At 36.2% G+C, this 57,671-nt stretch carries 56 protein-coding genes (2 of these 56 running past the window's edge); 34 read left to right on the forward strand and 22 right to left on the reverse strand.

Translation table 11 applies throughout. The annotated features are described in order from the left end of the window. The 19 genes from IEW94_RS13430 to IEW94_RS13520 all read left to right on the forward strand — a co-directional run. Positions 1-374 carry the end of a DUF5687 family protein gene (locus tag IEW94_RS13430; RefSeq protein WP_188653927.1) on the forward strand. It extends 1,099 nt beyond the left edge of the window, so only the last 374 of its 1,473 coding nucleotides appear in the window; the start codon falls outside the window, past its left edge; the stop codon is at positions 372-374. A gap of 28 nt (positions 375-402) precedes the next feature. After that, positions 403-1,098, forward strand: coding sequence for an ABC transporter ATP-binding protein (locus IEW94_RS13435; protein ID WP_188653929.1), 696 nt, complete (start codon positions 403-405; stop codon positions 1,096-1,098). Between the two features lie 116 nt (positions 1,099-1,214). After that, on the forward strand, positions 1,215-3,782 hold the full coding sequence (gene porW / locus IEW94_RS13440; protein WP_188653931.1) for a type IX secretion system periplasmic lipoprotein PorW/SprE: 2,568 nt from the start codon (positions 1,215-1,217) through the stop codon (positions 3,780-3,782). 12 nt (positions 3,783-3,794) lie between these two features. Then, positions 3,795-4,220, forward strand: coding sequence for a bactofilin family protein (locus tag IEW94_RS13445; RefSeq protein WP_188653933.1), 426 nt, complete (start codon positions 3,795-3,797; stop codon positions 4,218-4,220). Positions 4,221-4,224: 4 nt separating this feature from the next. Beyond that, positions 4,225-4,410, forward strand: a complete 186-nt coding sequence (locus IEW94_RS13450; RefSeq protein ID WP_229669531.1) for an AtpZ/AtpI family protein — start codon at positions 4,225-4,227, stop codon at positions 4,408-4,410. Further along, a complete protein-coding gene (locus tag IEW94_RS13455) occupies positions 4,410-4,796 on the forward strand; it encodes a DUF6168 family protein (RefSeq protein ID WP_188653935.1) in 387 nt (128 codons plus the stop codon). The genes IEW94_RS13450 and IEW94_RS13455 overlap by 1 nt, the downstream gene beginning before the upstream one ends. Before the next feature lie 207 nt (positions 4,797-5,003). Continuing rightward, positions 5,004-6,107: a F0F1 ATP synthase subunit A gene (gene atpB, locus IEW94_RS13460; RefSeq protein WP_188654170.1), complete on the forward strand. Its 1,104-nt coding sequence runs from the start codon at positions 5,004-5,006 to the stop codon at positions 6,105-6,107. A 36-nt stretch (positions 6,108-6,143) separates the two neighbouring features. Beyond that, positions 6,144-6,338, forward strand: a complete 195-nt coding sequence (gene atpE / locus IEW94_RS13465) for an ATP synthase F0 subunit C (RefSeq protein WP_166960070.1) — start codon at positions 6,144-6,146, stop codon at positions 6,336-6,338. Positions 6,339-6,425: 87 nt separating this feature from the next. Next, positions 6,426-6,926, forward strand: a complete 501-nt coding sequence (locus IEW94_RS13470) for a F0F1 ATP synthase subunit B (RefSeq protein ID WP_188653937.1) — start codon at positions 6,426-6,428, stop codon at positions 6,924-6,926. Positions 6,927-6,934: 8 nt separating this feature from the next. After that, positions 6,935-7,471: an ATP synthase F1 subunit delta gene (gene atpH / locus IEW94_RS13475; protein ID WP_188653939.1), complete on the forward strand. Its 537-nt coding sequence runs from the start codon at positions 6,935-6,937 to the stop codon at positions 7,469-7,471. Between the two features lie 7 nt (positions 7,472-7,478). Next, entirely contained in the window at positions 7,479-9,059 is a 1,581-nt protein-coding gene (atpA, locus tag IEW94_RS13480) for a F0F1 ATP synthase subunit alpha (RefSeq protein ID WP_188653941.1), read from the forward strand. 68 nt (positions 9,060-9,127) lie between these two features. Next, positions 9,128-9,988, forward strand: a complete 861-nt coding sequence (gene atpG, locus IEW94_RS13485; protein ID WP_188653943.1) for an ATP synthase F1 subunit gamma — start codon at positions 9,128-9,130, stop codon at positions 9,986-9,988. Positions 9,989-10,101: 113 nt separating this feature from the next. Then, complete coding sequence (locus tag IEW94_RS13490) at positions 10,102-10,569, forward strand: hypothetical protein (RefSeq protein ID WP_188653945.1); 468 nt, start codon at positions 10,102-10,104, stop codon at positions 10,567-10,569. A gap of 95 nt (positions 10,570-10,664) precedes the next feature. Then, positions 10,665-12,128 carry an oligosaccharide flippase family protein gene (locus IEW94_RS13495; protein WP_188653947.1) on the forward strand — a complete coding sequence of 488 codons (1,464 nt, stop codon included), beginning with the start codon at positions 10,665-10,667 and terminating at the stop codon, positions 12,126-12,128. Positions 12,129-12,176: 48 nt separating this feature from the next. Further along, positions 12,177-12,611 carry a dUTP diphosphatase gene (gene dut, locus IEW94_RS13500; protein WP_188654172.1) on the forward strand — a complete coding sequence of 145 codons (435 nt, stop codon included), beginning with the start codon at positions 12,177-12,179 and terminating at the stop codon, positions 12,609-12,611. Between the two features lie 92 nt (positions 12,612-12,703). Further along, complete coding sequence (locus tag IEW94_RS13505) at positions 12,704-13,723, forward strand: sugar phosphate nucleotidyltransferase (protein WP_188653949.1); 1,020 nt, start codon at positions 12,704-12,706, stop codon at positions 13,721-13,723. Positions 13,724-13,813: 90 nt separating this feature from the next. Beyond that, on the forward strand, positions 13,814-15,175 hold the full coding sequence (locus IEW94_RS13510; protein ID WP_188653951.1) for a tetratricopeptide repeat protein: 1,362 nt from the start codon (positions 13,814-13,816) through the stop codon (positions 15,173-15,175). Positions 15,176-15,185: 10 nt separating this feature from the next. Then, positions 15,186-15,965, forward strand: coding sequence for a lipoprotein insertase outer membrane protein LolB1 (gene lolB1 / locus IEW94_RS13515; protein WP_188653953.1), 780 nt, complete (start codon positions 15,186-15,188; stop codon positions 15,963-15,965). Beyond that, positions 15,965-17,191 carry a murein hydrolase activator EnvC family protein gene (locus IEW94_RS13520; RefSeq protein WP_188653955.1) on the forward strand — a complete coding sequence of 409 codons (1,227 nt, stop codon included), beginning with the start codon at positions 15,965-15,967 and terminating at the stop codon, positions 17,189-17,191. Before lolB1 ends, IEW94_RS13520 begins: the two co-directional genes overlap by 1 nt. Here the strand turns inward: IEW94_RS13520 and IEW94_RS13525 are convergent, their stop codons facing one another. Then, the gene (locus IEW94_RS13525; protein WP_188653957.1) at positions 17,192-17,701 is read right to left on the reverse strand and encodes an acyl-CoA thioesterase; all 510 of its coding nucleotides are present in this window, start codon (positions 17,699-17,701) and stop codon (positions 17,192-17,194) included. 100 nt (positions 17,702-17,801) lie between these two features. Further along, a complete protein-coding gene (locus IEW94_RS13530) occupies positions 17,802-18,740 on the reverse strand; it encodes an HU domain-containing protein (protein ID WP_188653959.1) in 939 nt (312 codons plus the stop codon). Positions 18,741-18,844: 104 nt separating this feature from the next. Here IEW94_RS13530 and dprA point away from each other — a divergent pair, with 104 nt between their 5' ends. Beyond that, positions 18,845-19,948 carry a DNA-processing protein DprA gene (gene dprA, locus IEW94_RS13535; protein WP_188653966.1) on the forward strand — a complete coding sequence of 368 codons (1,104 nt, stop codon included), beginning with the start codon at positions 18,845-18,847 and terminating at the stop codon, positions 19,946-19,948. Positions 19,949-20,108: 160 nt separating this feature from the next. Here dprA and trpS read toward each other — a convergent pair whose 3' ends face one another. After that, positions 20,109-21,077, reverse strand: coding sequence for a tryptophan--tRNA ligase (trpS, locus tag IEW94_RS13540; protein WP_188653968.1), 969 nt, complete (start codon positions 21,075-21,077; stop codon positions 20,109-20,111). 115 nt (positions 21,078-21,192) lie between these two features. Here trpS and IEW94_RS13545 point away from each other — a divergent pair, with 115 nt between their 5' ends. Continuing rightward, positions 21,193-21,930 carry a lysophospholipid acyltransferase family protein gene (locus tag IEW94_RS13545; protein WP_188653970.1) on the forward strand — a complete coding sequence of 246 codons (738 nt, stop codon included), beginning with the start codon at positions 21,193-21,195 and terminating at the stop codon, positions 21,928-21,930. Between the two features lie 80 nt (positions 21,931-22,010). Here IEW94_RS13545 and IEW94_RS13550 read toward each other — a convergent pair whose 3' ends face one another. From IEW94_RS13550 to recA, 4 genes are all read right to left on the reverse strand, one after another. Further along, positions 22,011-23,471 (reverse strand): hypothetical protein, encoded by a 1,461-nt coding sequence (locus IEW94_RS13550; protein ID WP_188653972.1) that lies wholly within the window; start codon positions 23,469-23,471, stop codon positions 22,011-22,013. Further along, entirely contained in the window at positions 23,468-24,013 is a 546-nt protein-coding gene (locus tag IEW94_RS13555; RefSeq protein WP_188653974.1) for an RNA polymerase sigma factor, read from the reverse strand. Before IEW94_RS13555 ends, IEW94_RS13550 begins: the two co-directional genes overlap by 4 nt. Before the next feature lie 28 nt (positions 24,014-24,041). Further along, a complete protein-coding gene (locus IEW94_RS13560) occupies positions 24,042-24,461 on the reverse strand; it encodes a hypothetical protein (protein WP_188653976.1) in 420 nt (139 codons plus the stop codon). A gap of 97 nt (positions 24,462-24,558) precedes the next feature. Next, positions 24,559-25,566 carry a recombinase RecA gene (recA, locus tag IEW94_RS13565; protein WP_188653978.1) on the reverse strand — a complete coding sequence of 336 codons (1,008 nt, stop codon included), beginning with the start codon at positions 25,564-25,566 and terminating at the stop codon, positions 24,559-24,561. Positions 25,567-25,852: 286 nt separating this feature from the next. Between recA and trhO the strand changes: the two genes are divergently transcribed. The 6 genes from trhO (at position 25,853) to IEW94_RS13595 (ending at position 32,532) form a co-directional block, all read left to right on the forward strand. Then, positions 25,853-26,926 (forward strand): oxygen-dependent tRNA uridine(34) hydroxylase TrhO, encoded by a 1,074-nt coding sequence (gene trhO / locus IEW94_RS13570; protein ID WP_188653980.1) that lies wholly within the window; start codon positions 25,853-25,855, stop codon positions 26,924-26,926. Positions 26,927-26,936: 10 nt separating this feature from the next. Further along, a complete protein-coding gene (locus IEW94_RS13575) occupies positions 26,937-28,181 on the forward strand; it encodes a peptidase U32 family protein (RefSeq protein WP_188654174.1) in 1,245 nt (414 codons plus the stop codon). After that, positions 28,181-28,411 carry a ferredoxin gene (locus IEW94_RS13580; RefSeq protein ID WP_188653982.1) on the forward strand — a complete coding sequence of 77 codons (231 nt, stop codon included), beginning with the start codon at positions 28,181-28,183 and terminating at the stop codon, positions 28,409-28,411. The genes IEW94_RS13575 and IEW94_RS13580 overlap by 1 nt, the downstream gene beginning before the upstream one ends. Positions 28,412-28,533: 122 nt before the next feature. Beyond that, a complete protein-coding gene (locus tag IEW94_RS13585) occupies positions 28,534-29,706 on the forward strand; it encodes a PSP1 domain-containing protein (RefSeq protein ID WP_188653984.1) in 1,173 nt (390 codons plus the stop codon). After that, positions 29,696-30,187 (forward strand): gliding motility lipoprotein GldH, encoded by a 492-nt coding sequence (locus IEW94_RS13590; RefSeq protein ID WP_188654175.1) that lies wholly within the window; start codon positions 29,696-29,698, stop codon positions 30,185-30,187. The genes IEW94_RS13585 and IEW94_RS13590 overlap by 11 nt, the downstream gene beginning before the upstream one ends. Before the next feature lie 8 nt (positions 30,188-30,195). Further along, positions 30,196-32,532 carry a penicillin-binding protein 1A gene (locus IEW94_RS13595; RefSeq protein ID WP_188653993.1) on the forward strand — a complete coding sequence of 779 codons (2,337 nt, stop codon included), beginning with the start codon at positions 30,196-30,198 and terminating at the stop codon, positions 32,530-32,532. On the opposite strand, the gene IEW94_RS13600 is transcribed toward IEW94_RS13595, so the two are convergent. The 15 genes from IEW94_RS13600 to hemA form a co-directional block, all read right to left on the reverse strand. Then, positions 32,529-34,493, reverse strand: coding sequence for an acetoacetate--CoA ligase (locus tag IEW94_RS13600; protein ID WP_188653995.1), 1,965 nt, complete (start codon positions 34,491-34,493; stop codon positions 32,529-32,531). The two genes, IEW94_RS13595 and IEW94_RS13600, sit on opposite strands and share 4 nt — an antisense overlap. 381 nt (positions 34,494-34,874) lie before the next feature. Then, positions 34,875-36,554, reverse strand: a complete 1,680-nt coding sequence (locus tag IEW94_RS13605) for an ABC transporter ATP-binding protein (RefSeq protein ID WP_188653997.1) — start codon at positions 36,552-36,554, stop codon at positions 34,875-34,877. After that, positions 36,555-37,268 (reverse strand): 3'-5' exonuclease, encoded by a 714-nt coding sequence (locus IEW94_RS13610; protein ID WP_188653999.1) that lies wholly within the window; start codon positions 37,266-37,268, stop codon positions 36,555-36,557. A 17-nt stretch (positions 37,269-37,285) separates the two neighbouring features. Beyond that, positions 37,286-37,642 (reverse strand): hypothetical protein, encoded by a 357-nt coding sequence (locus tag IEW94_RS13615; protein ID WP_188654001.1) that lies wholly within the window; start codon positions 37,640-37,642, stop codon positions 37,286-37,288. Positions 37,643-37,730: 88 nt separating this feature from the next. Further along, positions 37,731-40,175 (reverse strand): penicillin acylase family protein, encoded by a 2,445-nt coding sequence (locus IEW94_RS13620; RefSeq protein ID WP_188654003.1) that lies wholly within the window; start codon positions 40,173-40,175, stop codon positions 37,731-37,733. A 105-nt stretch (positions 40,176-40,280) separates the two neighbouring features. Next, positions 40,281-40,754, reverse strand: a complete 474-nt coding sequence (locus IEW94_RS13625; protein ID WP_188654005.1) for a methylated-DNA--[protein]-cysteine S-methyltransferase — start codon at positions 40,752-40,754, stop codon at positions 40,281-40,283. After that, a complete protein-coding gene (locus tag IEW94_RS13630) occupies positions 40,754-41,842 on the reverse strand; it encodes a CNNM domain-containing protein (protein WP_188654007.1) in 1,089 nt (362 codons plus the stop codon). The genes IEW94_RS13625 and IEW94_RS13630 overlap by 1 nt, the downstream gene beginning before the upstream one ends. Positions 41,843-41,916: 74 nt before the next feature. Continuing rightward, a complete protein-coding gene (locus IEW94_RS13635) occupies positions 41,917-43,209 on the reverse strand; it encodes a serine hydrolase domain-containing protein (protein ID WP_188654009.1) in 1,293 nt (430 codons plus the stop codon). A gap of 21 nt (positions 43,210-43,230) precedes the next feature. Continuing rightward, positions 43,231-44,220, reverse strand: a complete 990-nt coding sequence (gene hemB, locus IEW94_RS13640) for a porphobilinogen synthase (RefSeq protein WP_188654011.1) — start codon at positions 44,218-44,220, stop codon at positions 43,231-43,233. A gap of 63 nt (positions 44,221-44,283) precedes the next feature. Further along, positions 44,284-45,186, reverse strand: coding sequence for an oxygen-dependent coproporphyrinogen oxidase (gene hemF, locus IEW94_RS13645; protein ID WP_188654013.1), 903 nt, complete (start codon positions 45,184-45,186; stop codon positions 44,284-44,286). A gap of 10 nt (positions 45,187-45,196) precedes the next feature. Then, positions 45,197-46,486: a Na+/H+ antiporter NhaA gene (gene nhaA, locus IEW94_RS13650; protein ID WP_188654015.1), complete on the reverse strand. Its 1,290-nt coding sequence runs from the start codon at positions 46,484-46,486 to the stop codon at positions 45,197-45,199. Between the two features lie 14 nt (positions 46,487-46,500). Then, positions 46,501-47,037 (reverse strand): GNAT family N-acetyltransferase, encoded by a 537-nt coding sequence (locus IEW94_RS13655; protein ID WP_188654017.1) that lies wholly within the window; start codon positions 47,035-47,037, stop codon positions 46,501-46,503. Positions 47,038-47,158: 121 nt separating this feature from the next. Next, on the reverse strand, positions 47,159-48,181 hold the full coding sequence (gene hemE, locus IEW94_RS13660) for a uroporphyrinogen decarboxylase (RefSeq protein ID WP_188654019.1): 1,023 nt from the start codon (positions 48,179-48,181) through the stop codon (positions 47,159-47,161). A gap of 82 nt (positions 48,182-48,263) precedes the next feature. After that, a complete protein-coding gene (gene hemC, locus IEW94_RS13665; RefSeq protein ID WP_188654021.1) occupies positions 48,264-49,841 on the reverse strand; it encodes a hydroxymethylbilane synthase in 1,578 nt (525 codons plus the stop codon). After that, positions 49,834-51,093, reverse strand: coding sequence for a glutamyl-tRNA reductase (gene hemA / locus IEW94_RS13670; RefSeq protein ID WP_188654023.1), 1,260 nt, complete (start codon positions 51,091-51,093; stop codon positions 49,834-49,836). The genes hemC and hemA overlap by 8 nt, the downstream gene beginning before the upstream one ends. 170 nt (positions 51,094-51,263) lie before the next feature. Here hemA and IEW94_RS13675 point away from each other — a divergent pair, with 170 nt between their 5' ends. The 7 genes from IEW94_RS13675 to IEW94_RS13705 all read left to right on the forward strand — a co-directional run. Continuing rightward, positions 51,264-52,184, forward strand: coding sequence for a helix-turn-helix transcriptional regulator (locus IEW94_RS13675; protein WP_188654025.1), 921 nt, complete (start codon positions 51,264-51,266; stop codon positions 52,182-52,184). A 12-nt stretch (positions 52,185-52,196) separates the two neighbouring features. Beyond that, a complete protein-coding gene (locus tag IEW94_RS13680; RefSeq protein ID WP_188654027.1) occupies positions 52,197-52,358 on the forward strand; it encodes a hypothetical protein in 162 nt (53 codons plus the stop codon). Positions 52,359-52,437: 79 nt separating this feature from the next. Further along, on the forward strand, positions 52,438-53,451 hold the full coding sequence (gene hemH, locus IEW94_RS13685; protein ID WP_188654029.1) for a ferrochelatase: 1,014 nt from the start codon (positions 52,438-52,440) through the stop codon (positions 53,449-53,451). Between the two features lie 12 nt (positions 53,452-53,463). After that, on the forward strand, positions 53,464-54,816 hold the full coding sequence (locus tag IEW94_RS13690) for an MATE family efflux transporter (protein ID WP_188654031.1): 1,353 nt from the start codon (positions 53,464-53,466) through the stop codon (positions 54,814-54,816). A gap of 17 nt (positions 54,817-54,833) precedes the next feature. After that, positions 54,834-55,382, forward strand: coding sequence for a CopD family protein (locus tag IEW94_RS13695; RefSeq protein ID WP_188654033.1), 549 nt, complete (start codon positions 54,834-54,836; stop codon positions 55,380-55,382). A gap of 208 nt (positions 55,383-55,590) precedes the next feature. Further along, positions 55,591-57,045 (forward strand): sensor histidine kinase, encoded by a 1,455-nt coding sequence (locus tag IEW94_RS13700; RefSeq protein WP_188654035.1) that lies wholly within the window; start codon positions 55,591-55,593, stop codon positions 57,043-57,045. 23 nt (positions 57,046-57,068) lie between these two features. Continuing rightward, on the forward strand, positions 57,069-57,671 hold the 5' portion of the coding sequence (locus tag IEW94_RS13705) for an enoyl-CoA hydratase/isomerase family protein (RefSeq protein WP_188654037.1). 183 nt of this gene lie beyond the right edge of the window; the window shows 603 of its 786 coding nt (coding positions 1-603); its start codon is at positions 57,069-57,071; its stop codon lies off the right edge, out of view.

Consider the following 57,671-nt stretch of genomic DNA (forward strand, 5'->3'; position numbering starts at 1 on the left):
TGTATTTTGGCTGGAAAATATTTGGAATGATAGCCGCAGGCGCTTTATTTAATATTGGGTTGAATTCATTCATCACCTTGTTTGGCGGCGCTTTAAACCGAGTGCCCATAGAGCTGAACGTAAAAGCAAAGGCGTTCAGTAATACCAATGGCTTTAATCCAACACAAATGCTTATAGCCTTACCAAAATTGGGATTGCCCATGCTGTTGTTTTACATCCCCTACAAATTAGTGAATTTTGAAGTAGGCATCATGGTATTGGCTTTAAGTGGTGTATTGGGTATTGTGTTTAAAAACTTCTTTTTGAGCAAAATTGAAAATCTCTACCAAAAAGGCAAGTATAAAACAGTGGCAGCATTTGCTGAAAAAAACTAATCAACGGTAAAAAAAATTCATTCAAATTATGATTACAACATCTAACCTTTCAAAAAAATATAACGACAATCTGGTTTTGAATATAGAATCTCTTGAAATACCAAAAGGCCAAAGTTTTGGTTTGGTTGGTAATAATGGAGCTGGTAAAACAACCTATTTCAGTTTATTATTGGATTTAATCCAACCCACAACAGGCCAAATAATTAATAACGATGTGTTGGTTAATGAAAGCGAAGACTGGAAACCGTTCACGTCATCTTTTATTGATGAAAGTTTTTTGATAGGTTATTTAACGCCTGAAGAATACTTCTATTTTGTAGGTGAATTGCGCAATCAAAACAAAGCCGATGTAGATGCGCTGTTGTCACAGTTTGAAGATTTTTTTCACGGTGAAATTTTAAACCAAAAGAAGTATTTACGTGATTTGAGTAAAGGAAACCAAAAAAAGGCTGGTATTGTAGCGGCTTTAATAGGAAATCCTGAGGTTATTATTTTAGATGAGCCTTTTGCCAACTTAGACCCAACAACCCAAATTCGTTTAAAGCAAATCATTAAGGATTTGGCTGAGACAAAAGGCGTAACCGTTCTTATTTCAAGTCATGATTTAATGCACGTAACCGATGTTTGTGAACGTATTGTGGTTCTGGAAAAAGGCGAAATTATCAAAGACCTAGCAACAAGCAAAGAGACACTAAAAGAACTGGAAGCTCATTTTGCTGGATAACACTTCACCCAAAAGTCATTTCATTTTATAGGTTAATCAAAAAAGATGCTTATTTTTACCTACTTGCATAATATATGCAGGACTTTATAGTTATTTATTACACAAAATAAGGGGTATTGAAAACATCTTTTAAATTCATATTAATTGTCGTTTTTTCTTCAATTGTTGTAACAAGTTGTTCAAGAAAAAAGGATAAGTTTATCAATCGTAATTTTCATGCCATTACTGCGGAATACAATACGCTGTACAATGGTTACTTGGCTTTAGAGCAAGGCAGGAACAGTCTTAATGACAGTTATCAGGATAATTATTGGGACATTCTTCCAATTGAACGCATGCAAATATCGGATGAGGTTATACTTCCTGGACAATCCAAAAACGAAAATTTCAACAGAGCAGAAGAAAAGGCTGTCAAGGCCATTCAAAAGCATAGTATGAATATTGATGGGAAAGAAAAAAACCCTCAAATTGATGAAGCGTATTTGTTGTTGGGTAAAGCCAGATATTTTGACCAACGTTTTGTCCCAGCATTGGAAGCCTTTAATTATATCCTTTATAAATATCCGGCTAGTGATAAAATAAACCAAGCTAAAATTTGGAGAGAAAAGACCAATATTCGTTTGGACAATGATGAATTGGCCATAAAAAACCTAAAACGGCTTTTAGATCAAGAGGAATTAAAAGACCAAGACTTGGCCGATGCCACGTCAATGTTGGCGCAAGCTTATTTAAACACAAAATCGGTTGACAGTGCCATTACCCAATTGGAAATAGCTGCCAATGCCACAAAAAGCAATGATGAACGGGGACGTTATCGATTTATACAAGGGCAGCTTTACAATACTCTAGGATACAAGGATAGCGCCAATATTGCTTTTGATAAGGTTATTGAGCTCAACAGAAAAACCCCACGAATTTATATGATAAGTGCCCAATTGGAAAAAATCAAAAACTTTGATTATGAGCACGGCGATAAATTAGCTTGTTTGGAATTATTGACAGACCTTGAAGAAGACAGGGAAAACAGACCGTTTCTTGATAAAATCTACTATCAAATTGGGGCCTATCATTTAAAGAATAATTCAGAAAAATTAGCAATCAAGTATTTTAATAAATCATTACGAGAAAGGTCACAAGACAAAGAACTAAAAGCTAGAGATTATCAAATACTTGGTGATATAAGTTTTGATAATTCAGAATACAAAGAAGCAGGAGCTTACTATGACAGCACCATGAACAACTTGGCGCTTAACTCAAAACCGTATCGCATTATTAAACGAAAACGCGACAACCTTGAAGATGTAATTTATTACGAAGGCGTTGCCCAAGTTAATGACAGCATTCTTAGATTGGTAAACATGCCAGAGCAAGACAAAGTAGCCTATTTTGAATCGCTAATTGAGACATTAAAAGCCAAGGCTGAGGAAGAAAAAGAAAAACAAGAAAAAGCGTTAAACAACAACGGATTGATCACAGTCAATAATAGCGCTACAGGAGCTTCTAATGCTATGGCGCCCAGAGGAGGTATGCCAAACCGAGCCAACACCTTTTACTTTTATAACCCAACAACGGTAGCATACGGGAAAAATGAATTTGTAAAAATTTGGGGAGACAGACCATTAGAAGACAATTGGAGGTGGTCAAATAAAGGTAATTCAAATGCCAATAACGATTTGCTAAACAGTAACGAAGTCTTTGCAAATGCAACTGAAGACGAACTATATAATCCACAATATTACATATCAAAAATTCCAACAGACAAAAAAGAAATTGACAGTATTACCAAAGACCGCAATTTTGCTTATTATCAGTTAGGATTGATTTACAAAGAAAAATTCAAGGAATATGAGTTGGCAAAAAGCAAGTTTGAAACGCTGCTAAAAAGCAATCCAGAAGACCGATTGATTCTACCATCAAAATACAATTTATATAAAATCTATACAGAATTAGGTCAAGCTGATGAAGCCTTAATTGCAAAAAATGACATCATATCTAATTTTCCAGATTCACGCTATGCCGCTATATTGAATAATCCAGAATCAGCAGTTTTAGAGGATAAAAACAGTCCGGAAAACATTTATGAAAACGTTTATAATAAACAAGAAAACCAGAAATACGCAGAGGTTATTTCTGAATGTGATACCTATATCAACGCATTTGACGGCGAACCCATTGTGCCTAAATTTGAACTGTTAAAAGCCACGGTTTCAGGACGATTATATGGACTTGAAGCATACAGTAAAGCCATTAATTATATAGCGGTTACTTATGCAAATACTCCAGAAGGAAAACAGGCACAAGATATAGAAACCAATGTTTTACCTAAATTACAGAATCAAGAATTTGTGTCAGACAGTCTTGCCAACAATTATAAGGTAATCTTTCAATTTGATAATGCTGATGCTGCCACCATATCCAAGTTTCAAGAAACATTGGATGAGGTTTTAAAAAACATTAAGTATTATAACCTTTCAACATCAGTTGATGTGTACGGCCCAAACACAACGTTTGTAGTTGTTCATGGTTTAAAAAATGCCCAGGTAGCAAAAACATTTAACCAATTATTGACCAAAGAGGACCAAAAGAAAATAAAAAACCCGTATTTTACAATATCATCACCCAATTATCAAATCATACAAATCCATAAGAATTTAGAGGCATATCTAAGTATGGATAGTAACTAAATTAATAGCAAAATGTTTACGGATAACAAAAAAGGTAAAAAAATGGAAGACATTACATCAAGCCAAAATATCGCCCAAGGCACCAAAATTATTGGTGATCTCAATAGTGAAGGCGATTTTAGAATAGATGGCACTGTTGAAGGTAATATAAAAACCACCGGGAAGGTTGTGGTTGGCAAATCGGGTCTTGTTAAAGGATCTTTACACGGAACAGATGCTCATGTTGAAGGTAAATTTTCAGGCAAGTTAGCATTGTCAGGTACGCTGACCTTAAAGTCAACAGCGCATATTGAAGGTGAAGTTGTGGTTGGCAAATTGGCCGTAGAACCAGGAGCTACTTTTAATGTAACCTGCGTGATGAAAGGTACCGTTAAAGAAATGAACAAAAGTGGACAACAAGGACAACAACGAGAACAAGAAACCGGGAAGACAGCTTAAAAACGTGGCGGTACTTTCAGGAATTGCCATACAAATGGGTGTAACCATCTATCTGTTTGTGCTTCTTGGTAAATGGCTGGATACCAAGTTTAATAATAACGATAAACTTTTTCTTATTATCATGACACTTTTTGGGGTGGCCATTTCTCTGTACGCTGTCATTAAGCAAGTCAATCGAATAAAATATTAATGAGTAATCCATTTATAAGTTTCACAAAAAAGGCAACAGCTATTTTAGCCGTTGCTTTTTGTTTGCATATCATTGTATTAAAGGCGTTTCAATTACCATTATTTGGAAATAAAATAATTGCGGCCTACCTGATTAATTTGGGATTGGTCGTACTCATTTTTGGGTTGCTCTATTCATTGCGGAATAAACAAAAGAACCAATTGGGCTTTTTGTTTATAACCGGAAGTATTTTAAAATTCGCTGTTTTTTTTATCGTTTTTTATCCAGGATATAAAGCAGATGACCATATCACTAAATTAGAGTTTGCAGCTTTTTTCGTTCCGTATGCTTTGGGGTTGATTGTTGAAACCATCAGCCTCGTGAAATGGCTAAACAAAATAGATTGATAGTATTCCTTTTTCTTTTTTACTAAGTATTTGAAATTAAATTTACTATGCTTATTTTTTGTTCTTTTACAAGAATTTTTGGCAAAGCGATAAGCCTAAAAATGCAATAAAAGTTGATATGTTAAATAAAGTAAAAATTTTTGTTTTTTTTTATAAGATAAAAACATACTTTTGCACCGATTTTTAGGCCACTATTATTTAAGTGATATGCAAAGAAAAATAGCTTTAAAACCAATTACATTATTACTGTTTTTATTAACCTTCATGTCGTATGGGCAAGAAGGCCATTCAGAAGAAAACCTGCTTGAAGGTTCAAAATCTGATAAAGAGACAGAAATGAAAGAATATATTCTGCATCATTTAAAAGATTCATATGATTTTGGGCTGTATTCATACGACACTGAAGAAGGTGAGACGAAACATGTTGGTTTTCCGTTGCCTGTAATTCTGTGGGATAATGGTTTAAAAGTATTTATGTCGTCTAAATTCCACCATGGTGAAGAGGTGGCAGCAGTTGATGGCAGTTATTATAAAGTTTTTCATTCAAAAATTTATAAAGTTGATGGCCCTAATGGAACGATCCATTTAGACGAACATGGCCACGCAACCAATGCAAAACCATTGGATTTCTCGATAACTAAGAATGTTACCTTGATTTTTATGGTATTTGTCATTTTGTTTTTCATGTTTAAACAAATGGCACAATCTTACAAGAAGAACAATAATTTACCGATGGGGATCGGCCGCATATTAGAGCCTATTGTGTTGTATGTTAGAGATGAAATTGCCATACCAAACATTGGTGAAAAACATTATAAGAAATACATGAGTTATTTGTTAACAGTATTTTTCTTTGTTTGGATAGTCAATTTATTTGGTTTAACACCAATAGGTATGAACGTCACTAATAACATTGCCGTAACCTTGTGCTTGGCATTGATTACCTATATCATTACAACATTTTCAGGAAATAAAAATTATTGGGCGCACATCTTCTGGATGCCAGGAGTGCCATGGCCAATGAAAATCATATTAGCACCTATTGAACTATTAGGGACGTTTATCAAGCCATTTGCATTAATGATTCGTTTGTATGCCAATATCACGGCAGGACATATCGTTTTAATGAGCATTATTGGTATGATGTTTATTTTTAATAATTGGATAGGGAGTTCATTATCATTTGTATTGGCGTTTGTATTGGCTATTTTGGAGTTGTTGGTAGCAGTATTGCAAGCCTATATTTTTACGGTGCTTTCAGCGTTATACTTCGGTATGGCGGTTGAAGAACACCATGATGAAGCACATTAATAAATTGAATGTTTAATTTTTAATTATATATATATTATGGGAAATATTCCTGAAATTGTAGGAGCAGGTTTAATCGTAATAGGAGCCGGAATCGGAATCGGAAGAATCGGTGGTTCAGCTATGGAAGCTATTGCACGTCAACCAGAAGCTACTGGAAAAATTCAAACCGCTATGCTTATTGCAGCAGCGTTGATTGAAGGTATTGCCTTTGCAGCTTTATTTGCAAAGTAAATCACATTAAAAAGTAGCTGTAACGGTTGGTTATAGCTACTTTTTTATAAAATTAAACAGAAGTTGTTTTTAGAAATATAAGTTATTATGGAAGAATTATTTGGAGGATTTTCTTTAGGGTTGTTCATTTGGCAAGCAATACTTTTTATAGCACTTATTTTATTGCTTAAAAAGTTTGCATGGAAACCTATTTTAGACTCAGTTAACGATAGAGAGGAAGGTATTAAAAACGCATTGGAATCTGCAGAAAAAGCACGATTGGAAATGGAAAACCTTCAAGCGGATAATCAAAAGTTGTTAAAAGAGGCTAGAGCAGAGCGTGAAGCGATGTTGAAAGAAGCGCGTGACATGAAAATCAAAATGATTGAAGACGCCAAGGACGAAGCTAAAGAAACAGCTGGAAAACTTATTGCTCAAGCACAAGCAACTATTGAAACCGAAAAGAAAGCGGCGATTGCCGATTTGAAAGCTCAAGTGGCAAATCTATCTATTGAAATAGCAGAAAAAGTAGTTCGTGCAGAACTATCCAACAAAGACAAACAAGAAAAATTGGTTGAGTCTATGTTAGATGATGCTAAACTAAATTAAAACCAGACATGGCAGGATCAAGAGCAGCAATACGTTACGCAAAGGCACTTTTAAGTTTGGCAACAGATCAAAAAAAGGCTGATGTTGTTAATAATGATATGATGTTAATAGCTAACACATTTGCCGATAGCACAGAGCTAAGCAACATGCTTAACAATGCTGTTATAAAATCTGAAACAAAAAAGGATGCCCTTTTAGCTGTTTTTCCAAAACTTAATGCAATTAGTTCTGGACTGTTTGATGTATTGATTTCTAATAAGAGAATGACTATTTTAAACGATATAGCAAAGCAGTACAGTATTTTGTTTGATGATTTTAACGGCAAAGAAATAGCTAAGGTAACCACGGCGGTTCCTATGACAAAAGAATTGGAAACCAAAGTACTTGCTAAGGTAAAAGCGCTTACAAATAAAGAGGTAACTCTTGAAAATATAGTAGATGAAAGCATTTTAGGGGGCTTCATCTTAAGAGTTGGAGATAAGCAATACAATGCAAGCATTTCCAATAACCTAAACAATTTAAAAAGAGAATTTACATTAAACTAAAAATAAGATGGCAGAAGTAAAACCAGCTGAAGTGTCAGCAATCTTAAAACAACAACTTGCAGGATTTGAGGCAACAGCCTCATTAGACGAAGTAGGGACAGTGTTAACCGTTGGTGATGGTATTGTACGTGCTTACGGACTTTCAAATGTTCAATATGGTGAACTAGTTGAGTTTGAAGGCGGTTTAGAAGGTATTGTACTTAACCTTGAAGAAGATAACGTAGGGATTGTATTGTTAGGAGCTTCAGTAGGCGTAAAAGAAGGATCTGTAGTAAAACGTACAGGTCGTATTGCTTCCATAAACGTAGGAGAAGGTATTGTAGGGCGTGTGGTTGATACCTTAGGGACCCCTATTGATGGTAAAGGACCAATCTCTGGAAAAACCTATCAAATGCCATTAGAGCGTAAAGCGCCAGGTGTTATTTTCCGTGAACCAGTAACAGAACCGTTACAAACAGGTATTAAATCAATTGATGCCATGATTCCTGTGGGACGTGGACAACGTGAGTTGGTAATTGGTGACCGTCAAACAGGTAAAACCGCTGTTTGCATTGATACCATCTTAAACCAAAAAGAATTTTACGACGCAGGAAATCCTGTGTATTGTATATACGTTGCTGTTGGGCAAAAAGCTTCAACTGTGGCGTTAATTGCTAAAACATTAGAAGAAAGAGGAGCGCTTGCTTATACAACCATTGTTGCTGCAAATGCATCAGACCCTGCACCAATGCAAGTATACGCGCCGTTTGCGGGTGCTGCTATTGGTGAGTATTTCAGGGATACAGGCCGTCCGGCATTGATTATTTATGATGATTTATCAAAACAAGCCGTAGCATACCGTGAGGTGTCTTTGTTACTACGTCGTCCACCAGGACGTGAGGCGTATCCTGGAGACGTTTTCTACTTACACTCTAGATTATTGGAGCGTTCAGCAAAAGTGATTAATGACGATGCGATTGCTAAAAACATGAACGATTTACCAGATGCCCTAAAGCCGATGGTAAAAGGAGGCGGTTCTTTAACTGCTTTACCAATCATTGAAACCCAAGCAGGTGATGTATCGGCATATATCCCAACAAACGTAATTTCCATTACTGATGGGCAGATTTTCTTGGATGGTGATTTGTTTAACTCTGGTGTTCGTCCGGCAATTAACGTGGGTATTTCAGTATCTCGTGTAGGTGGTAATGCTCAGATTAAATCCATGAAAAAAGTAGCTGGAACATTAAAATTAGACCAAGCACAGTATCGTGAGTTAGAAGCGTTTGCTAAGTTTGGTTCAGATTTGGATGCAGTTACTTTAAACGTTATCGAAAAAGGAAAACGCAACGTGGAGATTTTGAAGCAAGCACAAAACGATCCATTTAAAGTTGAGGACCAAATTGCAATCATTTATGCAGGTTCTAAAAACTTATTGAGAGATGTGCCTGTTGAAAAGGTAAAAGAATTTGAAAGAGATTACTTAGAATTCTTAAGAGCAAAACATGCTGATGTGTTAAGCACATTAAAAGCAGGTAAATTAACAGATGAAGTTACTGATACATTAACAGCGGTAGCCAAGGATTTATCAGGTAAATATAGAGCATAATTAGATTTTAGTATTGAGTAGTGAGTTAATAAACCCGCTACTGAATACTCAATACTAACGACTAAAATATGGCAAACTTAAAAGAAATACGCAATAGAATAACATCGGTATCTTCAACCATGCAGATAACCAGTGCCATGAAAATGGTATCTGCTGCCAAGTTAAAGAAAGCACAAGATGCTATTACGGCCATGCGCCCTTATGCAGATAAGCTTACAGAACTTTTGCAAAGTCTAAGTGCAACCTTAGATGCAGATTCTGGCAGTAAATATGCAACACAGCGCGATGTAAATAAGGTGTTAATCGTTGCTATTACGTCCAATAGGGGATTGTGCGGTGCGTTTAATTCAAACATCATTAAGCAAACGCAACAATTGATTTCCAAGGACTATGCGGGTAAAAGCGTATCCGTTTTTGCTATCGGGAAAAAAGCCAATGATGCCTTTTCCAAGAAAAAAATGGTTGTTGGAAATGAAAGCCATGTTTTTGACGATTTAACCTTTGAAAATGTTGCAGATATTGCCGAAGCATTAATGAACAAATTTGTAACTGGAGAATTTGATAAAATTGATATTGTTTACAATAGTTTTAAAAATGCTGCCACACAAGTTGTTACAACGGAGCAGTTTTTACCAATAGTTCCAGTTACAGGAAAAATCAATGTCAATGCAGATTATATTTTTGAACCTTCAAAAGTGGAAATCGTTGAACAACTGATTCCTAAGTCATTAAAAACACAATTGTACAAAAGTGTTAGGGATTCATTTGCCAGTGAGCACGGTGCTCGTATGACGGCTATGCACAAGGCTACAGATAATGCAACCGAATTGAGGGACCAGCTTAAATTAACATACAATAAGGCGCGTCAAGCGGCCATTACCAATGAAATTTTGGAGATTGTTGGTGGTGCTGAAGCTTTGAATAATTAGATTTTGTTATTCCTGCTTAGACAGGAATCCATTATAACATTAAGCCTCACATTTGTGGGGCTTTTTTGTGGCATCAATTTTGAAAAGATGTCATAAAACACAATCCTGAAGCTATGAAAATTTTAAAACAACCTCTGTTCAAAGTTGTGATGTTAACAGTCATGATATTCTTTTTGAATTGTAAAAGTGCTCAAAATAACGTTGATAGAAGTATGCCTTTGGAAATAGGACAAGTCTACTATACAAATACTATAGATGATAATCAAGCCTCAAACCTAGACATATACATCCCCATTATTTCCAATCCAAATCAGACACAATTGCTACAAGTTTTTTTTCATGGAAAACAAACCAATCTAGTCATATCTAACGATAATCTGATAGTTGGTCATTTTAATTTGGAAGTTCCTAAAAAGAGCGATATTATTATGAGCAGTGACCCGTATGCTGAATATGGTAATCAAGTGCCAAAACTTCAAAAACCAACCCCTTTTATTTTAAAAGATAATGCATGTGTGATAAGCTACAAAGATGGCGGCGTTGTAAAGTATTTTAAAATTGACAACATCATAAAAAAGTAAAAACATTTTATGAAACTACAACATATAACAAGACATCATGTATTTTTGGTTTGCAATATCTAAAAACGTATTTTTAGCCATCTAAAAACCTACCATTGGGCGCACTCAAAACATTATTTAAGCAAACATTTATCTATGGCTTAGCAACAGTGCTTCCAAGAATGCTGAGTTTTATTTTGGTGCCACTTTACACAACACAGGGTGTATTATCATCTGTTGCTGAATACGGGCAAGTATCTGTTATTTTCTCGTATTTCGTATTGTTTAATGTGGTTTTAGCCTATGGAATGGAAACCGCATTTTTTAGATTCTTTAATAAAGAGGAACATAAAAAGCAAGTTGTTGGCACATCCACAATTTCTTTAATTGTCTCGTCTATTGGGTTTTTTGTCTTGGCTTTGTTATTTCAAAATCAAATAGCACAATTGATTGATATTCATGTCAAGTATATCAATTTGGTTATTTGGATTTTGCTGTTGGATGCACTTGCTATTATTCCGTTTGCCTGGTTAAGAGCCACACAAAAGCCCATGCGTTATGCTGTGATTAAGATTTTAAACGTTGCGATTAATTTAGGATTGAACCTTTTCTTTTTGTTGGCTTTAAAGCATCTGGCCGAGGAGTCAACCATTTTTGGAAGTATTTACAGGCCTAATTTTGAAATCAGCTATATTTTTATTGCCAATTTAATAGCAAGTGCCATAACCCTGTTGTTTATGGTTCCGTTTTATATTAAAACGAAATATGAATTTAATTCTGTACTTTGGAAATCAATGATGCGTTACGCCTTTCCGGTTTTAATAGCAGGTGTTGCCTTTTCTATTAATGAAACGTTTGATAGAATTCTTCTAAAGGAATTATTACCACCAAATATAGCCGATACAGATATTGGCATGTACTCGGCTTGTTATAAGATAGCTTTGTTCATGACCTTGTTTGCAACCGCTTATAGGTTGGGTATAGAACCTTTCTTTTTTAGTCATGCCAAAAGTGAAAACCCTCAAAAAAACTATGCCAGGATTTTGGAGTTTTTTGTAGCTTTTGGTTCGGTTATATTGTTAACAGTGGTGGTCTTTGCAGATGTTTTAAAACCCTATATAGTAAGAAGTGAAGCCTATTGGGAAGCTATGTGGGTTGTGCCCATTATCTTAATTGCAAACTTCTGTTTAGGTATTTACCATAACCTTTCGGTTTGGTATAAAATTACCGATAAGACGAAGTTTGGAGCCTATATTTCAATTGTTGGGGCTGTTATTACCCTGGTTATAAATATTATGTTTATTAAAGAATACAGCTATAGAGCTTCAGCGGTTGCCACGTTGGTTGCTTATGGAATCATGATGTTGTTGTCCTATTATTTTGGAAGAAAATATTATCCAATTCCATATAACCTAAAAAAAATAGGCATGTATTTAATTCTATCCATTGGGTTTTCAGTACTGTCATTTTATAAATTTAGAGATCACTATATCATTGGAATATCAATGTTAATTGTATTTTTGACAATCATTTTTATCTCAGAAAAAGAACAATTAAAGCAAGTATTAAAACAAAAATAATATTAACTAATAAAAATGTTCTTTCCTTTGGGAAGACGGAAGAAGGGAATGCAAATTAAAATCATTAATAAATCGAGTCATGATTTACCTAATTACGAAACCATTGCATCAGCAGGAATGGATTTACGTGCTAATTTATCAGAATCAAGAACATTAAAACCACTTGAACGAAGTATTGTTGGTACAGGCTTGTTCATTGAATTGCCAATAGGTTATGAAGCGCAAGTAAGACCAAGAAGTGGATTAGCCGCCAAGAAAGGCATTACGGTTTTAAATGCTCCAGGCACCGTTGATGCTGATTATAGAGGAGAAATAGGTGTGATTTTAGTGAACCTTTCAAACGAGGATTTTGTAATTGAAAATGGCGAACGTATTGCGCAATTGGTTATAGCAAAGCACGAACGGGCAGAATGGATTGAATCTGAAACTCTTTCGGAAACATCACGAGGAGCAGGTGGATTTGGAAGTACGGGAACCAAGTGATTAACAAGTTACGATTAACAATTTTTGATTTTAGAATAAACAAACATTCGTGAATTCGTGGCAAAAACAAATAAACGAATCAACTTAAAAGCATGAAAATAATAGTACCAATGGCGGGACGAGGTTCTCGTTTAAGACCCCATAGTTTAACCGTTCCAAAACCATTAATTCCAGTAGCAGGACAACCAATCGTTCACAGATTAGTAAAAGATATTGTAAAAGTATTACATGAACCAATTGATGAAATCGCTTTTGTGTTAGGAGATCCTGCATGGTTTGGTGATGATGTGGTAAGTAGCCTAAAGGATTTAGCAAAAAGTTTGGGGGCCAAGGCATCTATTTACCGTCAAGACCAACCACTAGGAACCGGTCATGCCATTATGTGTGCCAAAGAATCATTATCTGGCCCAGCGGTTATTGCCTATGCAGACACGCTTATTAGAGCTAATTTTAGTTTAGATCCTGATGCAGACGCCGTTATTTGGGTCAAGCAAGTCGATAAACCAGAAGCCTTTGGGGTTGTTAAATTAAACGCTGATAACGAAATAATTGAGTTGGTTGAAAAGCCAAAAGAATTTGTAAGTGATTTAGCGGTTATAGGAATATACTACTTTAAGGATGTGAGCGTTTTAAAACAGGAGTTGCAACATGTTTTGGACAATAACATTGTTAATGGTGGCGAATACCAAATCAATGACGGTATAAAAAGGATGATGGCAAGTAGGAAAATCTTTAAAACAGGGCAGGTTGATGAATGGATGGATTGTGGCAATAAAGCCGTTACGGTTGAAACCAATACTAGAATGCTAGGGTTTTTAAAGGCTGATGGTGACGAACAAATGATAGCAACAACTGTAAAATCGTCAAACTCTAAAATAATTGAACCCTGTTTTATTGGCGAAAATGTTATTTTAAACAATGCTACAATAGGTCCTAACGTTTCTATTGGAGACCATTGTATAATTGAAAATTCAACCGTTACAAACAGCTTGATACAAACCTATACAACCATTAAAAATGCGGTTTTAACAGACGCTATGATTGGTAATTATGTGTCTTATGATGGCCATTTTAAAACGGTTAGCATAGGTGACTATTCCGTTTTGGAATAAAATTCCTGCGAAGGCAGGAATCTTTAAAGAATTGAGTTTGGAATAACTATTGTTTATATAGATATGTCGAACAAAGACATCATATAATAAATGAAACATAAAATCTACGTATTGCTTTTTTTTCTTGGAATATTACTGTTTCCACAAAATCAATATGCCCAAGTGGATTTTAACAAAAAACCAAATGACGATTTAGGAGACACTGAAGACGCCTTTCAAGAATCCTTTTTTGAAGCTTTGAAACAAAAAGGTATTGAAAATTATGACCGTTCTGTTACAGCGCTTCTAAAGTGTATAGAATTGGATGATTCGCAAGCCGTTTTATATTATGAACTTGGCAAAGACTATATTCAATTAAAGAATTTTGGTGCTGCCGAAGATGCCTTGAAAACGGCTGTAAACAAGGATCCAGATAATGAATGGTACATGAATGCCCTTTATAATTTATATAGAGTAGAAAATGACCTTGATAAAGCCTTAAAGACATTAAAGGATCTGGCAGGGCATCATCCAAGTTATAGGCAAGATTTAGTGGAGCTATACATAACTACCAAAAAGTACAATGATGCCTTAAAGCTTTTGGATGAACTGGATGCTCAAAAAGGCATTTCACCCCAAAGAGATTATTTGCGCAATCAAATTTATGCAGCAACAGGCAAAAAAAAGGAACAAATTAAAAATCTGGAACAACGCATAGATAATAATCCGGATAATGAATCAAACTACTTGGCACTTATTTATAGATATAGCGAGAACAACGAAAAGGAAAAAGCGTATGAGACGGCCAAAGAGTTGTTGAAAATCAATCCAAATTCACAGTTGGTGCATTTGGCTTTATATAAATTTTATCTGGACGATAATGACACTGAGAAGGCTATAGAGTCCATGAAAATTGTTATTAAAAGCCCTCAAATAAAACCAGAGGCCAAACTAAAGGTACTTTCAGATTTCGTAAAATTTGTTGGAGACCATCCAGAATATGAGCCAGATTTAGTTGAAGCCACAACCTTGGTTCAAGACCCCAATGTTGCTAAATCGATTACTGAAATAGCGCAACATTATCTAACCCAGGGTGATAAGGAGAAAGCATTAAAATATTTTGAACAAGCATTAGCCTTAGAACCTGAAAATTTTAGCATTTTAAGAACCACATTATTGTTAAACCTAGATTTAAAGCATTATAAATTGGTCTTGGATAAAAGCAATGAAGCTCTCCAAAAATATCCTGCACAACCCATATTGTATTTATTGAATGGTGTTGCATTAAATGAGCTTCAAAAGCCCAATGAAGCCATTGATATTCTTGAAGCTGGCCTGGACTATATCATTGATGACCCAAAAATGGAGTCTGACGTGTATAACCAATTGAGCATATCTTACACCATGCTAAATAACACGGCTAAAGCCCAATCATTTAGTGCCAAAGCAAAACAATTAAAAACTGCCCACTAACAACGCATCTATGCATTATATAAAACGCCTCATATTTATCATTACTAGTCTTTGCCTTGTATTTGTTTTAAGCTGTAAGTCGGCTAAAACCATACATTCTGGTGAAGCCAATTTAAATTTATCTACCAAACAGCTTATTAGAGAGAACGCAAAACAAACCCCTAATTTCAAGACCCTATCGGCAAGAGTTAAGCTTGATATAAATCAAGGCGATAAAGTTGACGCTTATACCATTAATTTTAGAATGGAAAAAGACAAGCAAATACTGTTAATGTCCACGCCCATTTCAGTGGTTAAAGCATTAATCACTCCGGATAAAGTACGTTTTTACAATAAACTTGACAACACTTATTTTGATGGAGACTATAAATATTTAAGTGATTTGTTGGGAATTGATTTAGATTTTCAAAAGGTTCAAAATCTATTGCTGGGAGAAGCACTTTTTGGTTTAAAAGCAAATGCTTACAACATGTCAACAAATGACACCTCATATATTCTTCAACCTAAAGAGCAAGAGGCCCTTTTTGAGTTGTTTTACTTGATAAATCCGTCACATTTTAAAATAAGCTCACAACAGATTTCGCAGCCGCAACAACAAAGACTTCTGGAAGTTGATTATTTAAAATACCAAGAGGTTGACAAGCAAATTTTACCACAACAGATAAAAATAATTGCTGTTGAAGCTGCTGAACAAATGATTTTAGAGTTGGAATTTAAAGCAGTATCTTTGAATGAAGATTTACGCTTCCCGTTTAAAATTCCTTCAGGATTTAAAGAAATTAAACTTTAATGAACAGTAAAAACAGCATATTTATATTCGTTTTTTTTACCGTACTATGTTACAGCTCTGCTGGGTTTTCGCAAAGTAATAAACAACAAGAACTGGAAAAACGCCGACAAGAACTAAGGCAAGAAATCCAGAAAATCAATGAGCTCCAACTAGAAAACAAATCTAAGGAAAAATCGCAGTTATCGTTAATTGAAAACTACAATTACAAAATCAGTGTTCTCAATAACTTAATATCGGTCACCAATCAACAGGCCAATCTCATCACTAGGGAAATCAATGCCAACCAAAAGAAAATAACCAAACTACGAGTAGAACTAACGGTGCTTAAAGAAGACTATGCCGCTATGATTGTTAAATCATACAAAAGTAAAAACCAGCAAAGTAGGATTATGTTTTTACTGTCATCAGATAACTTTAAACAAGCTTACAAGCGGTTGCAATACATGAAGCAGTACTCTGATCACCAAAAACAACAAGGAAAGGAAATAAAGGCCAAAAGTGAGGAGCTCCAGAAAACGAATGCTCGTTTAATAAGTCAGAAAAAAGAAAAACAGAAACTTATTGCCGAAAACAGGGACGTTCAAGAAACCCTGGAGAAAGAGCGCCACCAGCATGAAATTTTAATGGCTTCCATTAAAAAGAACCTGAATGTTTATGCGGCACAAATAAGGAAAAAGCAACAAGAAGCCGATAGAATTGATAGAGAACTTGATCGGATTATTAGAGAAGCCATTGCCAGTTCCAATAAAAAAGCAGGAAAAGCAACCACGTCTTCCAGTTTTGCTTTGACTCCTGCCGAGAAAGTATTGGCTTCCAATTTTGTTTCAAATAAAGGCAAGTTACCTTGGCCCGTAGAAAAGGGATATGTTACCTTGCGTTATGGAACCCAACCATCACCTATAGATAAATCATTGACTATAAAAAGTAACGGTGTGCGCATTGCAACTGAACGAGGCGCCAAAGTGCGTGCAGTATTTAATGGAGAGGTTAGCAGGATTATCATCATAAGAAATTCAAATCCAATAGTTATGATTCGTCATGGTAATTACATAACAGACTACAAAAACCTATCGAAAGTGTATGTTAAGGAAGGCGATAAAGTAACCACTAATCAAGATATAGGAGAGGTTTTCACCAACCCTTCTAACGGTGAAACCATTTTGAACTTTATCATTTATGAAAACCTAAAAACATTAAATCCTGCAGAATGGATTTATAAAATGTGATTATTTAAATAATGCCTTTAATTCGGTAGCTTCGTTAGGCCTCATTTTACCTGCTAATACAAGGCTCAATTGTTTCCTTCGCAAAGCAGCATCATAACGCTCTTTTTCAAGCTGGGTTTCAGGTGTTATTTCAGGAACTTCAACAGGTTTTCCGGTTTCGTCAACAGCCACAAAGGTATAAATAGCTTCATTGGCCTTGGTTTTTGCTCCAGACTCTCGATCTTCTATCCAAACATCAATAAAAACTTCCATAGAGGTTTTAAAAGCACGTGACACCTTAGCCTCAACAGATACCACACTTCCCAAAGGAACCGCTCGATTGAATGCTACATGGTTTACAGAAGCAGTAACCACAATACGTCTGGAATGTCTACGTGCCGAAATACTGGCCGCTCGATCCATGCGAGCTAACAGCTCGCCACCAAATAAATTGTTTAACGGATTGGTTTCCCCAGGGAGAACCATATCGGTCATAATGGTTTTTGATTGCTCGGGTGTTTTTGCTTCCATCAGGTCGTTTTTATGATGTGCAAAGGTAAAACGATTTTTGGGGTTAAGCCGTATGCTTTTAAATATAATTAAGAATGTTTTTTATAAAAGCTGATGCAGATTAGTCTAACTTTTTAACCAACAACCAAGCGTCTTTGTTGCTTGTTTTTCTGATTTTATGAAGCGCCACAAGAGCTTCTTCGCCTGTTTCATAACTGGCGTAAACAACTTCATGTAAACCATATTTATTAACACCAATTTTTCGTGCTTTATAGCCTTCGGCTTTTAGTTGTTCGATTATTTTATTGCAGTTTTCCTCAACTCTAAAAGCACCGGCCACAATATGGTAATTACCGGTTTGCTTGGTTACATTAAAAGTCACGGCAGGAAGTGGATTGTCAATAACAAAAGTGGCTTCTTGAATTTTATTGTCAAGTTGCTTGAAGGCTTCTTCTTGTGCTAGTTGATTGTGAGTTTCAATTTGGTTGACATAATAATTAGATGCCACAAAACCTCCTAATGTTAAGGCCAGAACAGCTACAGCGGCATATTTGAAATACCCAAAGGATTTGCGTTTTTCGGGCGTGAATGCAATAGGAATTTCCTTTTCAAGCGTTTCAGCGGTTTCTTTATATAACTCTCTGGTTATGGCTGGCGACACAAATTCTGATAGGCCAAAAGCATCCGTTAAATAATTAAGACTGTAAGAAGGCTCAAACTGTATTTTACCTTCACTGTTAAAGGTTATATCACCAATATTGGTAAAGGTTAGGGTTTCACCTTGCGTTAAAAGACCTTTTAAAATTTTAACCCGTTTTTGAATTTTTTCTGAAGCAACCTCAAAAGGGATTTTCTCAACATCAGCAATATAATGCGCCAATAACCCATCATTTTTTTGAATTTGCTCATTGAACGATATGGACTTTTTTGGCGGATAAAACGCGTTGGTAGCATCATTGATGCTAGCAGGTACACGTTGGGTTAAAAAGGCTCCAAATTCAGGAACCGTAACACATTCATATCGGTATAATAAATCGCTGATGTAGGTTTCTAGTTGCATAAAAACAAAGTTAAAAAATTATGCTTTTGGATAACATTTTGGCAAAACTATTTATTAACAGCCCAAAAATTACTTACTTGTAATCTCAAAATCAAATGGATGGCATGACAGAAAAAGACCTAATTTATACTTTAGCCTTGCAAAATGTCTCAAATATTGGCGACATCACCACCAAGAAATTGATAGCGCATTGTGGTTCGGCCGAAGCCGTGTTTAAAGAGAAAAAGCACAATCTTTTAAAAATTGATGGTATTGGAAGCATAACCATCAATGATCTTTTTGAACCATACCATCATAAAGCAGCTGAAGAAGAATTAAATTATATTAAAAATAATCAGGTTACGTGCCTCTATTTTGAAGATGAAGACTATCCTGAAAAATTAAAACACTGTATTGATGGGCCTGTATTATTGTTTCAATCTGGCAATATTGACTTGAAACGCCAACATATTATAAGCATAGTAGGCACCAGAAAAATAACAAATCAAGGCGTTGCGTTTTGTGAGCGGTTAGTAGAGGAGCTAGCGGTTTATAATCCGGTAATTGTCTCTGGGTTTGCATACGGAACCGATATTACGGCTCAAAAAGCGGCCTTAAAGTACAATCTTCAAACAATTGGTTGCTTGGCTCACGGCTTAAACCAAATCTACCCGAAAGTGCATAAAAAATATGTGGCTGATATTGAAAAAAATGGTGGATTCTTAACAGATTTTTGGAGTAGCGATGTATTTGACAAAAACAATTTCTTAAAACGAAATAGAATCATTGCAGGATTGAGCGAAGCCACTATAGTCATTGAATCTGCCGAGCGTGGTGGCAGTTTGGTAACGGCCGATATTGCTAATTCCTATAACAGGGATGTGTTTGCCGTGCCTGGCAGAACAACGGATACACAAAGCATTGGGTGCAATAACCTGATTAAATTTCAAAGAGCTCATTTGCTTTCCAATCCGTTGGATGTTCCTTATATTTTAAATTGGACGTTGGAAGAAACCAAAAAGCCTAATGTTCAAAAACAATTATTTATAGAACTTGATGAAGATGAAAAAGCTATTTATAAGTTTCTTAAGGAGTATGATAAACAACAATTGGACGTTATAGCACTAAATTGCAATATGCCTATTTTTAAAGTAGCCAGTCTATTACTTAATATGGAACTAAAAGGGGTGATTAGACCGTTGCCTGGAAAACTATTTGAGCTTATTTAGCTTTTTATACTCAACAAAAAAGTTAATAATCAAAGCTAATATTATTAAAGAGGAAATTACTATAATCCACGGTTTTCCCTTTTCTGAAAGGAATTGAGCAAGTATGGTAAACAATTGAGATATAACCATCAACACGGTAAACAAGACAAGTTTTCTCATGTTAATATCCAGTTTTATTACGTACACGTTTTAGCACGGCATCGGCAACTTGTTTTGCTTTTTCGGCACCAATGGCCAAAGCCTTGTCAATTTCAGGCAGGTTGTTCATGTAGTAATTATAACGTTCACGTTCTGTGGCAAACTTGCCAACAATCAATTCAAACAAAGCTTGTTTGGCATGTCCATAACCATAACCGCCTTGCTCATAGTTGGCTTTCATGGTTTCAATTTGAGCCTTATCGGCCAACAGATTATAAATGGCAAAACAGTTACAAGTCTTCCAGTCTTTTGGTTCCTCAAGGGGTGTACTATCGGTTTGAATAGACATGATTTGCTTGCGAAGTTTTTTATCATCCAAAAATATGTTGATGATATTGCCCCGGCTTTTGCTCATTTTTTCACCATCTGTACCAGGTATCAACATGGTGTTTTCTTGAATTTTACCTTCGGGCATGACAAAGGTTTCACCCATTTTAGCATGAAAACGTGCCGCTACATCACGTGTCATTTCTATGTGTTGTAATTGGTCTTTTCCAACAGGAATTATATTGGCGTCATATAATAAAATATCAGCAGCCATGAGCATAGGATAGGTAAACAAACCGGCATTTACATCTTCAAGTCTGTCGGCCTTGTCTTTAAAACTATGTGCCAATGTTAAGCGTTGATAGGGAAAAAAGCAGCTTAAATACCAAGACAATTCGGTTACTTGTGGCACATCGCTTTGTCTGTAAAACACGGTTTTTTCTATATCCAAACCAAAAGCGAGCCAAGTAGCCGCGGTAGAGTAGGTGTTGTGTCTTAATTCTTCAGCATCCTTGATTTGGGTGAGTGTATGTAAATTTGCAATGAACAAAAATGAATCATTATTAGGGTCATTGGCCATAGCAATGGCTGGCATAATAGCCCCTAAAATATTGCCCAAATGCGGAGTTCCTGTACTTTGTATACCTGTAAGTATTCTTGCCATGTTTACTTCCCACGAAAGTGGGAATCTCATTAAAGTTAAACTTAAATTTTCTTATTCAGGCAAAGGTAATTTTTTTAATAGAATTGCTCAATACAATTATGTATTTTTGGGATAGATGAGAGTTTTTAAATATATATTTTGGGTTTTATATCGTATTTGGTTTTATATACTTGTAGGGTTACCCATTATTATTATGTTTCCGGTGCTATTAATTTCCATATCAAAGGAATCATGGTATCCGTTCTTTTTTAAAATAGCGCGTCTTTGGGCTAGATTCATCTTATTTGGAATGGGTTTTACAGTTAAAATTGAGGCCCAACAACTTCCTGAAAAGGATAAAAGCTATATGTTTATAGCCAATCATACATCAATGGTTGACATTATGCTTATGCTGTCCTGTGTGAAAAATCCGTTTGTGTTTGTTGGAAAAAAAGAGTTGGCAAAACTCCCTCTTTTTGGATTTTTTTACAAACGCACTTGTATTTTGGTGGATAGAAGTTCTGCCAAAAGCAGGCAGGCTGTTTTTTTGAGAGCACAAAAACGGTTGAAGAGCGGTTTGAGTATTTGTATTTTTCCCGAAGGCGGTGTGCCAGAAGAACACATTTTGTTGGATGATTTTAAAGATGGGGCTTTTAGATTGGCCATAAACCACCAAATTCCAATAGTACCATTAACATTTGCTGATACCAAAAGACGGTTTTCCTATACCTTTTTTAGTGGTGGCCCGGGCCGAATGCGTGTAAAAATCCATAGATTTCTATATACAAATGGGTTAACCATTCACGACACAAAAGTCTTGAACAGTCGGTCAAGAGAAATTATCCTGACCCAATTGGAACGCTTTAAAAAATAAAAACTGCTCTTTGGGGAGAGCAGTTTTTTTGATATTCTTTCCGAGCTTACTGAAAAGAATGATCAGGCCTAACCAAAAACCTAAAATTTAAATCCAATTCCTGTATAAACACCTATAAAATAGGGTTTGAAATTACCGGATGTATTGTTAAATGTGTTGATTTGATATTTGAACATAGGTTCAAGGTTCAATTCAAACTTTTTTGTCATTTTATAGTTCAAGCCTAAACCAAAATTGGCGCTATAACTAACCTTATTTAGGTTTGTGGCTTCTCCAATAAGTGTTCGTTGACTCCCAAATTCAGAATACAACTTGTTGCTGTTTAAAAAGAAGGAACTAAATCCACCAATAACATTAACTCCAAGTTTTTTATTGATGACGGCATATTCAATTTCTAAAGGAATTTCAATATATCCCAATGATTGATTGATTGAGGTGTTGGATGTTTTAATAAAGGATTCATTGTTGCTGTTGGTGCGTAAGCTTTCTCCACTTACTATTGAAATGTTTTCAGAAGCGTCGCTTGCGTTCACATTTTTCAACAAGCTAGAACTGCTAATGCCTACGGTTTCAAAAACAACCACATCATTGGTGTTATAGCCTAGATTAACTTTGTTAATACCAGAGCGTACTTTTAAGTTTTTAGTAACGGCATAGCTAGCTGTAACGCCATAGCTCATGTTCACTTCTCCACTTTTAGAGTTGCTGTTAAATTGAGAATCAATAGAAGATCCCTTTCCAAGACTATTGAAATATACAGGCGCCGCATTAGGAGCTATACTCCATTTATCTTGAATCTTTTCCTTTTCAATGGTTTTTGTTTCAGCGATGGCGTCTTCTATAGTAAGTGTTTTATGTTTTGAATCTGTAATAGTTGTTACCGAATCTATAGCCTCATTATTTACCTTGGCAATTGTAGTTTTGTTATTATTTAAAACTGTGCTTTTTTCTTGGGTTTTATCAAGATCATTGTTAGATTGAACAACAGTAGATTTGTTTTTTTCTTTTTCTTCAGAAAGAGTGGTAGCTATTGCATCATTAATTCCCAAAGGATTTTGAATGACCTCTAGGGTTTTTCCTTTTTTGGAATTTGAAAGGGTTGCCTTTGTTTCTGACGGATTATTTGCAATTACAGATGCAGGAGATTCAATGACCGTATTTTGTGGTGTTTGGTTGCTTTTGTTAGACTCTAAACTACTACTATCATCATTATTGGCATCTGTTGCTTGATTGGGTTTGTCAAAATCATTTGTACTATTGGATTTTGATGGCTCAACAACCTCTTTTTTTGTGTCCACAACTTGATTTGTTGGAACGGTGCTAGTGTTGTTACTGTTAAAATACAGGTCACCAATGGTTAAAAACAACAATAATAGTGCAGCAACGCCAGCATAACGCCACCAAATAGGGATGACTCTGCGTTTGTTTTTCTTTTGGTTTAATTGCGACTCAATGTTTTTCCAAACAGCATCACTAGGAGTTGCTTCAAAATCCTTGAAGCGTTCCTGGAACAGTCTATCTATGTTTTTTTTCTCTTTCATTGTAACGATTGTAAACGTCGTGTTGTTTTATAATCCTCAATGGTTGTTTTCAATATCTGTCTAGCACGTGCTAGATTGGACTTTGAGGTTCCTATAGTAATATCTAGCATCTCTGCGATGTCTTTATGTGAATATCCATCCAAAACATATAGGTTAAAAACCAATCTGTATCGGTCTGGTAATTCTTGAATAATTTGCAACAGATAATTAATTGAAATATCATCTTCATCAATTTCTATTGCAACATCTTCTGTTATATCTTCATTTACAATGTCAAAAACCTTTTCATTTCGGTATCGTTGTAAAACCGTATTAACGGTAATTCGTTTTAACCAGCCTTCAAAAGAGCCTTTGTATTTGTATTGTTCAATTTTTTTAAATATGGTTAAGAACGCATCCTGCAGATTGTCTTCTGCTTCGGCATAATTTCTTGAATACTTTAAGCTAATCGAAAATAGTTTACTCGAAAAGAGCTTGTATAGTTCGCTTTGAGCTTGCGTATCATTAATTTTACAATTTTCTATGAGTTCTTCTAAACCCAAATTAAACACATATTAATTAACACTTAGTTTAGTTTGTCACAGGCACTTCAATGGTTAAGTACTGGTCATCACCATTTTCATCAGTTCCTTGCCAAAATTTAAATACATAGCTGCCATTACTTGTTACTACAAAGTTAAAGGTTGCTTCTGTCAATTCATCTTGAAGGTCAGTACAATTTGGGTTGTCAGCAACATAATTTATGACCGCAACAGTACGCTCATTATTATTTTTTAGATAGTAAAACTCTTTGAAAGAATAACAGGTTGATGGTGTAAAATAATGCACGGTTATAGGATATGTTTCTCCTAAAGTAAACGTATCGGGCATGTCAACACTTTCAATGGGTAATACATCTAAGGAATAACCATCATAACTTGAACCATTATCACTAATACTACAAGACACCAATAAAATTAGTGTTAAACTAAGAATAATTAATCGTTTCATTACAATTTTTTGTTTTAAGCTTTTTCCTTTTAGATGCGAAGAGGTTTAAAAGGTTGCGTACTAAAACAAAAAATCCCGAGTTACCGGGATTTTAATTTTATTCTTTGGCGGCTTTTAAAGCAGCCTTTATTTTGGCTTCAAGTTCATCTTGAAGTTCTGGGTTGTCTTTTATGAGTGCTTTAACGGCATCCCTGCCTTGACCAAGCTTGGTGTCATCATAACTGAACCACGAACCACTTTTCTTGATAATTTCATGTTCTACGGCTATATCTAAAACCTCACCAACCTTAGAGATTCCTTCACCATACATGATATCAAATTCAGCCGTTTTAAAAGGAGGAGCCACTTTGTTTTTAACAACTTTTACCTTGGTCTTGTTGCCTGTTACATTACCATCGGTTTCCTTAATTTGAGTAGATCGTCTGATATCCAATCGAACAGAGGCATAAAACTTTAAAGCGTTACCACCCGTTGTTGTTTCTGGGTTTCCAAACATGACACCTATTTTTTCACGGAGTTGATTAATGAAAATTACGGTACAATTGGTTTTACTTATTGAACCTGTTAATTTTCTCAACGCTTGTGACATCAATCGCGCATGTAAACCCATTTTGGAGTCGCCCATTTCACCTTCTATTTCGCTTTTAGGCGTTAAAGCAGCAACAGAATCTATAACCACAATATCAATGGCGCCAGAGCGAATTAAGTTGTCCGCTATTTCAAGAGCCTGTTCACCGTTATCTGGTTGTGAAATAATCAAGTTATCAATATCAACGCCTAATTTTTGGGCATAAAACCTATCAAAAGCGTGTTCGGCATCAATAAATGCTGCTATACCGCCTGCTTTTTGTGCTTCTGCAATGGCATGAAGGGTCAATGTTGTTTTTCCTGATGATTCCGGCCCGTAAATTTCTATAACCCGTCCTCGAGGATAACCGCCTACGCCCAATGCTATATCCAATCCTAAAGAGCCTGATGGAATGGCCTCAACATCAACAACAGCAGAATCGCTCATTCTCATTACGGTTCCTTTGCCGTAGGCCTTATCTAATTTATCTAAAGTAAGTTTAAGTGCTTTTAATTTGGCTTCTTTTTCGTTGCTCATCTAAATGTTTATTTCTGAAATTATTCATGCTAAAATAATACTTCTTTTGTCACAATACAATTTTATCACGCAACCTTTTTGTTCTTTTTGCATCTACTAAATAAACTGGGAAAAATTTTGCTATGAAATTTAACAGAATAACATTTTAAGCTGACTAACTCAAACTGTTTGAAAAAGCGCTTTACATTTTGTAAAGTGCTTTTTTTATGAGATTTTGCCTTGGTTTTTCAAAAAACTGTACCTTTGCCGTTTAAATATTTCTTTAACCTTAAAACATTGGTATAGCATGCAACTGTACAATAAATTAAGTGCAAAAGAAAGGGCAGAATTAATCGATCAAGCAGGAAAAAATCGATTGACACTTTCTTTTTATCAATATGCCAAAATTGGCAATCCACAAGTTTTTCGGGATCACTTGTTCATTACTTGGAATGCCTTGGATGTTCTGGGCAGAATTTATGTGGCTCATGAAGGCATTAACGCCCAACTATCATTACCGGCAGACCGCTTTAATGAATTTAAGGAACACCTTGACAGTATTGACTTTTTAAAAGGTGTTCGTTTGAATATTGCCATTGAGCAAGACAATAAATCATTCTTAAAGCTAAAAATTAAGGTACGCGATAAAATTGTTGCCGATGGTTTGAATGATGAGACGTTTGATGTCACTAATAAAGGCATTCATCTAGCTGCAGAACAATTCAATAATCTTATTGAAGACGAAAAAACGATATTGGTTGATATGCGTAACCATTATGAAAGTGAGATTGGACATTTTAAAAATGCCATCACACCCGATGTGGATACGTTTCGGGATTCGTTGGATATTATTGAAGAAGATTTAAAAGACCATAAAGAGGACAAAAACTTGGTGATGTATTGTACAGGTGGTATTCGTTGCGAAAAGGCCAGTGCCTATTTTAAGCACAAAGGGTTTAAAAATGTGTACCAACTGGAAGGCGGTATTGTTGAATACACCAGACAAGTCAAAGAGAAGAACTTAGAAAACAAATTTTTAGGACAGAATTTTGTGTTTGATGACCGACGGGCAGAACGCATTAGCGATGATGTTATAGCACAATGCCACCAGTGTGGAGCACCGTTTGATGTGCACACCAATTGCGCTAATGATGCCTGTCATTTATTGTTTATTCAGTGCGATAAGTGTAAGGAGGAAATGAATAACTGCTGTTCAACAAACTGTAAAGAAATACATGCATTGCCGTATGAAGAGCAAAAAGCATTGCGAAAAGGGCAAGGTAATAGCAATGATATTTTCAAAAAGGGACGTGCCGATCATTTGCCATATAAAAAGGATTTAAGAAATATTTTTGAGACATTAAAAGTCAATAAACAATAGTAAGTTTATGATGCAGAAAATTGAATTAATGGCTCCTGCCGGAAATTTTGAATCCTTGCAAGCGGCCTTGGATAATGGAGCAGACTCCGTGTATTTTGGTGTGGAACAACTCAACATGCGCGCAAGAGCATCTATTAATTTCACATTAGATGATTTACCGGAAATAGCCAAACGGTGTCAAAAAAAGGGCGTTAGAACGTATTTAACGCTGAATACGATTATTTATGACCACGATTTATCTATTGTCAAGACCTTAATCAATAAAGCTAAAGAGGTCAATATTACGGCTGTTATTGCTATGGATCAGGCCGTTATTATGGCCGCCAGAGAAGTTGGTATGGAAGTTCATATTTCAACTCAAATTAATATTACGAATATTGAAACGGTTAAGTTTTATGCCTTGTTTGCCGATACCATGGTATTAAGTAGGGAATTGAGCTTAAGACAGGTAAAAAAAATCACCGAACAAATTGAAAAGGAACAAATCAAAGGGCCGTCAGGAAAACTTGTAGAGATTGAAATATTTGGTCATGGAGCACTTTGTATGGCCGTTTCCGGCAAGTGCTATATGAGTTTGCACTCCTATAATTCGTCTGCAAATAGAGGGGCTTGCAAACAAAATTGCCGAAAAAAATACACGGTCATTGAACAGGAAACCGGCTTTGAAATGGAAATTGACAATGAATACATTATGTCTCCAAAAGATTTGTGTACCATTGATATTTTAGATCAAGTCTCCGATTCAGGCATCAAGGTTTTAAAAATTGAAGGACGCGGAAGGGCTCCAGAATATGTAGCTAAAGTGATTTCTTGTTACAGGGCAGCCATTGATAGTTTGGAAAACGGAACTTATGAAAAAGACAAGGTCATTACCTGGATGCAAGACCTTGAAAAAGTCTATAATCGCGGGTTCTGGAACGGCTATTACCTAGGGCAAAAATTAGGAGAATGGAGTGCTGGATCTGGATCGCATGCTACACAAAAGAAAGTTTATATTGGAAAGGGAACGCACTTTTTTCCAAAGCCACAAATAGGTGAATTTAAAATTGAGGCCTATGATATTTCCATTGGCGATACCATTTTAATTACTGGACCAACCACAGGTGCTAAAGAGGTTACGGTTAGCGAGATGATGGTAAATGATACAAAATCATCTAAAGGATCTAAAGGCGATTTGGTGACTATTCCGTTAGGATTTAGAATCAGGCCTTCGGATAAATTGTATAAAATAGTTGAAAACAAAGTAGAGGCCTAATGGTGGTTATAACCCTGCAACGCCAAAAATGTATTGGATGCAATTACTGTGTGGAGTTAGCGCCCAAACAGTTTCAAATGTCAAAGAAAGACGGAAAATCGGTATTGCTTCATTCCCAAAACAAAAAAGGCTTTTTTACGTTAAAGTCAAACGAAAACGCCATTTTTGAAGCTTGCGACAATGCCTCAAAAGCGTGCCCTGTTAAGATTATTAGTGTAAAAATGACTTAGGAGCCATGATAATAACACTTCTATTTTAAAGTACACATAATAATCTTATCTTTACCTTTTAAAATAATTACAAACCTTCATTCGTAATAATTTTTTATTGACGAATTCAACATATAAAATATATGAGTTGTAACAGTTGTTCAACTGAAAAAGGCGGCCAGCCTAAAGGATGCAAAAACAATGGTACCTGTGGTACAGATAGCTGTAATAAGCTTACGGTTTTTGATTGGTTAGCCAATATGTCACTTCCTAACGGAGAAAAACCGTTTGATTGGGTTGAGGTCCGTTTTAAAAACGGCAGGAAACACTATTATAAAAACACCGAAAATTTAACCTTGAGTATTGGCGATATTGTTGCTACGCAATCACAATCAGGCCATGATGTTGGTATGGTCACGCTTACCGGCGAGTTGGTGCGGGTTCAAATGAAGCGCAAAAACATTCCTCAAGAAGGTGAGGAGATTTATAAAATTTACAGAAAGGCAAGCCAAAAAGACATCGATATTTGGTCAGAGGCAAGAGATCGAGAAGAACCCATGAAGGTTAAAGCGCGTCAATTCGCCATTGACTTGAAGTTAGAAATGAAAATATCTGATATTGAATTTCAAGGGGATGCCAGTAAAGCCACGTTTTATTACACGGCTGAAGAACGGGTTGATTTTAGGGAACTCATTAAAGTATTTGCAAGAGAGTTTAGAACACGTATTGAGATGAAACAAGTTGGCTTTCGTCAAGAAGCTTCCAGGCTTGGCGGTATTGGTTCTTGTGGTCGGGAATTGTGCTGTTCTACTTGGTTAACAGATTTTAGGTCTGTAAGCACTTCAGCGGCGAGATATCAGCAACTATCCTTAAATCCCCAAAAACTTGCCGGACAATGCGGAAAACTTAAATGTTGCTTAAACTATGAGTTGGATACGTATTTGGATGCCTTAAAAAGTTTTCCATCAACAGATATTAAACTTCAAACAGAAAAAGGAATGGCCGTTTGCCAAAAAACAGATATTTTCAAAGGCTTTTTGTGGTATGCCTATGAAGGTGAATGGGCCAATTGGCACAAAATAACAACCGATCAAGCCAATGAAATTATCAAGCTAAATAAAAAGAACAAAAAGGTTGCAAGCCTAGAAGAATACGCATCAGAATTGGTTGAAGATACTAAAAACCAGTTTGAAAACGTTGTTGGTCAAGATAGTTTAACACGATTTGATAGTCCAAAACCAAATAATAAACGTAAAAATAGAAGAAACAATAAAAACAGAAGGAAACCTAAAAATGCCAAAAATAATGCGAAATAGTGTGTTATTATTTATTTTAGGACTTTCTTTCATCATCGTTTCTTGCGACTCAAAACGGGTTTATGATGAGTATAAATCAGTTCCCAACGAGTGGAATAAGGATTCTGTTATTTCGTTTAAAATAAATCCCCCAGATTCAATAAAACCTTATAATTTGTTTGTGGATTTAAGAAATACCAGCGCTTATAAATACAGCAATATCTTTTTGATTGTTGAAATGGTTTTCCCGCATGGAAAGACTATAAAGGACACGTTGGAATATAGAATGGCAGATCCATCCGGAAAATTTTTGGGTACCGGTCTTATGGACGTTAAGGAAAATAAATTGTGGTACAAAGAAGACGTGGTGTTTAAAGAAGCTGGAGAATATACCGTAAACATACAACACGCCATGAGAGAAAATGGAAAGGTCAATGGCGTTGTTGATCTTGAAGGCATCACAGATGTTGGTTTTAGAATTGAGACCCCAACCAGTAATTAATAAATAGTATGGCAAAGGCAAAACAAGTTAAAAACGAGAACCACGAGTTTGATAAATATGTACGCTGGTTTTGGATTATTTTTTCAGCCGGAATTCTTTTTATAGTATTATTGTTTTCATTGGCATCATGGGGTGCTTTTGGAGAATTGCCAGACCATACACAACTAGAAAATCCCAAAACAAATTTAGCTACTGAAATCATTTCTTCTGATGGGGTTACTTTAGGAAAATTTTATTTTAATGACAATAGAACGCCCGTTGGTTATGATGAACTGCCCAAACATTTGGTAGATGCCTTGGTAGCAACTGAAGACGCCAGGTACTATCAACATTCAGGAATTGATATTAGAGGAACGCTCAGGGCCATTGTAAAACTTGGTAGGGGCGGTGGTGCCAGTACGATTTCCCAGCAATTGGCAAAACAATTGTTTCACGGAGAAGGTTCAACAAATGTTTTAGAACGAATCTTGCAAAAAGTCAAAGAGTGGATTATTGCAATCCGTTTGGAGCGGCAATATACCAAAGAAGAAATCTTAGCGCAATATTTCAATATTTACGACTTTAATAATAACGCAGACGGAATTAGAAGTGCTTCAAGAATTTATTTCGGCAAAGAGCCAAAGGATTTAGATTTAAAAGAATCTGCCATGTTGGTTGGGATGTTTAAAAATTCATCACTTTACAACCCCAGACCAGACAGAAATCCAGTTGGTGTGAAGAACAGACGGAATGTGGTGTTGTCCCAAATGGAAAAATATGGTTATATTACTGAGAAAGTTAAGGATTCTCTACAAAAAACAGAATTGGGTCTCAATTACTCTCCAGAATCCCATCGCGAGGGAACAGCCACCTATTTTAGGGAATACTTAAGAGCTTTCATGAAAGATTGGATTAAGAACAATCCAAAGCCAGATGGTACATTGTATAATTTAAACAGTGATGGTTTAAAAGTATATACTACCATTGACTCCAGAATGCAAAAATATGCAGAGGAGGCCGTTCAAAAACACATGCCAAGGTTACAGGCAGAATTTTTTCATCAAAACACTCCAAATAGAAACCCAACAGCTCCTTTTTTAGAGCTTGATCAAAGTGAAATTGAAGCTTTGATGAACCGTTCCATGAGACAATCTGAACGCTGGAGGCACATGAAGTATGATTTGGGAAAATCAGAAAAAGAGATAAAGGAATCATTTTCCAAACCAACCCAAATGACTGTTTTCTCATGGAAAGGCGAGATAGATACCATTATGAAACCGATGGATTCCATGAGGTATTACAAATCGTTCTTGCATCCTGGACTTATGTCCATGGATCCGCAAACAGGCCAAGTGAAAGCGTGGGTTGGTGGCATGAATTACAAACATTTTCAGTATGACCATGTAAAAGCAGGAAAACGACAAGTTGGTTCAACGTTTAAGCCGTTTGTGTATGCAACAGCTATTGACCAATTGCACCTGTCGCCTTGCGATATTTTACCGCGATCTCAAATTACTATTGAAGCAGGTAAATATGGAAATCCAGAGCCGTGGTCTCCCAAAAATGCTGATGGTGATTATGGTGGCTCCATGACCTTAAAGGACGCCTTGGCAAATTCGGTAAATACCGTGACGGCTAGGGTTATGGATAAAGTTGGGCCAAGACCTGTGGTTGATTTAGTAAAAAAACTGGGTGTTGAATCTGATATTCCTCCTGTTCCTTCCATTGCCTTGGGAACAGCTGATTTAAGTGTTTATGAAATGGTAGGAGCCTATTCGGCCTTTGCAAATAAAGGGGTGTATACAAAACCCGTTATGGTAACAAGCATTACCGATAAAAACAACACGGTATTATATCAGGTAAAACCTGAAACGAGGGATGTGTTGAGTGAAGAAACCGCTTACGTAACCGTAAAATTGATGGAAGGGGTTACAGAATCTGGTTCAGGGGTCAGATTACGAACCACGGGTGCTGAGGCTTACCGACCCGATTATAAGGAAATAGTCACTGGATATCCGTATCAGTTTACCAATCCTATCGCCGGTAAAACAGGAACTACACAAAACCAAAGTGATGGCTGGTTTATGGGTATGGTGCCTAATTTGGTTACAGGTGTTTGGGTAGGTGCCGAAGACCGTTCGGTGCACTTTGCAAGTATTACGTATGGGCAAGGAGCTGCTATGGCCCTGCCTATTTGGGCGCTTTACATGAAGAGCTGTTATGCCGACCCCGATTTGAATATTTCACAAGAAGATTTTGATGTTCCTGTAGATCTTTCCATTAGGGTGGATTGTTCAGGCACTTCTAGTGATAACAATTCAAAAAGCGGTTCAAAACAGGAACTCCCCGATGATTTGGATTTTTAAATAGTCTTTGCTAATTCCACAAAGAAATTTACTGATTCTGGGTTTTTCATGGAATCAACGTTAATGGATTTTTCAAAAGGCATTTTTAGTAAAATCTTTTTAATGGGTGCTTCCATTTTCTTGCCGCTTATGGTATATGGAATGTCTGCAACTTCAATAATGTCATCAGGAACATGTCTGGGTGAATATTCCTTTTTGAGCTGTTCCTTTATTTGTGTTTTTACATCTGCTGTAAGTTTGAATGAAGGCCTCATTTTTACAAACAAAGGCATATAATGCCGACCGCCTTCAAGTTCTAAATTAACAATAAGCGAATCTTCAATAGCTTGTATTTTATTGATACATCTATAAATTTCACTGGTGCCTATGCGGATTCCATGACGATTTAAAGTGGCGTCAGATCGGCCATAAATAATGATACCCTTTGTCTTGGAGTTTATTTTTATAAAATCCCCATGTCTCCATTTACCAGGGAAATGTTCAAAATAACTTGCCTTATAGCGTTTTTTATTGGGGTCATTCCAAAAATAAATAGGCATGGACGGCATGGGTTTATCAATAACCATTTCGCCTAAATCATCTTCAATAGCATGACCGTTATCATCATAGGCATAAAGGGAAACACCTAAGGCTCTACACTGGATTTCTCCGGTATGAACCGCATAAAATGGTGTGCCACCAACAAATGCGGTACAAACATCGGTGCCACCAGCCATGGAGCATAACCATACATCTTGTTTTATGTTTTTGTAGACATACTCAAACGCTTCAAAAGGCAATGGGGCGCCGGTTGAACTTATAGAGCGAATGGAGCCTAAGTTACAGTCATTTTTTGGCTTAATTTGGTTTTTCATGCTGGCCACTAGAAACGGTGCGCTGGTTCCAAAATGTGTAATGTTGACTTCATCTGAAAACTCCCAAAGCTTATTGATATTTGGATAGGTAGGACTGCCATCATACAATACAATGGTTGCACTCATTAGCAATGCCGATTGTAAAAAATTCCACATCATCCAACCGGTGGTGGTATACCAAAAATAATGTTCACCTTTGTGGACATCATTGTGGAAAGCCATGTATTTTAAATGTTCCAATAAAATACCACCGTGGGAGTGTACTATGGCTTTTGGTAAACCGGTGGTTCCAGAGGAGTATAACACCCAAATAGGATGGTTAAAATCAATAGGTTCAAAAACCAAGTTTTCGGCAACGGTATTAAATACGGTATCAATATTTATAAAATCTTTAGGAAATTTTGATATGTCATCTTTGTTCAAATATGGCAATACAATTACTTTTTCCAGAGTAGGCAAGGCTTTTGCTATATCAATTGCGATGGCTGTTTTATCGTGAGGTTTACCGTTATAAAAATAACCATCAACCGTTATAAAAACCTTGGGTTTAATTTGTGCAAACCTATCGATGACACTTTCGGTTCCAAAGTCTGGTGACGTGCTTGACCAGATGGCACCAATGGAATTTACGGCCAAAAATGAAATAGTAGCCTCTGGCACATTGGGTAAAAAGGCAACAACACAATCGCCTTTTGTAACTCCAATTGATTTTAAGTAAGCAGCCATTGATGCTACTTTATTTTTTAGTTCGTTCCAAGATAGTTCTTTGTGTTCACCTTGCTCGTTACTGAAGATAATGGCTGTTTGGTTAGGGTTATCATGCCTAAAAACATGTTCAGCATAATTGACTTGAGCACCATTAAACCAAGTAAAATCTGGCATAGTGGTCATGGTTAAAACCGTATCATAAGGCTTATGTGAAATAATATTAAAATAGTTCCAAAGGCTTTCCCAAAAATCAGTAATATGATCTACAGACCATTGCCATAGTTCTTCATAGGAATTAAAGGATAGATTCAAATTATCGGTCAACCATTTTTGATAGTCATATAAATGACTATTCTCTTTAAACTTTGTTGAACCTTCCCATAATTTATTGCTAGACATTTTTATAACATTTAAAGTTTAAATATACGCAATCTACAAACAATGGGTTGGGGCATTTTATAATTAAAAAACATAAAAACAAAATACTCAAAAACTAAATAATGTAGTTAAATACCTTAAAAAGTTAAAAATATATGTATTTCATCGATTATTAATGTTTTTTAATCGATGAATTAAAAAATAATGTTACTTTTATAATCCCCAAATAAACCAAAACAAAATAAATAGATTCCCAAATCTACCATAAACTGACAACTTATGAATTTTGCAACAAATCTACCTGAACAACCTATCAATAGTGAAAGTAAATTCAAGGAAACGCTTCGTGAGAATTTACGTTTTTTGAAAAGTGTTTTGTATTTAACCAAAAAAATATTTATGCTATAACCCTTTAGGGATGGCATTTATTAACTTTTTGGTATAGTCTTTTTTTGGATGGTTATAGATTTCATCGGCATCATCCAATTCCTCAATACGTCCTTTGTTCATCACCAATAATTGGTCGGACATGTATTTTACAACCGCCAAGTCGTGAGATATAAAGATATACGTAAAGCCAAAGGTTTCCTTCAGTTCGTTAAGCAAATTCAATACCTGCGCTTGAACAGAGATATCCAGTGCTGAAACCGATTCATCACACACAATTAATTTTGGCTGTAGAGCAATAGTTCTTGCAATACCAATACGTTGACGCTGTCCGCCAGAAAACTCATGTGGATACCGATTGAAAAATTCTTCAGAAAGGCCTACTTTATTTAAAATATCGATGGTTTTATCTTTTCGTTCACTATCGGAATTGAAAAGGTTATGTACTTTCATGGGTTCCATAATGGCTTTACCTATAGGAATTCTGGGGTTTAATGAAGAATACGGATCCTGAAAAATAATTTGGATGTCTTTTCGAAGTTTCTTAACCTCAGAATGGGATAGTTTTGTGATGTCTTTGTTTTTGTACAAAATTTTTCCGGCTGTTGCTTTATCCAGTTGAAGAATGGCATTTCCAAGAGTTGATTTTCCACAGCCTGATTCGCCAACCAATCCCAAGGTTTCGCCTTCATATAATTTAAAACTAACACCATCAACCGCTTTAAAGGAATCGGGTTTTGTAAACCAACCAGATTTTGAAACATATTCTTTTTCAACATTTATCACTTCCAATAAGGGTTCTTTACTATATAATATTTGATGATTTTTCTTGCGCTCTTTTGAAGTTATAATTTCTGTTTTAGTAGTATGATTCAAATAATCCTGGATAGTTGGCAGTGTTTTTAACCGTGTATTCAATGACGGCCTGGAATGTAATAATGCCTTTGTATAGGGTTGCTGAGGTGATTTAAAAATGTCTGAAACAGGCCCTTGTTCCACGATTTTTCCTTTGTACATCACCAAAACGCGATGGGCTATTTCAGATATTAAAGCCAAATCATGCGTGATGAAAATAATGCTCATCTTGGTTTTTGCCTGTAATTCTTTCAGTAGCGCAATAATGTCCTTTTGAACGGTCACATCCAAGGCGGTTGTAGGTTCATCAGCTATTAAAATATCAGGCTTGCAAGCAATGGCCATGGCAATCATGACCCGTTGTTTTTGCCCACCGGATATTTCATGCGGATACGCTTTGTAAACGCGTTTGGGGTTAGGAAGTTTTACGCTTTCAAAAAGCAAAAGTGTTTCTTCTTCAGCTTGTTTTTTTGAGCAATTGGTATGTTCCAATAATATTTCCTGGACTTGTTTTCCACAGGTCATGGATGGATTTAACGAACTCATGGGTTCCTGGAAAATAATGGCTATTTTATTGCCTCGAATATTTTGGAATTCTTGTGTTGTAATTTGGGTTAAATCAATGCCATCATATATAATTTGTCCTGAAGTAATTTTTGAAAGCTTTTTGGGGAGCAATCCCAAAATAGCTAAAGAAGATACTGATTTACCCGAACCGGATTCTCCCACAATACCTAAAATTTCATTTTGGTTCAGGTGATAGGAAATACTGTGGATGACTTCATTTTCCGCAAAGGAAATAGAAAGCTCATCAATTGTTAAAAGTGGTTTTTCCAGCATTTATATATGAGTGATTTCTGAATCGTGAAGAATCTCATCGCCACGCAATCGTAAAAAGATTTGAGCAACGGCTATTGTGTCTTTTTCACAGTATTTGATAATTCTATCTATTTCTTGGTCTTCGTAATAAACCCGATACACGTCGCTGCCATCAATATCGTCTTTTGGAGAGGGAATGCCCAACACATTGGTCAATAATTTTAAAGAGGTATAGGTTTTATAGTCACCGAATTTCCAGAGTTCTAAAGTGTCCAAATGTGGCACTTCCCATGGTTTTTTTCCAAACAAGTTTAATTTATATGGAATTTCAATACGGTTGATGATCATTCTTCGGGCAATGTACGGAAAGTCAAATTCTTTACCATTGTGCGCGCAAAGCAGATGCTTGTTTTTACTAAAATGGGAAATCAATAGGTTTTTAAAATCCTTTAAAATCTTGGTCTCATCACCGTGAAAAGACGTCACCCTAAACTGCCTTAAATCGCCCCGAAAGACAAAATAGCCGACAGAGATACAGATTATTTTACCAAATTCGGCCCAAATACCAGCACGTTCATAAAATTCCTCAGCCGTTTCATCATCTTTTCGTTGGTATTGTGATTTGTGTTCCCACAACGCTTGTTTGGTTTCATCCAAATCTGAAAAAGAAGGTGTTTCTGGAACGGTTTCTATATCCAGAAAGAGGATGTTTTCTAAATTAAGTTTTGAAATCATGATAATTACTTATAGTCTCATTTTCCTGCAAATAGGGTCTGACACTGTTTCCCAAAAACGCCAGCTATTCCGGCAGCTAAGCCTCCAATGATAGCAGAAACTGCCATTAAAAGATAAGGATTCCCCTGTAAAGGTAATAAAACCGCTATTTTTTTGGCAAGTATAAAATCATTGGAACTACTCAAATAAAACGCCTGTCCTATCCAAAGCAAGGCAATAGCTAAAAAAGGAACAAAAAACACGGCGCCTTTTTTAAGTGATACAATCAGCGAGGTTAAAAACGCAGAAACCATTACTGACCACCAAGGTAAAAATTGAGACAGTAAAACCGCTAATACAATGATTAATATAAAATGAGTGATTTTTCTTTTCATCTGTTGAAATTTATTTTTAAGGGATCAGATGTAATGCATTTACTAAACATTTTGGCTGACCCGTGGATTTTTGTTAAATGGCATTTCATTAGTTTGGCATTAAAGTTTGAGTTGCTACAACACCATCGGTTGCATCTGGATTTTGCATAAACAATAAATTTAAATAGTTGCCAGCAGCCCATCTATCAATAAAGTTATCATAATATTTGCTTCCAGGGTTTCCCGATTGTCCACCAGGATAAATACCAAGAGCTTTGGGAGGCGAACTCATTTCTACAATCATACGCCACGATGGGCCATGGTTTTTGGCAGCTGCATTCACGGTATTTCGGTCACCACCTATGGGAATATCAAAACGAGAAAAAGCTGGTAAGGCTTGCAATAAATGACCAACATAAGTGCTTTTATATTTGCTCCAAGCATAATCACCATGCTCTGCTTCCCATTCTTGAAGTTGTTTTACAGCTTCCTTAAACGAGATTAAAAACAAATCGCTGGAAGTTTCTTTCTCTGGGGTATTTGCCAAATCCATGATGGCATTGTCCGGATCATTTTTAAGCAAATAAATGGTTTGGTAATGAAGCGTACGCAAAAAGTAATTTTTGGCATTATCGTCAGGTTTTTTCTTAAGAGCGTCTTCCCAGTCAACGTCATCCCAAGTGAGATTGAAAAGGTCTTTCCACCAAATTTCCCAAATGGTTGCGGCGTGCGAATCAATGCTTGTGTTAAAGTCCCATTGTTTGATGCGATTATACATATCGGTTTCCTCTTTGGTTAATGTTGAGGCGTCCATGTGCTCAAACACGTAAGGCAATAATTCCGAAGCTTTTAGATTGTAGTTATTGTTTTGTAAATTTTTAAAATCTTGTATGTTGAAGGTGTCTTTAGATCTGAAAAAATCATTAATCACACGATTTCGGTAGGTTTCGTAATGATCGTTAAACACATAAAACGGATAGTTTTGATCGACTGGATGTTGATTGGCTGAACTAACAAAACCGCGTTCGGGATTTTTAGTAAAGGCATTGAATTTTTGTGGAATAAAACTCTGCCAGTCATTATCTGGATTGCTGCCATCCATTAAAAATTTTCCTTGCCCGTGCCATTTGTTGGGGAACAAACCTTGAATCCAGAGGGCGATATCACCTTCGGTAGAAGCGAACACAAAATTTTGGGCTGGAGCCACCCACTTCTTGATGGCATTTAAATAATCATCATAATCTTTTGCGGCGTTGAGTTCTAAAATGGTACGTTGTTCATTACCACCCATATGGCCAGTCCATTTCATGGCATAGCCCACGGTTTTCTGGGTTCCTTTAAAATTGATATCGTAACTTACTGGTCCTTCATGAGTGTAGAGAACAGAATCTATAAACGGTTTTTGATCTCTAATTTTGATTTCCTCTACCCGAACAGAGGTTTTGCGCCAACCGTTATTGTATTTATATTCTTTTCTAGAGGCATCTTTAAAGGTGGTTTTATACCAATCTTTCACATCTCGGGTCGCATTGGTTTCACCCCAAGCAATATGCGTATTAAAACCGGAAACGACACCCATAGCACCAGGTAACGTAGCACCAAAAGCATTATGTTCTGGAGTTGCCAATTGCATGACGAACCAAATGGAGGGTAGGTTAAGCCCTAAATGTGGGTCGTTGGCCAATATGGGGTTACCAGAATACGATTTGCTACCAGAAACAGCCCAGTTATTACTACCGTTTGCAGGGTCCGGATTGTCCATGGTTTCCGTTAAAGAATCTAGAGGTATCTCAGATGCTGGTCTTTCAGTCATAGGCGTGTCTATAAAACTCCAATCGGTATCTTTAGGAATCACAGGATCCAAAACATCAAAAAAGTCAGGGAACATGAGATTGAAGCGGTCTTTACCAAACTCCTGCATGAGATGGGAGTAAGCAAAGTCGTTGCTATAACCACACAAATCATCTGTCATGTACATAAACAACAAGGTTGTTTTTTCCAAGGTCCAGGGTTCTGGGGCATAGTTCAGTAATTTGTATTCTATGGGATAGTCTTTAGGTTTCAAAGAAGCGATATAGCTATTTACACCATCGCGATAGGCTTCTAAGTAGCTTAGAATTTCAGGGTCTTTTTTAATTTTTTCAAGAGCTTTTTCTGCACCGTAACCCAAGCCTTTTCTACGTTGAGCTCTGTCATAGTTTAAGGCCTTTGGCCCTACAATTTCAGATAAGCGTCCTGCAGAAGCAAAGGTTTGAAATTCCATTTGCCATAAACGGTGTTTTGCCGTTATATAACCTTGAGCCCGATATAAATCGATGTCATTTTGAGCAAAAATATGCGGAATTAAGTTGGCATCATATTTAATGGAAACTTCGTCAGTTAATCCGTCAACGACAATATTCCCGGAAATGGATTCCGTTTTTTCATTTTGCCAAATGCCTTGGGATGGGCTTAAAAACTTACCAATAGGAGGTACAGAACCGAGTTTTGTGTTAAGAGCATAAAAAACACCTAGTACAAGGACTAGTGATAAAACAAATTTCAAGTATTTCATTGAGCTAGTTTAGATTTTGAATTATTAAATATAAGAAAATTAATAACCCCATATTTCCATTTTTTTAGAATATTAATGGGTTATGATGAAAGATATATATTTTAGCTAAAACAAAGATTGTTGCTTAAAGGGATTTTCATGGTCAAGTAACCATTGTTTTCTGTGTATACCACCAGCATAGCCGGTTAAACTACCATCGGTGCCAATCACCCTATGGCAAGGCACTATTATCCAAAGAGGGTTTTTACCATTGGCATTTGCCACCGCCCTTATGGCTTTTACATCTCCCAATTGTTTGGATAATTCTAAATATGAAATTGTTTTTCCGTAAGGAATTTCAAGAAGTTTGTCCCATACCTTTTTTTGAAAATCAGTACCTTGTGGGTTTAGTTTTAAATCAAATTGTTCTCTTGTACCTTCAAAATATTCGTTGAGTTGCACCACACAATCTTCAAGTTCATCAGGAATAATGTCCGTAATTTTTTCTTCGGAATTTAAAACGGTGACTTCAGTAATACCATCAAGGTCACCAACTATTTTGGTGTAACCTAAAGGCGTGTTTATGATACAGGTTTCCATTAGTCTTTAGAGGTTTCATCTTCAAAAATACCAAGTTTTTTAGCACGTGCTTCCCAATTTTTTCTGGCTAAATGTTGCAGGTCTGATACATTATCGCTTTCATCCATGATTTCAAGACCAAGCAAGGTTTCTATAACATCTTCCATGGTTACCAATCCGCTTACACTACCATACTCATCAACCACTATGGCCATGTGGTTTCTGCTTTCAATTAATTGTTCAAACAATCGTGGAATGGGTAATTCTCTATCAACAACAATAATAGTTCGTTTTAATTCGGATAGTTTTTTTGAGCTGTTATCAAGGGCCATTTCTTTAAAGATTTCGTCCTTTAAAACCAGGCCTGAAATATTGTCTGGATCAGTATCATAAATAGGAATCCTTGAAAAGCGAAGATTTAAATTTTTATTAAAAAACGATTCAACAGTAGTAGTCTCGTTCTCAATTTTCATAACCGTTCTAGGTGTCATGATGTCTTTTGCCTTTACTTCTTTAAAAGTGAGCAAGTTTTTGATTATTTTACTTTCGTTTTCTTGAAACACACCCTCTTCATGAGCCATATCGGTCATGGCATGAAAATCTTCTCTACTTAACACACTACCATGATGCCCTTTCCCGCCAATAAGCTTTGTAGCCAATTGAAGTAACCATAACAGTCCTGACCATTTTAATGGGAAAATCAATACTGTTAACGCTTTTGAAGTGAAGTTTGCCAATTGTTTCCAATAGGTGGCACCAATGGTTTTTGGAATAATTTCTGAAGCCACTAAAATTAAAAAGGTCATAATGGCCGAAACAATACCAACCGTGTTAATGCCCCAAAGTTCTATTTTGTAAGGCAGTTTTTCTGCTTCAATACCAACCATCATGGCACCCAACGTGTGTGCAATGGTGTTGAGTGTAAGGATGGCAATTAGAGGTTTGTCAACATCTTTTTTTAGGTTTTCTAAAGTTAGTGCATACGCTTTGCCTTTTTGTTTTTTAACGTTTATAAACGTAGGTGTAACACTTAAAAGCACAGCTTCAAGAATTGAACATAAAAAAGAAAAGAAAATGGATATGGATGCCCAAAAAATTAAAGCGCTCATTAACAAATGATTTTAACGTGAAATTACAAAATTAATTTTATAACACGTTTTCAAAGAAAGAATAGAAATAGGACTTAATTTTTTATTGTTGCTTGGTAAAATACTTGTTGCAGCGAAGGTCTTATGTTGAGGTTGTAAATGTTTGTATGGGTTCTTGTTGGATACACACGGTTTGACAAGAAAATAAAAACCATGTCGTTTTCTGGGTCGGCCCAAATAAAGGTTCCAGTAAAACCGGAGTGCCCAAAACTTGATGGGCTCACTTCTGGAGCAGGATAGGCTTCTTTGAGGCTTAAGGTGTCATTGCCTATTAAAGGTTTGTCAAAACCTAGCCCTCTGCGGTTATCATTTTCAGGATATTGAATTCGGGTAAATTCCTCTACCGTAGCTGGTTTAAAAAACTGGTGCCCATCATAAACTCCTTTTTGAAGCAACATTTGCATGTATTTGGCCAAATCTAAAGCAGTGCCAAATAGACCGGCATTACCCGAAACACCACCCAATAGGGCGGCATTTTCATCATGAACCCAACCTTTGGTGAGATGTTTTCTAAAAATAGAATCATATTCGGTGGGAACGATGGCGTTTTTAAATGACTTTAATGAAGGGAGGTACCCCAATGTTTCACAGCCCAAGGGTTTGTAAAAATTATTTTGAAGATAGGTTCTATAATCTTCACCGGTTATATTTTCAATGAGTTTAGGATAGATTAAGGATGCTAATCCGGAATAATTATAGACCTTTTTATCACTGACTTTTGAACGTTTTATTATTCGGAACATTTTTCTTTGAAACCGATTCTTAACGTAAATGTCTTTATAAGCTTCAAGCGAAAATCTTTTGCTGGGATGGCTATGGATAAATCGATGTTTAGGCTTACCATTCTTTAAGACATCGCTTAAAAACACGATGTAAGGTTGTAATCCAGATTGATGCGCCAATAATTCGCGAAGGGTAATGTCTTTCTTGTCTTTTTTATGTTTCCACGATTTCCAATACGTTGAAAACGGAACGTCAAGGTTTAATTTTCCTTGTTCATACAGTTTCATTAAGGCCGGTAGAGGGCCAACTACTTTGGTAACAGAAGCTAAATCGTATATATCATCTAAAGCGACTTTTTGAATGCTATCATAAGTATGGTAACCATAGGCTTGATGAAAAATGATTTTTCCTTGTTTAGCCACTAAAAGTTGAGCACCAGGAAACGCATGTTGCTTTATGCCTGATTGCATAATAGAATCTACTTTTTTTTGAATGTATTCAGAATTTAAACCAACAGATTCTGGGGTGTCATATTGTAATTGAGCCTGGGCTAGTTGGGAGCACAAAAAGCAACAAACAATAAAAAACAAGAGATTCTTAAACATGCTATAAAATATTTTCTAAAGCTATGAAATAAGTTTCACAACATCTTTGGCAAAATACGATGCAATGATATCTGCTCCAGCTCGCTTGATGGCGGTTACTTGCTCCATCATCACGGCATCATGGTTTAGCCAACCTTTTTCAGCAGCAGCTTTTATCATGGCATATTCGCCAGAAACTTGGTAGACAGCAACAGGAACATCTACAGCATCCCGAATTTCTCTAACAATATCTAAGTAACATAAACCGGGTTTTACCATGACAATGTCGGCACCTTCTTCAATATCCATTTCAGTTTCCTTAATGGCCTCAATGCGATTGGCATAATCCATTTGGTAGGTTTTTTTGTCTTTTGGAATATCAACCATATCAACTGGTGCAGAATCCAACGCATCACGGAATGGCCCATAAAAAGCAGAGGCATATTTAGCCGAATAACTCATAATACCGGTGTTGATAAAGCCTTCTTGTTCCAATGCTTCACGAATAGACAAAATACGGCCGTCCATCATATCACTTGGTGCCACAAAATCGGCGCCTGCTTGGGCGTGAGACACACTCATATTCGCAAGAAATTCAGAAGTTTCATCATTTAAAACCATCCCGTTTTGTACAATGCCATCATGACCGTAGCATGAATAAGGATCTAAGGCAACATCGGTCATGACCAACATGTCTGGACAGACATTTTTAACGGTTTTAATAGCGCGTTGCATCAATCCGTTTGAATTTAAAGCCTCCTTGCCTTGATTATCTTTTAAATTATCAGGAACTTTTACAAACAGCAATACTGATTTTAACCCCAATTTCCAGAGCTCTTTAACTTCATTTTCAAGTAAATCCAAACTATATCGGAAGTAATTAGGCATAGAAGCAATTTCTTCCTTTACGCCTTTACCTTCAACAACAAACAAGGGCACTAAAAAATCATTTGGTGTAATGATGGTTTCCTTAACCAAAGACCGAATGGCTTCATTGGTTCTTAAACGTCTATTTCTTCTTAATGGATACATATTGTTAAGTTAAAAGGTAAAAGTACAAAGTTAAAAGTTTATAAAACCTTACTTAAATCATATTTAAACCCAATTTTTAGGTTGTTTTAGTATGTCGATTAATTGTTCTTCTTTACTTCCTTTTTCTGGATGATGGTCATAAACCCATTGCACATGCGGTGGTAAGCTCATTAAAATACTTTCAATACGGCCATTGGTTTTAAGTCCGAACAAGGTTCCTTTATCGTGCACTAAATTAAATTCGACATAACGACCACGACGAATTTCCTGCCATGTTCGTTGGGCTTCTGTATAAGGCAAATCTTTTCTTCGCTCTACTATAGGCACATAGGCTTCTAGAAAGCTGTTGCCAACTTCGGTTACAAAATTGTACCAATCCTGCATGGTCATGCTATCAGTTGCTTTGCAGTAGTCAAAAAACAAACCGCCAATGCCACGGGCCTCATTTCTGTGGGCATTCCAAAAATAATCATCGCATTTTTTCTTAAAATCAGAATAAAATCCAGGGTTATGCTTGTCGCAGGCTGTTTTACAGGTTTGATGAAAATGAGTAGCGTCTTCTTCAAACAAGTAGTAAGGCGTTAAATCTTGTCCACCGCCAAACCATTGGTCAATAATATTACCCTCCTTATCATACATTTCAAAATAGCGCCAATTGGCATGAACTGTTGGTACCATGGGATTTTTAGGGTGCAAGACCAAACTTAATCCGCAGGCAAAAAAATCAACATCGCCCACTTTAAAATAGGTTTGCATGGATTTAGGGAGTTTCCCGTGCACGCCTGAAATGTTCACGCCGCCTTTTTCAAAAACGGCACCGTTTTCTATAACTCGGGTTCTTCCGCCACCGCCTTCTGGCCGTTCCCAAAGGTCTTCTTTAAAACGAGCCTTCCCATCAATGGTTTCTAAAGTTGAGGTTATGCTATTTTGTAAATCGTGTATGTATTTATAAAATGTATCTTTCATACATATTTCATTATTTTTTTAATCGCAATAGGGCGAAGCCAATAATGGCTGAGATTAAAGAACCAACAAGGATGCCTATTTTGGCGGAATCAATATAAGTTGGGCTATTGGCAAATGCCAAACTAGCAATAAAAATGGCCATGGTAAAACCAATACCAGCCAAAAATGATACCCCAATAATTTGCTTATTGGTAATATCAGACGGTACTTCAATAAGTTTTATTTTTTTGGCAAATAAGATGATAGATGTAATACCTATACTTTTACCTAAAACCAAACAGATAATAATGTTAAGCACCAAAGCGGTTTCTAATTCTGCGCCACTATTGAGAACGACCCCCGCATTGGCCAAAGCAAACACTGGAATGATTAAATAAGCGACCCAATCGTGCAGATTGTGTTCTAAATGCTGAAGTGGCGATTGGAATTTATTGGTCCAGTCTTCTAAATCATCAATTTCTTGAATTTGCTCTTTTGAAAGAATTGGTGCATCGGTTCTTTTTGCCGCTTTAATATTATTTGCAATAGTTATTAAATTATCTATGAACTCTGGTGTTTTTATTTCTTGCCTGATTGGTACCGAAAAAGCTAATAAAACACCCGCAAGCGTTGGATGGATTCCTGATTTTAAAAACAAGGTCCAAATAACAAGCCCAAGAACAATCATCAAAAATTTGGAATAATATCCTTTATAGGACAAAAAGTATAAAAAAGCCAAAAGAAGTAACGCAATGCCCAACAACCCCATTTTTATGGTTCCGCTATAAAATAAAGCAATGACCAAAACAGCTCCCAAATCGTCAACAATGGCAAAGGCCGTTAAAAATATTTTTAGGCTTAATGGCACTTTATTCCCTAGAACTTTTAAAATGGCCAACGAAAAGGCTATGTCTGTAGCCATGGGAATGCCCCAACCTTTAAGTGTATCGGGGTTTTGATTAATGAGAATAAAAAACAATACGGGAACAATCATTCCGCCTAAAGCGCCCAGAAGCGGGAACGCTATTTTTTTTACGGAATTGAGTTCGCCAATTAGGAATTCCCGTTTAATTTCAAGCCCTATCAGGAAAAAGAAAATGGCCATTAGCCCATCATTGATCCATAGAATTAAAGGCTTGTTCAGTTCAAAGCTTTCACTAGTAAATCCAATTTTATATTCCCAAAGGGAATGATAACTTTCTGAAAGCGGAGAATTGGCCCAAACAAGTGCTAAAATAGTGGCAATCAATAATAGAATACCACTGGAACTTTCAATTTTAACGAATTTTTGAAATGGTGAAAGAATATTGTCGGGTACCATAATTGTTTATTGTTTTATTGGGCAAACAGCTCGTATAATTCCATGTCCAAAGGAGCTTCCCCGATTGGTGTAAATTCTTCTTTTAATGTTTTTTGCCAAACAAAATTGTTTTTTACAGCTACTTTTATGCTTGCCATATTGCTTTTATGTGAAATGATTTGAAGCTTCTCCAGTTTTAGTTCCTGAAAAGCAAATCTTGACGTTGCCTGAATGGCCTCGCTCATCCAGCCTTTACCTTCAAATGGTTTGCCTATGCAATAGGCGAGCTCCGCTTTTTTTTTATCCCAATCAATGGCTTTTAAAATAATCAAACCAGCTATGTTTTTCGAGTGTTTATCCTTAATTGTAAACGTATATTCCAATTTGGATTTCATATATCCATCACGCTTAAAAATATATGATTTGGTACTTTCCAAGGTTCTGTTTTCAGAAAGGGTTTTTGGAAGATAGCGCTTAAAATGTTCAGTGTTTGACACCAATAATTTATTAAGATTAAGGGCATCATCAAAATTTAAGGGTTCAACATAAAATGTGTCTGAGCTATAGTTCATTAGTATGTAATCTCATTTTGATTGTGAGCTATTGAAAGCAATTTTGTTTCAAATCTGAAATTTGAAAAACTGAAAATAAGAAAAATATTATAACAAACCTATTGCATTATTGAGCCACAGATTACTTGTATTCTTTCACGGCATCAATAAAGGCTTTTGCGTTTTCCAACGGAATGTTTGGCAAAATGCCGTGCCCAAGATTAACAATGTATTTGTCTTTTCCAAACTCATTGATCATTTGATGCACCATCTTTTTGATTTCTGAAGGTGGCGATAACAATCTTGCAGGGTCAAAATTTCCTTGAAGTGTCATGTTTCCGCCTGTTAAATAGCGGGCATTTTTAGGTGAGCAGGTCCAGTCAATACCAAGTGCAGAGGCATTGGATTTTGCCATTTCTCCCAAAGCAAACCAACACCCTTTTCCGAAGGCAATAACAGGAGCGTCATCTTTTAACGCTTCAATGATTTGGTTGATATATTGCCAAGAAAACTCTTGGTAATCAACAGGAGAAAGCATGCCACCCCAAGAATCGAATATTTGTACAGCATTAACCCCGGCTTCTACTTTGGCTTTTAAGTAAGCTATGGTTGTGTCGGTTATTTTTTGCAATAATTGGTGTGCTGCTACTGGATTTGTAAAACAAAATTCTTTGGCTTTATCATAGGTTTTGCTTCCCTGACCTTGAACAACGTAGCACAAAATAGTCCATGGTGAACCGGCAAAACCAATTAAAGGCACTTCATCGTTCAACAATTCTTTAGTGGCTTTAATGGCCTGCATGACATAACCTAGTTCTTCATGTACATTAGGAACAACAACAGCATCAACCCCTTTTTGGTCACGAACCGGATTTGGAAGGTATGGACCAAAGTTAGGTTTCATTTGCACCTCAATATTCATGGCTTGTGGAATGACCAAAATATCACTGAATAAAATAGCGGCGTCCATTCCAAACCGTCTAATAGGCTGTACTGTAATTTCACTGGCTAATTCAGGTGTTTGACAACGCGTAAAGAAATCATACTTTTCGCGTAGCGCTATAAATTCTGGTAAATAACGGCCAGCTTGACGCATCATCCAAACAGGTGGACGTTCAACAGTTTCTCCTTTTAAAGCTCTTAAAAATAAATCGTTTTTTATCATATCTTTTATTCCTACTAAGGCAGGATTCTATATTAAATTCATATGGCTGAGATGCTGAAACTTGTTCAGCATGACAACAAAACTATACATAATGTTCATTGACCAGTTCTATCACGCTTTCAACAGTTGGAACCTTAGAAATCCTAACATCTTCAAAATGTTTTCTGGCTTCTTCAGCAGTGGTTTCTCCAATACAAAAGGCTATTTTATTAGCTTTGTTTTGTTGAATATAGCTTTGAACCGTTGAAGGACTATAAAACATAACGCCCTGTGTTTGGTCGTCTACTTTCACAGAAGAATAAACAGTTTTGTAAGCTTCAACTTCATGAACCGTGATGTTGTTTTTTTCTAAAATGTTTGGCAAATCATCCAAGCGCAAATCACTGCAGAAATAGGTAACTTCAACACCTTCCATATACTCAACTAAGTAGTTGGCCAATTTTTTTGCGTTATTTTCTGAATGTGTAACAGGCCCAATTTTTTGCTCTATTAATTTTTTGGTTCTTCGGCCAACACAATAAATATTTTTAAACTGCAATTCTTCTGGCGAAAAATTTGTAGTTAATGACTCCACCGCATTTTTACTGGTGATGATGACGTTTTTAATAGCTGGTTTTAAAATCGTCTTAGGCAGTCTATTTATGCTTATTTTTATAAAATCTGAACTGTCGACCGTTATTTTGGTACCTAGCAAATGTCTTTGGTCTTCGGTTAACGCTTTGGTTGAATAGACCATAGTTTCTTTGTCAGATCGTTTCAGCTCATCCATCAGGCGCTTACCTCCTCTGTCAATGATGTATTGTGCACAATATTGGGCTATATTGTGATGTGAACCTAATTTTTCAATGCGGTTGACTTCGATTTTTTTAGACCCATCTTTGCTCAATAGCACACCTTTAAAGGTTACTTCGTCATTTTTTATTTTGGCAATGGCTCCTATAGGAGCCGTACAACCACCCTCTAATCGGTTTAAAAATTCACGCTCAATGCTGGTGCAAATTTCGGTTTCTTCATGGTTTAGTTCTGCACAGGCATTTACGGCATAATCATTTTCCTGCAAAGCAGTAATCATAACAGCACCTTGTGCCGGTGCTGGAACCATCCAATCTAAATTAATGGCTTCTTCTGGGCGGATGCCAATGCGGCCTAATCCAGCTGCAGCAAAAATGGCTGCATTCCAGTGGTCGTTATCTTTTAATTTTTGCATTCTTGAATGCATGTTGCCTCGCAAATCAACAATGGTGTGCGTTGGATATCTATTGAGCCATTGTGCTCTCCGACGCAAACTGCCTGTGGCAATAATGGCCTCCTTTTGGGATAAAAACTCTTCGTTGTTTTTAAAAACCAATGTATCATTAATGTTTCCGCGTTTTATAACGGCAGCCTGTATGATTCCTTTTGGCAAAATAGTGGGAACATCTTTAAGGGAATGAACAGCAATGTCAATATCATAGTTTAACATGGCAATATCCAGCGTTCGGGTAAAAATGCCGGTGATTCCCAATTCATATAAAGGCTTGTCAAGCACTAAGTCCCCTGTAGATTTTACCGGGATTAATTCTGTTTTGTAGCCTAAATTTTCAAGTTGTTGTTGTACGGTCTTAGCTTGCCATAGCGCTAATTCACTATCGCGGGTACCAATTCGTATGATTTTAGACATTTATTAAGGTTTCTAATTGGAACACTTTTTTTATGAGCTCAAGGCTTTCATCTGTAGAAATATTGTCGTCCTTGAGGTGATGTGCAAAGTGATTAGTTATTTTTTGAATAAGGTTATTGGTAATGAGCTCGGCTTGTTCTTCATTAAAATCAGCGTTCTTTTTGCGCAGTGTTTCCAGTTCGGCATTTTTAAAGTCAAGCAATTTGTTTTTTAAGGCTTTTATGGTTGGAGCAAATTTTCTGGTCTCTAGCCAATCATTGAACTCTTTTTTAACGTCTTCAATTATGGCTTCTGCATACGGAATGTGCTCTTTTCTTTTTTCGTGGGTCTCATCGGTGATTTTAGATAAATCATCTAAATGCACCAACATCACATTGGGTAAATCCTGCACATTTTCATGCACGTTTTTTGGTATGGATAAATCTAAAATCAGTAATGATCTACCAGATTGTATAAGATGCTTGTCCACAGTAGGCCTTTGGGCTCCTGTTGCTACAATTAATATATCCGAATTGCTGATTTCTTCTTGTAAATTGGTATAATCCTTTACAACTAAATTAAATTTTCCGGCAATATTTTCAGCGGTGTTTTTAGTTCTGTTAATGAGTGTTATGCGTTCATTTTTGGTGTGTTTCACCAAGTTTTCGCAAGTATTTCTTCCAATCTTACCAGTACCAAAAAGTAAGATGTTTTTATTAGAAACATCTTCAACAGAATTTAAAATATATTGTACAGAAGCAAATGACACCGAAGTGGCTCCTGAGGAGATTTCGGTTTCGGTCTTTATACGTTTACTGGCTTGAATAACAGCGTTAACAAGGCGCTCTATAAACGGATTTAATAAATCCATTTTTTTTGATACAATGGCACTCTTTTTTATTTGGCTAATAATTTCAAAATCACCAAGTATCTGACTGTCCAGACCAGAACCAACCCTAAACATATGGGTAATGGCTTCTTGGTTTTTATAAACATAGGCCACTTTTTGAAACTCTTCAACAGTACCTTTTGTATTGTCACACAGTAATTTTATAAGCTGAAAGGGATGTTGTGAAAATCCATAAATTTCAGTTCTGTTACAAGTAGATGTAACGACCAAGCTCTCAATGCCTGCCTCTTTGGCCTGATTGAGTAGCGCTATTTTGGAATTTTCATCTAAACTAAACCGTCCCCTTATAACTGCATCCGCTTTTTTGTAGCTTAAACCAATAACATAAAAGGAGTTACTTTTTGATATATTATATTGCTGCATGAGTAGATTTCAAAATTTCTTTAACAAATGTATAGAGCTAAATCGAAAAAAAACAACGCCAAAAGAACTTTTAGTATCGATTCTGGGTTTTTAAACAAAATTTTTAATATTATATGATATTTATCATATTTTTGGCTTAAAATTTAAGGTTTTTAAAATATTAGTTTAGAATGAATCTAAATAGAATTAATGATCCACATCCTGAAGACGACAAAAAAAATGTCGCTAAAAGGTATTTTGAGGAAACAATTGTTGATGATGGTTTTTTTGTACTGACCTATAAAAATGATGACAATAAGGTTCAAAATTTGCAACGCGATGTACAAAGTGATTATATACAGTTTCATTTTTGTTTGAAGGGGTTGTGTAAATTTATTTTTAATGAAGGCACTTACATTTTAAATATTTTAGAAGAAAATTCGCTACTCTTGTATAATCCCCAACGAAGCTTGCCCATCAACATAGATGTTAACCCAAACTCCTGGATTGTTTCTGTTTTAATTTCCATTAAAAAGTTTCATGCGTTGTTTTCCTTAGAAGCCGATTATATTTCGTTTTTGAATGCCGAGAACAAAGAAAAAAAATATTATAAGGATGGTGAAATCTCGCCTTCTATGGCCATTGTTTTAAACCAGTTAATAAATTACAACCTAAACCAATCCATAAAGCATTTATACTTTAAGGGCAAAGCCTATGAAATTTTGAGTTTGTATTTTAACAGAAATGAAGACGCCAATGTTGAGCAATGTCCGTTTTTGGTTGATGAAACCAATGTCATTAAAATACGAAAAGCCAAAGACATAATCATTTCAAAAATGGCCGAACCGCCCAGTTTACAAGAGTTGGCAGATGAAATAGGATTGAGCTTAAAAAAGCTAAAAGATGGGTTTAAGCAAATTTATGGCGATTCTGTTTTTAGTTTTTTATTCGATTATAAAATGGAGGTTGCCAGAAAACTGTTAGAATCGGGAGACAATAACGTTAATGAAGTGGGACTTAAAGTGGGATATAGTACATCAAGCCATTTTATTGCGGCTTTTAAAAAGAAATATGGAACGACTCCAAAAAAATATTTAATGTCGTTAAATTAAATCATGTAACAAATGAAATATTTATCTGCAGAAATTGAAGCATTCTCTGAGCGAACAAATGTAAAATCATTAGTGAGACCCACTATTTCCTGTGGTATTTTTCAAGATTATGAAGGCAATGAACCCCATTTAAGTATACAAGCTCAAAAGAACACAGAACAAACCAACATTTAAAAATTGCCATAAATAGTTGTTTTATTGTAATTAAAGTAAATTAAACCGCTTTTATAATTTTGTATTGTATTTTTGTGCAATGAAAAAAGGAATCCTGTTAGTAAATCTTGGTTCTCCAGACAGTCCAGAACCTAAAGATGTCAAGAAATATTTAGGTGAATTTTTAATGGATGAACGTGTTATAGACGTTCCGCTTTGGGCCAGAACATTATTGGTAAAAGGCATTATACTGAACACGCGCCCTAAAGCTTCAGCCGCTGCTTACAAAAAAATATGGTGGGATGAAGGGTCTCCGCTGATTGTAATTTCTGAAAGACTTCAAGCAAAAGTTCAAAAACAAGTTGATGTTCCCGTTGGTTTAGCCATGCGTTACGGAAGCATGTCCATAGAAAAAGGACTTCAAGAATTGGTTGACAAAGGCGTAGAGGAAGTCTTGTTAATTCCATTGTATCCGCAATTTGCCATGGCAACAACCGAAACAATAGTTGTATTAGCTGAAGATATTCAAAAAGAGAAATTCCCGAATTTGAAAATGGAATCATTACCAGCTTTTTATAATAATCCTGATTATATAGAAGTGCTTTCAAATTCCATAAAAAAGCATTTAGAAGGAAAAACATTTGATCACTTATTGTTTTCGTATCATGGCGTTCCAGAGCGCCACATTAGAAAAAGCGACATTACCAAATCGCATTGTAAAATAGATGGTAGTTGCTGTGTAACGCCTTCAAAAGCACATGAATTTTGTTACAGGCATCAGTGTTATGAAGTCACGCGTTTGGTAGCTGAAAAACTAGAACTTACAGATGGTAAGTTTTCAACCTCGTTTCAATCGCGCTTAGGATTTGACCCGTGGTTGCAACCCTATACAGACAGAACGATTGAACGATTGGGTAAACAAGGCATTAAAAACATGGCTATTGTGACCCCTGCATTTGTAAGTGATTGTTTGGAGACTTTAGAGGAAATAGCTATGGAAGGTCAAGAAATTTTTCATGAAATGGGAGGTAATGAATTTACCACGGTTCCTTGTTTGAATGATGATGATGCGTGGGCAAGCTTGATATCAGAATGGATAACTAACTGGGTGTAAAAAATAATTTAAATGGCAAAAGTATCTTCCCAAGATTTGGGGTCCCAACCAATCAATAAATTACTCATTAAACAAGCCGTTCCAGCCTCTATAGGGATATTGGTCATGTCACTTAATATTTTAGTGGATACTATCTTTGTTGGCAATTGGATTGGCTCAACAGCCATTGCCGCCATTAATGTGGTACTACCAGTTTCTTTTTTTATTGCGGCTTTAGGGATGTCAATTGGCATTGGAGGATCCTCAATTATCTCAAGGGCACTTGGCGCCAAAAACAACGAAAAAGCACTTACAACTTTTGGAAATCAAATAACATTAACGCTATTATTGACTGTATCTTTGGTCGTTCTAGGTTTGCTGTTTACTGATAGCATTATTTTGTCCTTTGGTGGTAAAGGAGCCATTTTTGAGCCCGCAAAAATATACTATAAGATTGTGCTGTATGGGGTCCCGTTTTTAGCATTATGTATGATGGGAAACACCGTGATTAGAGCAGAAGGCAAGCCTAAGTTTGCCATGTATGCCATGATGATTCCATCGGTCAGCAATCTACTTATGGATTATATTTTTATTAATCTGTTGGATTTTGGAATGGAAGGCGCAGCTTGGGCTACGTCTATTTCTTATATTATTTGCTTTGCCTTTATTTTGTGGTTTTTTCTATCAAAAAATTCAGAATTAAAAATTGATGTTTTCCATTTTGGCCTAAACCGTTCCATTGTATCTGAAATTGCTTCTTTGGGATTTGTAACCTTATCCAGACAGGCGGTGGTGAGTATTACCTATTTGTTTATGAACAATATTCTGTTTGATTTAGGCGGTGAGACCTCTGTGACCTCCTACGCCATTGTTGGTAGAATGCTCATGTTTGCCATGTTTCCGGTATTGGGTTTAACCCAAGGATTTTTACCCATTGCGGGATTTAATTATGGTGCCCAAAATTATGCTAGGGTCAGGGAAACCATTAACACATCCATAAAATATGCTATGGGTTTGGCCACCTTGGTATTTATTGTTTTAATGATTTTTCCAGAAGCCATCACCAGAATGTTTACTAGTGATGTGTCCGTTTTAAACCAAACACCAAATGATATGCGCTGGGTGTTTGCGGCAACGCCCATAATTGCCATTCAGCTAATAGGTGCTGCCTATTTTCAAGCTATTGGCAAAGCCATTCCAGCACTTTTACTAACCCTTTTAAGGCAAGGTCTGTTTTTTATTCCTTTGATATTGATTTTACCTAAGTTTTATGGAGAATTAGGCGTTTGGATGTCATTCCCAATTTCTGATTTACTTTCAACCTTAGTAACGGCTTATTTTTTAAACAGGGAAGTGAGAAAGGGATTAATTGAACAATTAATTTAAATAGTTTATAAATAGCAATGGAGTACTACAATTATATAAAATCATTTCATCTTATTTTTGTAATTACTTGGTTTGCCGGGTTGTTTTATATCCCGCGCTTGTTTGTCTATCAGATTGAATCGTTTTATAAGCCGTCTCCTGACAAGGAAATTTTAGGAAAACAACTCAAGTTAATGGCCAAACGCTTATGGTACATTATCACCTGGCCATCGGCCATTTTAGCTTCATTGTTTGCCATTTGGTTGCTCATATTACAGCCGTTTTGGTTGCAACAACCTTGGATGCACGTTAAACTGTTGTTTGTTGTGCTCCTTATTATTTATCATTTAAAAACCCATCAATATTATAAGATGCTGCAAAAGGATGAGGTTAAAATAACGTCCAATTTTATGCGCATTTGGAACGAAGGCGCCACCTTTATTTTGTTTGCCGTGGTGTTTTTGGTAATTTTAAAAAACGCCATCAACTGGGTTTATGGCATTATTGGACTTGTTTTATTAGGCGTTCTTATTATGCTGGGCTTTAAACTTTATAAACGGATTAGAACTAAAAATCCGGATGCTTGATACGGATTGGTTTGATTATTGCTATCTTTAAAACACGTAAAATAGTTTCATTATCATTTAAAGGGATATTGCTATTTTTCGTCTTTAACAGGTCATTTTAAAAGCGTTTAAAAGCATGAAACGAACCAAAACAATTACTCTGATACCAGCCGGAAATGTTCATTTGTGGGTTCCATCTGATCTTTTTAAAAACAAATAATTTGAACAGATGAAATTAAAAAAGTTGTCGTTACGGACCCGTATTTTTTTGGGAATGATCGTATTGGTGTTTTTGGCCTCCATTCTCATAGCAGGCGTAGCTATTTATCAATACAAAGGCGAAACGGAAGATTACCATAAGCAGCGGTTGGAGCGTAAGGAAATTGCTATTCAAAGACACATTAATTTTGTGCTGAGGGAGACATCATACCCGGTTACTACTGAGAAAATCCCTTTGATTTTTAAAGATGAAATTTATAAAATAGCCGATGTTCATTCCCTTCAGTTAAACATTTATGATCTGGAAGGGTCTCTTTTAAAGACATCGCGTGCAACATTAACCTTGGATACGTTGCAAATATGTTTGAGTGCAAAGGTTTTAAATGCCTTGTCCAGTAGAGCAAATCACCAATATATTGAAAAAAGCAAGGAAAGTGGGGAAACATTCCAATCATCTTATTCTTATATATTAGACCAAAAGTTTAAGCCCATTGCCATTCTAAACCTGCCGTTTTTGGAAAATGATCACTTTCTCACAAATGAATTAAACAAATTTTTGATTCGTTTGTCATATGCCTATTCGTTTATATTGCTAATGGCAGTGATTATTGCTTTTGTTTTGTCTAAATACATTACCAAATCCCTGAAGGCCATAAGTGATAAAATTATTGCCACACGCTTGGAAAAACGCAACCAAAAAATTGAGATTGAAGATGCCAGCGAAGAAATTTCCATTTTGGTCAACTCTTATAATAGTATGATTGATGAGCTTGAAGAAAGTGCCGTGAAATTGGCAAGATCAGAACGTGAACAAGCCTGGCGCGAAATGGCCAAACAAGTGGCGCATGAAATTAAAAACCCGTTGACGCCCATGCGATTGACGGTACAAAATTTTCAAAGAAAATTTGATCCAGAGGATAAAGACATCCATAAAAAAGTAGATGAATACAGTAAAACCTTGATCCAACAGATTGATACCATGAGTTCCATAGCTTCGGCCTTTTCTAGTTTTGCCAAAATGCCCGCACAACAAAGCGAAACCTTAAATGTGGTTAAAACCGTAAAACTGGCATTGGATATTTTTAATGAGAATTATATTGTTTTCAGTTCGGATGCCGATGAAATTATAGCTAAATTTGATAGAACCCAATTGATTAGGGTGGTCACCAATTTGGTGAAGAACAGTATTCAGGCCATTCCTGATACTAAAGATCCCAAAATCATTGTCAAGGTGCAATCGCAAAACAACAACGTTGTCATTAGTGTATCAGATAATGGAGCGGGCGTTCTTGAAGAAAATAAGCACAAGGTTTTTGAACCAAAATTCACCACAAAAACCAGCGGTATGGGTCTTGGTTTGGCCATGGTAAAAAACATTGTTGAGATGCATAACGGAACCATATCGTTTACCTCTCAGCCCAATAATGGCACCACATTTACGGTTACCATACCTAAAGAAAATTAATTTTAAATTGAAACCTAGTTTTTATGAAACGATACGATAATATCATTCTTGAACAAGATAATGACTTAGCAGTTATCACGATAAATAGACCAAACAAATTAAACGCTTTAAATAGAGAAACCATTCAAGAATTGCATGATGCGTTTGAAAAGGCCGATGCAGACCCTTCAATAAAAGTCATCATTATTACAGGAAGTGGCGAGAAAGCCTTTGTTGCGGGAGCCGATATTAGTGAATTTGCCAATTTTTCGGTTAAAGAAGGCAAAAAACTAGCGGCTAAGGGACAAGAGCTTTTGTTTGATTTTATTGAAAACCTGTCAACACCTGTTATTGCCGCTATAAACGGTTTTGCCCTTGGCGGCGGATTGGAACTGGCTATGGCCTGCCATTTTAGAGTGGCCAGTGATAACGCCAAAATGGGACTGCCCGAAGTCTCACTTGGGGTCATTCCTGGTTATGGTGGCACCCAACGATTGCCAAGTTTGGTTGGTAAAGGCCGCGCCATGGAAATGATCATGACAGCCGGGATGATTGATGCTAATCAGGCACTGGCTTACGGATTGGTGAACCATGTAACCAGTCAAGATGAGTTGTCATCACTTTGTGAAAAAATAGCTAGTAAAATA

The sequence above is a fragment of the Yeosuana aromativorans genome, from assembly GCF_014646655.1.
Classification (GTDB): Bacteria; Bacteroidota; Bacteroidia; order Flavobacteriales; family Flavobacteriaceae; genus Yeosuana; species Yeosuana aromativorans.

What these genes read in the sequence shown, in the direction of transcription:
- IEW94_RS13435 (WP_188653929.1), top strand. Translation starts at nt 403, where the DNA reads ATGATTACAACATCTAACCTTTCAAAAAAATATAACGACAATCTGGTT.
- IEW94_RS13445 (WP_188653933.1), top strand. Translation starts at nt 3,795, where the DNA reads ATGTTTACGGATAACAAAAAAGGTAAAAAAATGGAAGACATTACATCA.
- IEW94_RS13455 (WP_188653935.1), top strand. Translation starts at nt 4,410, where the DNA reads ATGAGTAATCCATTTATAAGTTTCACAAAAAAGGCAACAGCTATTTTA.
- atpB (WP_188654170.1), top strand. Translation starts at nt 5,004, where the DNA reads ATGCAAAGAAAAATAGCTTTAAAACCAATTACATTATTACTGTTTTTA.
- atpE (WP_166960070.1), top strand. Translation starts at nt 6,144, where the DNA reads ATGGGAAATATTCCTGAAATTGTAGGAGCAGGTTTAATCGTAATAGGA.
- IEW94_RS13470 (WP_188653937.1), top strand. Translation starts at nt 6,426, where the DNA reads ATGGAAGAATTATTTGGAGGATTTTCTTTAGGGTTGTTCATTTGGCAA.
- atpH (WP_188653939.1), top strand. Translation starts at nt 6,935, where the DNA reads ATGGCAGGATCAAGAGCAGCAATACGTTACGCAAAGGCACTTTTAAGT.
- atpA (WP_188653941.1), top strand. Translation starts at nt 7,479, where the DNA reads ATGGCAGAAGTAAAACCAGCTGAAGTGTCAGCAATCTTAAAACAACAA.
- atpG (WP_188653943.1), top strand. Translation starts at nt 9,128, where the DNA reads ATGGCAAACTTAAAAGAAATACGCAATAGAATAACATCGGTATCTTCA.
- IEW94_RS13490 (WP_188653945.1), top strand. Translation starts at nt 10,102, where the DNA reads ATGAAAATTTTAAAACAACCTCTGTTCAAAGTTGTGATGTTAACAGTC.
- dut (WP_188654172.1), top strand. Translation starts at nt 12,177, where the DNA reads ATGCAAATTAAAATCATTAATAAATCGAGTCATGATTTACCTAATTAC.
- IEW94_RS13505 (WP_188653949.1), top strand. Translation starts at nt 12,704, where the DNA reads ATGAAAATAATAGTACCAATGGCGGGACGAGGTTCTCGTTTAAGACCC.
- IEW94_RS13510 (WP_188653951.1), top strand. Translation starts at nt 13,814, where the DNA reads ATGAAACATAAAATCTACGTATTGCTTTTTTTTCTTGGAATATTACTG.
- lolB1 (WP_188653953.1), top strand. Translation starts at nt 15,186, where the DNA reads ATGCATTATATAAAACGCCTCATATTTATCATTACTAGTCTTTGCCTT.
- IEW94_RS13520 (WP_188653955.1), top strand. Translation starts at nt 15,965, where the DNA reads ATGAACAGTAAAAACAGCATATTTATATTCGTTTTTTTTACCGTACTA.
- IEW94_RS13525 (WP_188653957.1), bottom strand. Translation starts at nt 17,701, where the DNA reads ATGGAAGCAAAAACACCCGAGCAATCAAAAACCATTATGACCGATATG.
- IEW94_RS13530 (WP_188653959.1), bottom strand. Translation starts at nt 18,740, where the DNA reads ATGCAACTAGAAACCTACATCAGCGATTTATTATACCGATATGAATGT.
- dprA (WP_188653966.1), top strand. Translation starts at nt 18,845, where the DNA reads ATGACAGAAAAAGACCTAATTTATACTTTAGCCTTGCAAAATGTCTCA.
- trpS (WP_188653968.1), bottom strand. Translation starts at nt 21,077, where the DNA reads ATGGCAAGAATACTTACAGGTATACAAAGTACAGGAACTCCGCATTTG.
- IEW94_RS13545 (WP_188653970.1), top strand. Translation starts at nt 21,193, where the DNA reads ATGAGAGTTTTTAAATATATATTTTGGGTTTTATATCGTATTTGGTTT.
- IEW94_RS13550 (WP_188653972.1), bottom strand. Translation starts at nt 23,471, where the DNA reads ATGAAAGAGAAAAAAAACATAGATAGACTGTTCCAGGAACGCTTCAAG.
- IEW94_RS13560 (WP_188653976.1), bottom strand. Translation starts at nt 24,461, where the DNA reads ATGAAACGATTAATTATTCTTAGTTTAACACTAATTTTATTGGTGTCT.
- recA (WP_188653978.1), bottom strand. Translation starts at nt 25,566, where the DNA reads ATGAGCAACGAAAAAGAAGCCAAATTAAAAGCACTTAAACTTACTTTA.
- trhO (WP_188653980.1), top strand. Translation starts at nt 25,853, where the DNA reads ATGCAACTGTACAATAAATTAAGTGCAAAAGAAAGGGCAGAATTAATC.
- IEW94_RS13575 (WP_188654174.1), top strand. Translation starts at nt 26,937, where the DNA reads ATGCAGAAAATTGAATTAATGGCTCCTGCCGGAAATTTTGAATCCTTG.
- IEW94_RS13580 (WP_188653982.1), top strand. Translation starts at nt 28,181, where the DNA reads ATGGTGGTTATAACCCTGCAACGCCAAAAATGTATTGGATGCAATTAC.
- IEW94_RS13585 (WP_188653984.1), top strand. Translation starts at nt 28,534, where the DNA reads ATGAGTTGTAACAGTTGTTCAACTGAAAAAGGCGGCCAGCCTAAAGGA.
- IEW94_RS13590 (WP_188654175.1), top strand. Translation starts at nt 29,696, where the DNA reads ATGCGAAATAGTGTGTTATTATTTATTTTAGGACTTTCTTTCATCATC.
- IEW94_RS13595 (WP_188653993.1), top strand. Translation starts at nt 30,196, where the DNA reads ATGGCAAAGGCAAAACAAGTTAAAAACGAGAACCACGAGTTTGATAAA.
- IEW94_RS13600 (WP_188653995.1), bottom strand. Translation starts at nt 34,493, where the DNA reads ATGTCTAGCAATAAATTATGGGAAGGTTCAACAAAGTTTAAAGAGAAT.
- IEW94_RS13605 (WP_188653997.1), bottom strand. Translation starts at nt 36,554, where the DNA reads ATGCTGGAAAAACCACTTTTAACAATTGATGAGCTTTCTATTTCCTTT.
- IEW94_RS13610 (WP_188653999.1), bottom strand. Translation starts at nt 37,268, where the DNA reads ATGATTTCAAAACTTAATTTAGAAAACATCCTCTTTCTGGATATAGAA.
- IEW94_RS13615 (WP_188654001.1), bottom strand. Translation starts at nt 37,642, where the DNA reads ATGAAAAGAAAAATCACTCATTTTATATTAATCATTGTATTAGCGGTT.
- IEW94_RS13620 (WP_188654003.1), bottom strand. Translation starts at nt 40,175, where the DNA reads ATGAAATACTTGAAATTTGTTTTATCACTAGTCCTTGTACTAGGTGTT.
- IEW94_RS13625 (WP_188654005.1), bottom strand. Translation starts at nt 40,754, where the DNA reads ATGGAAACCTGTATCATAAACACGCCTTTAGGTTACACCAAAATAGTT.
- IEW94_RS13630 (WP_188654007.1), bottom strand. Translation starts at nt 41,842, where the DNA reads ATGAGCGCTTTAATTTTTTGGGCATCCATATCCATTTTCTTTTCTTTT.
- IEW94_RS13635 (WP_188654009.1), bottom strand. Translation starts at nt 43,209, where the DNA reads ATGTTTAAGAATCTCTTGTTTTTTATTGTTTGTTGCTTTTTGTGCTCC.
- hemB (WP_188654011.1), bottom strand. Translation starts at nt 44,220, where the DNA reads ATGTATCCATTAAGAAGAAATAGACGTTTAAGAACCAATGAAGCCATT.
- hemF (WP_188654013.1), bottom strand. Translation starts at nt 45,186, where the DNA reads ATGAAAGATACATTTTATAAATACATACACGATTTACAAAATAGCATA.
- nhaA (WP_188654015.1), bottom strand. Translation starts at nt 46,486, where the DNA reads ATGGTACCCGACAATATTCTTTCACCATTTCAAAAATTCGTTAAAATT.
- IEW94_RS13655 (WP_188654017.1), bottom strand. Translation starts at nt 47,037, where the DNA reads ATGAACTATAGCTCAGACACATTTTATGTTGAACCCTTAAATTTTGAT.
- hemE (WP_188654019.1), bottom strand. Translation starts at nt 48,181, where the DNA reads ATGATAAAAAACGATTTATTTTTAAGAGCTTTAAAAGGAGAAACTGTT.
- hemC (WP_188654021.1), bottom strand. Translation starts at nt 49,841, where the DNA reads ATGTCTAAAATCATACGAATTGGTACCCGCGATAGTGAATTAGCGCTA.
- hemA (WP_188654023.1), bottom strand. Translation starts at nt 51,093, where the DNA reads ATGCAGCAATATAATATATCAAAAAGTAACTCCTTTTATGTTATTGGT.
- IEW94_RS13675 (WP_188654025.1), top strand. Translation starts at nt 51,264, where the DNA reads ATGAATCTAAATAGAATTAATGATCCACATCCTGAAGACGACAAAAAA.
- IEW94_RS13680 (WP_188654027.1), top strand. Translation starts at nt 52,197, where the DNA reads ATGAAATATTTATCTGCAGAAATTGAAGCATTCTCTGAGCGAACAAAT.
- hemH (WP_188654029.1), top strand. Translation starts at nt 52,438, where the DNA reads ATGAAAAAAGGAATCCTGTTAGTAAATCTTGGTTCTCCAGACAGTCCA.
- IEW94_RS13690 (WP_188654031.1), top strand. Translation starts at nt 53,464, where the DNA reads ATGGCAAAAGTATCTTCCCAAGATTTGGGGTCCCAACCAATCAATAAA.
- IEW94_RS13695 (WP_188654033.1), top strand. Translation starts at nt 54,834, where the DNA reads ATGGAGTACTACAATTATATAAAATCATTTCATCTTATTTTTGTAATT.
- IEW94_RS13700 (WP_188654035.1), top strand. Translation starts at nt 55,591, where the DNA reads ATGAAATTAAAAAAGTTGTCGTTACGGACCCGTATTTTTTTGGGAATG.